Origin of the sequence: Sphingomonas hankyongi (assembly GCF_023516575.1) — a bacterium.
Taxonomy (GTDB): Bacteria; Pseudomonadota; Alphaproteobacteria; order Sphingomonadales; family Sphingomonadaceae; genus Sphingomicrobium; species Sphingomicrobium hankyongi.
On the sequence record NZ_JAMGBE010000001.1, the window covers coordinates 275,663 to 332,405 of the forward strand.

At 63.3% G+C, this 56,743-nt stretch carries 55 protein-coding genes and 2 tRNA genes (2 of these 57 cut by a window edge); 29 read left to right on the plus strand and 28 right to left on the minus strand.

Annotated elements, in window-relative coordinates:
• On the plus strand, positions 1-1,290 hold the 3' portion of the coding sequence (gene sdhA / locus LZ538_RS01475; protein WP_249830227.1) for a succinate dehydrogenase flavoprotein subunit. The gene continues 519 nt to the left of window position 1, outside the view; only the last 1,290 of its 1,809 coding nucleotides appear in the window; its start codon lies off the left edge, out of view; the stop codon is at positions 1,288-1,290.
• 7 nt (positions 1,291-1,297) lie between these two features.
• Here sdhA and LZ538_RS01480 read toward each other — a convergent pair whose 3' ends face one another.
• Positions 1,298-1,657: a hypothetical protein gene (locus LZ538_RS01480; protein WP_249830228.1), complete on the minus strand. Its 360-nt coding sequence runs from the start codon at positions 1,655-1,657 to the stop codon at positions 1,298-1,300.
• An 11-nt stretch (positions 1,658-1,668) separates the two neighbouring features.
• The gene (locus LZ538_RS01485; RefSeq protein WP_249830229.1) at positions 1,669-1,863 is read right to left on the minus strand and encodes a hypothetical protein; all 195 of its coding nucleotides are present in this window, start codon (positions 1,861-1,863) and stop codon (positions 1,669-1,671) included.
• Positions 1,864-2,093: 230 nt separating this feature from the next.
• Between LZ538_RS01485 and LZ538_RS01490 the strand changes: the two genes are divergently transcribed.
• Positions 2,094-3,053, plus strand: a complete 960-nt coding sequence (locus tag LZ538_RS01490; RefSeq protein WP_249830230.1) for an MBL fold metallo-hydrolase — start codon at positions 2,094-2,096, stop codon at positions 3,051-3,053.
• A gap of 15 nt (positions 3,054-3,068) precedes the next feature.
• Here LZ538_RS01490 and LZ538_RS01495 read toward each other — a convergent pair whose 3' ends face one another.
• The 6 genes from LZ538_RS01495 to LZ538_RS01520 form a co-directional block, all read right to left on the minus strand.
• Positions 3,069-4,454 carry a sensor histidine kinase gene (locus tag LZ538_RS01495; RefSeq protein ID WP_249830231.1) on the minus strand — a complete coding sequence of 462 codons (1,386 nt, stop codon included), beginning with the start codon at positions 4,452-4,454 and terminating at the stop codon, positions 3,069-3,071.
• A 12-nt stretch (positions 4,455-4,466) separates the two neighbouring features.
• Positions 4,467-5,147, minus strand: a complete 681-nt coding sequence (locus LZ538_RS01500) for a winged helix-turn-helix domain-containing protein (protein WP_249830232.1) — start codon at positions 5,145-5,147, stop codon at positions 4,467-4,469.
• Between the two features lie 114 nt (positions 5,148-5,261).
• Positions 5,262-5,435 (minus strand): hypothetical protein, encoded by a 174-nt coding sequence (locus LZ538_RS01505; RefSeq protein WP_249830233.1) that lies wholly within the window; start codon positions 5,433-5,435, stop codon positions 5,262-5,264.
• Positions 5,436-5,551: 116 nt separating this feature from the next.
• Positions 5,552-6,415, minus strand: coding sequence for a 3-deoxy-8-phosphooctulonate synthase (gene kdsA / locus LZ538_RS01510; protein WP_249830234.1), 864 nt, complete (start codon positions 6,413-6,415; stop codon positions 5,552-5,554).
• A gap of 41 nt (positions 6,416-6,456) precedes the next feature.
• Positions 6,457-7,257 carry a 3-deoxy-manno-octulosonate cytidylyltransferase gene (locus tag LZ538_RS01515; RefSeq protein WP_249830235.1) on the minus strand — a complete coding sequence of 267 codons (801 nt, stop codon included), beginning with the start codon at positions 7,255-7,257 and terminating at the stop codon, positions 6,457-6,459.
• Positions 7,254-8,225 carry a KpsF/GutQ family sugar-phosphate isomerase gene (locus tag LZ538_RS01520; RefSeq protein ID WP_249830236.1) on the minus strand — a complete coding sequence of 324 codons (972 nt, stop codon included), beginning with the start codon at positions 8,223-8,225 and terminating at the stop codon, positions 7,254-7,256. The genes LZ538_RS01515 and LZ538_RS01520 overlap by 4 nt, the downstream gene beginning before the upstream one ends.
• A 181-nt stretch (positions 8,226-8,406) precedes the next feature.
• Here LZ538_RS01520 and LZ538_RS01525 point away from each other — a divergent pair, with 181 nt between their 5' ends.
• Positions 8,407-9,774 carry a lipopolysaccharide biosynthesis protein gene (locus LZ538_RS01525; RefSeq protein ID WP_249830237.1) on the plus strand — a complete coding sequence of 456 codons (1,368 nt, stop codon included), beginning with the start codon at positions 8,407-8,409 and terminating at the stop codon, positions 9,772-9,774.
• Here the strand turns inward: LZ538_RS01525 and LZ538_RS01530 are convergent.
• A complete protein-coding gene (locus LZ538_RS01530) occupies positions 9,728-10,717 on the minus strand; it encodes a sulfotransferase (protein WP_249830238.1) in 990 nt (329 codons plus the stop codon). The genes LZ538_RS01525 and LZ538_RS01530 overlap by 47 nt on opposite strands.
• 256 nt (positions 10,718-10,973) lie before the next feature.
• On the opposite strand from LZ538_RS01530, the gene asnB reads away from it, so the two are divergent.
• Genes asnB through LZ538_RS01545 form a run of 3 tightly spaced genes read left to right on the plus strand, consistent with a single transcriptional unit; the run spans position 10,974 to position 15,665 of the window.
• Positions 10,974-12,899: an asparagine synthase (glutamine-hydrolyzing) gene (gene asnB / locus LZ538_RS01535; protein WP_283937531.1), complete on the plus strand. Its 1,926-nt coding sequence runs from the start codon at positions 10,974-10,976 to the stop codon at positions 12,897-12,899.
• Complete coding sequence (locus LZ538_RS01540; protein WP_249830240.1) at positions 12,892-14,907, plus strand: ELM1/GtrOC1 family putative glycosyltransferase; 2,016 nt, start codon at positions 12,892-12,894, stop codon at positions 14,905-14,907. Before asnB ends, LZ538_RS01540 begins: the two co-directional genes overlap by 8 nt.
• A complete protein-coding gene (locus tag LZ538_RS01545; protein ID WP_249830241.1) occupies positions 14,904-15,665 on the plus strand; it encodes a hypothetical protein in 762 nt (253 codons plus the stop codon). Before LZ538_RS01540 ends, LZ538_RS01545 begins: the two co-directional genes overlap by 4 nt.
• A 31-nt stretch (positions 15,666-15,696) precedes the next feature.
• Here LZ538_RS01545 and LZ538_RS01550 read toward each other — a convergent pair whose 3' ends face one another.
• The 5 genes from LZ538_RS01550 to LZ538_RS01570 all read right to left on the minus strand — a co-directional run bounded on the left by LZ538_RS01550 (position 15,697) and on the right by LZ538_RS01570 (position 19,443).
• Positions 15,697-17,262 (minus strand): M56 family metallopeptidase, encoded by a 1,566-nt coding sequence (locus tag LZ538_RS01550; RefSeq protein ID WP_249830242.1) that lies wholly within the window; start codon positions 17,260-17,262, stop codon positions 15,697-15,699.
• A complete protein-coding gene (locus LZ538_RS01555) occupies positions 17,259-17,630 on the minus strand; it encodes a BlaI/MecI/CopY family transcriptional regulator (protein ID WP_249830243.1) in 372 nt (123 codons plus the stop codon). Before LZ538_RS01555 ends, LZ538_RS01550 begins: the two co-directional genes overlap by 4 nt.
• 71 nt (positions 17,631-17,701) lie before the next feature.
• The gene (locus tag LZ538_RS01560) at positions 17,702-18,223 is read right to left on the minus strand and encodes a gamma carbonic anhydrase family protein (RefSeq protein ID WP_249830244.1); all 522 of its coding nucleotides are present in this window, start codon (positions 18,221-18,223) and stop codon (positions 17,702-17,704) included.
• Positions 18,223-18,525 (minus strand): antibiotic biosynthesis monooxygenase family protein, encoded by a 303-nt coding sequence (locus LZ538_RS01565; RefSeq protein WP_249830245.1) that lies wholly within the window; start codon positions 18,523-18,525, stop codon positions 18,223-18,225. Before LZ538_RS01565 ends, LZ538_RS01560 begins: the two co-directional genes overlap by 1 nt.
• 9 nt (positions 18,526-18,534) lie before the next feature.
• On the minus strand, positions 18,535-19,443 hold the full coding sequence (locus tag LZ538_RS01570; RefSeq protein WP_249830246.1) for a 1-phosphofructokinase family hexose kinase: 909 nt from the start codon (positions 19,441-19,443) through the stop codon (positions 18,535-18,537).
• A 304-nt stretch (positions 19,444-19,747) separates the two neighbouring features.
• Between LZ538_RS01570 and rpsA the strand changes: the two genes are divergently transcribed.
• From rpsA to LZ538_RS01595, 5 genes are all read left to right on the plus strand, one after another.
• The gene (rpsA, locus tag LZ538_RS01575; protein WP_249830247.1) at positions 19,748-21,493 is read left to right on the plus strand and encodes a 30S ribosomal protein S1; all 1,746 of its coding nucleotides are present in this window, start codon (positions 19,748-19,750) and stop codon (positions 21,491-21,493) included.
• A 138-nt stretch (positions 21,494-21,631) separates the two neighbouring features.
• The gene (locus tag LZ538_RS01580; RefSeq protein ID WP_249830248.1) at positions 21,632-21,931 is read left to right on the plus strand and encodes an integration host factor subunit beta; all 300 of its coding nucleotides are present in this window, start codon (positions 21,632-21,634) and stop codon (positions 21,929-21,931) included.
• An 18-nt stretch (positions 21,932-21,949) separates the two neighbouring features.
• Positions 21,950-22,036: transfer RNA gene (locus tag LZ538_RS01585), tRNA-Leu, on the plus strand.
• Between the two features lie 66 nt (positions 22,037-22,102).
• Positions 22,103-23,716 carry a putative bifunctional diguanylate cyclase/phosphodiesterase gene (locus LZ538_RS01590; protein WP_249830249.1) on the plus strand — a complete coding sequence of 538 codons (1,614 nt, stop codon included), beginning with the start codon at positions 22,103-22,105 and terminating at the stop codon, positions 23,714-23,716.
• Positions 23,717-23,816: 100 nt separating this feature from the next.
• Positions 23,817-23,999 carry a hypothetical protein gene (locus tag LZ538_RS01595; protein WP_249830250.1) on the plus strand — a complete coding sequence of 61 codons (183 nt, stop codon included), beginning with the start codon at positions 23,817-23,819 and terminating at the stop codon, positions 23,997-23,999.
• Positions 24,000-24,015: 16 nt separating this feature from the next.
• Here the strand turns inward: LZ538_RS01595 and LZ538_RS01600 are convergent, their stop codons facing one another.
• Positions 24,016-25,329, minus strand: coding sequence for an MFS transporter (locus LZ538_RS01600; protein ID WP_249830251.1), 1,314 nt, complete (start codon positions 25,327-25,329; stop codon positions 24,016-24,018).
• A 131-nt stretch (positions 25,330-25,460) separates the two neighbouring features.
• On the opposite strand from LZ538_RS01600, the gene pgsA reads away from it, so the two are divergent.
• Together pgsA and katG are read left to right on the plus strand one after the other, a co-directional pair.
• On the plus strand, positions 25,461-26,030 hold the full coding sequence (pgsA, locus tag LZ538_RS01605) for a CDP-diacylglycerol--glycerol-3-phosphate 3-phosphatidyltransferase (RefSeq protein ID WP_249830252.1): 570 nt from the start codon (positions 25,461-25,463) through the stop codon (positions 26,028-26,030).
• Positions 26,031-26,149: 119 nt separating this feature from the next.
• Positions 26,150-28,390: a catalase/peroxidase HPI gene (gene katG / locus LZ538_RS01610; protein WP_249830253.1), complete on the plus strand. Its 2,241-nt coding sequence runs from the start codon at positions 26,150-26,152 to the stop codon at positions 28,388-28,390.
• A gap of 73 nt (positions 28,391-28,463) precedes the next feature.
• Here katG and LZ538_RS01615 read toward each other — a convergent pair whose 3' ends face one another.
• Together LZ538_RS01615 and LZ538_RS01620 are read right to left on the minus strand one after the other, a co-directional pair.
• On the minus strand, positions 28,464-29,387 hold the full coding sequence (locus tag LZ538_RS01615; RefSeq protein ID WP_249830254.1) for a hydrogen peroxide-inducible genes activator: 924 nt from the start codon (positions 29,385-29,387) through the stop codon (positions 28,464-28,466).
• Positions 29,388-29,448: 61 nt separating this feature from the next.
• A complete protein-coding gene (locus LZ538_RS01620; RefSeq protein WP_430741946.1) occupies positions 29,449-30,213 on the minus strand; it encodes a sulfite exporter TauE/SafE family protein in 765 nt (254 codons plus the stop codon).
• Between the two features lie 147 nt (positions 30,214-30,360).
• Here LZ538_RS01620 and epsC point away from each other — a divergent pair, with 147 nt between their 5' ends.
• On the plus strand, positions 30,361-31,047 hold the full coding sequence (epsC, locus tag LZ538_RS01625) for a serine O-acetyltransferase EpsC (protein ID WP_249830256.1): 687 nt from the start codon (positions 30,361-30,363) through the stop codon (positions 31,045-31,047).
• Entirely contained in the window at positions 31,044-31,385 is a 342-nt protein-coding gene (locus LZ538_RS01630) for a DUF2794 domain-containing protein (protein ID WP_249830257.1), read from the plus strand. Before epsC ends, LZ538_RS01630 begins: the two co-directional genes overlap by 4 nt.
• Here LZ538_RS01630 and LZ538_RS01635 read toward each other — a convergent pair.
• Positions 31,366-32,475 carry a hypothetical protein gene (locus tag LZ538_RS01635; RefSeq protein ID WP_249830258.1) on the minus strand — a complete coding sequence of 370 codons (1,110 nt, stop codon included), beginning with the start codon at positions 32,473-32,475 and terminating at the stop codon, positions 31,366-31,368. The genes LZ538_RS01630 and LZ538_RS01635 overlap by 20 nt on opposite strands.
• Positions 32,476-32,691: 216 nt before the next feature.
• Between LZ538_RS01635 and LZ538_RS01640 the strand changes: the two genes are divergently transcribed.
• Positions 32,692-34,617, plus strand: coding sequence for an autotransporter domain-containing protein (locus LZ538_RS01640; protein WP_249830259.1), 1,926 nt, complete (start codon positions 32,692-32,694; stop codon positions 34,615-34,617).
• Between the two features lie 2 nt (positions 34,618-34,619).
• Here LZ538_RS01640 and uvrB read toward each other — a convergent pair whose 3' ends face one another.
• Entirely contained in the window at positions 34,620-36,821 is a 2,202-nt protein-coding gene (gene uvrB / locus LZ538_RS01645) for an excinuclease ABC subunit UvrB (protein WP_249830260.1), read from the minus strand.
• Between the two features lie 24 nt (positions 36,822-36,845).
• Between uvrB and LZ538_RS01650 the strand changes: the two genes are divergently transcribed.
• The 8 genes from LZ538_RS01650 to LZ538_RS01685 all read left to right on the plus strand — a co-directional run bounded on the left by LZ538_RS01650 (position 36,846) and on the right by LZ538_RS01685 (position 42,806).
• Positions 36,846-37,124, plus strand: coding sequence for an HNH endonuclease family protein (locus tag LZ538_RS01650; RefSeq protein ID WP_249830261.1), 279 nt, complete (start codon positions 36,846-36,848; stop codon positions 37,122-37,124).
• A gap of 53 nt (positions 37,125-37,177) precedes the next feature.
• Entirely contained in the window at positions 37,178-37,729 is a 552-nt protein-coding gene (locus LZ538_RS01655) for a DUF3617 domain-containing protein (RefSeq protein ID WP_249830262.1), read from the plus strand.
• Positions 37,726-38,643, plus strand: a complete 918-nt coding sequence (locus tag LZ538_RS01660) for a diacylglycerol/lipid kinase family protein (RefSeq protein WP_249830263.1) — start codon at positions 37,726-37,728, stop codon at positions 38,641-38,643. Before LZ538_RS01655 ends, LZ538_RS01660 begins: the two co-directional genes overlap by 4 nt.
• Positions 38,644-38,698: 55 nt before the next feature.
• Entirely contained in the window at positions 38,699-39,283 is a 585-nt protein-coding gene (locus tag LZ538_RS01665; RefSeq protein ID WP_249830264.1) for a hypothetical protein, read from the plus strand.
• Positions 39,284-39,315: 32 nt separating this feature from the next.
• Positions 39,316-39,810, plus strand: coding sequence for a DUF2721 domain-containing protein (locus tag LZ538_RS01670; RefSeq protein WP_249830265.1), 495 nt, complete (start codon positions 39,316-39,318; stop codon positions 39,808-39,810).
• Positions 39,811-39,887: 77 nt separating this feature from the next.
• The gene (gene glpX / locus LZ538_RS01675; protein ID WP_249830266.1) at positions 39,888-40,883 is read left to right on the plus strand and encodes a class II fructose-bisphosphatase; all 996 of its coding nucleotides are present in this window, start codon (positions 39,888-39,890) and stop codon (positions 40,881-40,883) included.
• 35 nt (positions 40,884-40,918) lie between these two features.
• Complete coding sequence (recJ, locus tag LZ538_RS01680) at positions 40,919-42,670, plus strand: single-stranded-DNA-specific exonuclease RecJ (protein WP_249830267.1); 1,752 nt, start codon at positions 40,919-40,921, stop codon at positions 42,668-42,670.
• Between the two features lie 60 nt (positions 42,671-42,730).
• Positions 42,731-42,806, plus strand: a tRNA-Glu gene (locus LZ538_RS01685).
• Positions 42,807-42,829: 23 nt separating this feature from the next.
• Here LZ538_RS01685 and LZ538_RS01690 read toward each other — a convergent pair.
• From LZ538_RS01690 to LZ538_RS01720, 7 genes are all read right to left on the minus strand, one after another.
• On the minus strand, positions 42,830-43,381 hold the full coding sequence (locus tag LZ538_RS01690) for a nuclear transport factor 2 family protein (RefSeq protein ID WP_249830268.1): 552 nt from the start codon (positions 43,379-43,381) through the stop codon (positions 42,830-42,832).
• A gap of 174 nt (positions 43,382-43,555) precedes the next feature.
• Positions 43,556-45,619, minus strand: a complete 2,064-nt coding sequence (locus LZ538_RS01695) for an alkaline phosphatase D family protein (protein WP_249830269.1) — start codon at positions 45,617-45,619, stop codon at positions 43,556-43,558.
• 3 nt (positions 45,620-45,622) lie between these two features.
• Entirely contained in the window at positions 45,623-46,468 is an 846-nt protein-coding gene (gene fghA, locus LZ538_RS01700) for an S-formylglutathione hydrolase (RefSeq protein WP_249830270.1), read from the minus strand.
• 2 nt (positions 46,469-46,470) lie between these two features.
• Entirely contained in the window at positions 46,471-46,857 is a 387-nt protein-coding gene (locus LZ538_RS01705) for a VOC family protein (RefSeq protein WP_249830271.1), read from the minus strand.
• A gap of 11 nt (positions 46,858-46,868) precedes the next feature.
• Complete coding sequence (locus LZ538_RS01710) at positions 46,869-47,225, minus strand: cupin domain-containing protein (protein WP_249830272.1); 357 nt, start codon at positions 47,223-47,225, stop codon at positions 46,869-46,871.
• Positions 47,225-48,337 carry an S-(hydroxymethyl)glutathione dehydrogenase/class III alcohol dehydrogenase gene (locus LZ538_RS01715; RefSeq protein WP_249830273.1) on the minus strand — a complete coding sequence of 371 codons (1,113 nt, stop codon included), beginning with the start codon at positions 48,335-48,337 and terminating at the stop codon, positions 47,225-47,227. The genes LZ538_RS01710 and LZ538_RS01715 overlap by 1 nt, the downstream gene beginning before the upstream one ends.
• Before the next feature lie 30 nt (positions 48,338-48,367).
• Positions 48,368-49,045, minus strand: coding sequence for a type 1 glutamine amidotransferase (locus LZ538_RS01720; RefSeq protein ID WP_249830274.1), 678 nt, complete (start codon positions 49,043-49,045; stop codon positions 48,368-48,370).
• A gap of 57 nt (positions 49,046-49,102) precedes the next feature.
• On the opposite strand from LZ538_RS01720, the gene LZ538_RS01725 reads away from it, so the two are divergent.
• The 5 genes from LZ538_RS01725 to LZ538_RS01745 are packed head-to-tail and all read left to right on the plus strand — an operon-like array spanning position 49,103 to position 53,805.
• On the plus strand, positions 49,103-49,867 hold the full coding sequence (locus LZ538_RS01725; protein ID WP_249830275.1) for an SDR family NAD(P)-dependent oxidoreductase: 765 nt from the start codon (positions 49,103-49,105) through the stop codon (positions 49,865-49,867).
• On the plus strand, positions 49,864-50,673 hold the full coding sequence (locus tag LZ538_RS01730; RefSeq protein WP_249830276.1) for an enoyl-CoA hydratase family protein: 810 nt from the start codon (positions 49,864-49,866) through the stop codon (positions 50,671-50,673). The genes LZ538_RS01725 and LZ538_RS01730 overlap by 4 nt, the downstream gene beginning before the upstream one ends.
• A complete protein-coding gene (locus LZ538_RS01735; RefSeq protein ID WP_249830277.1) occupies positions 50,673-51,821 on the plus strand; it encodes an acyl-CoA dehydrogenase family protein in 1,149 nt (382 codons plus the stop codon). The genes LZ538_RS01730 and LZ538_RS01735 overlap by 1 nt, the downstream gene beginning before the upstream one ends.
• Positions 51,818-52,210, plus strand: a complete 393-nt coding sequence (locus LZ538_RS01740; protein WP_249830278.1) for a RidA family protein — start codon at positions 51,818-51,820, stop codon at positions 52,208-52,210. The genes LZ538_RS01735 and LZ538_RS01740 overlap by 4 nt, the downstream gene beginning before the upstream one ends.
• The gene (locus LZ538_RS01745; RefSeq protein WP_249830279.1) at positions 52,207-53,805 is read left to right on the plus strand and encodes an AMP-binding protein; all 1,599 of its coding nucleotides are present in this window, start codon (positions 52,207-52,209) and stop codon (positions 53,803-53,805) included. Before LZ538_RS01740 ends, LZ538_RS01745 begins: the two co-directional genes overlap by 4 nt.
• On the opposite strand, the gene LZ538_RS01750 is transcribed toward LZ538_RS01745, so the two are convergent.
• Both LZ538_RS01750 and scpA read right to left on the minus strand, forming a co-directional pair.
• Positions 53,781-55,790 carry an ATP-binding protein gene (locus tag LZ538_RS01750; protein WP_249830280.1) on the minus strand — a complete coding sequence of 670 codons (2,010 nt, stop codon included), beginning with the start codon at positions 55,788-55,790 and terminating at the stop codon, positions 53,781-53,783. The two genes, LZ538_RS01745 and LZ538_RS01750, sit on opposite strands and share 25 nt — an antisense overlap.
• An 84-nt stretch (positions 55,791-55,874) precedes the next feature.
• Positions 55,875-56,743: the 3' portion of a methylmalonyl-CoA mutase gene (gene scpA / locus LZ538_RS01755; RefSeq protein ID WP_249830281.1), read on the minus strand. Its footprint extends 1,267 nt past the window's final position; 869 of the gene's 2,136 nt are visible here — the last part of the coding sequence; the start codon falls outside the window, past its right edge; the stop codon is at positions 55,875-55,877.

The window sequence follows — 56,743 nt, forward strand, 5'->3', positions numbered from 1 at the left end:
CTGATCATGCAGGACGGCGCCTGCCGGGGCGTCGTCGCCCTTTGCCTCGACGACGGGTCGATCCACCGCTTCCGCGCGCAGGCGGTGGTCCTGGCGACAGGCGGCTACGGCCGCGTCTATTTTTCGGCCACCTCGGCGCACACCTGCACTGGTGACGGGAACGCCATGGCGCTTCGCGCCGGCCTCCCGCTGCAGGACATGGAGTTCGTGCAGTTCCACCCGACCGGCATCTACGGGGCAGGCGTACTCATCACCGAAGGTGCGCGCGGCGAAGGCGGCTATCTCACCAACAGCGAGGGTGAGCGCTTCATGGAGCGCTACGCACCGTCCGCGAAGGACCTCGCCAGCCGGGACGTCGTATCGCGCTCAATGGCGATGGAAATCCGCGAAGGCCGGGGCGTCGGCGAGCATAAGGATCATATCTTCCTTCACCTCGACCATATCGACCCCAAGATCCTGGCGGAGCGCCTGCCGGGAATCACGGAGACCGCGAAGACGTTCGCCGGCGTGGACCTTACCCGCCAGCCGATCCCTGTCGTGCCGACCGTGCACTACAATATGGGCGGCATCCCGACGAACTATCATGGCGAAGTCGTGACGCTGAAGGACGGCAATCCGGATGCGGTCGTCCCTGGCCTCTTCGCGGTCGGAGAAGCGGCCTGCGTCAGCGTGCATGGCGCCAACCGCCTCGGCTCAAACAGCCTGATCGACCTCGTCGTGTTCGGCCGAGCAACGGGACTGAGGCTTGCCGAGACCGTGAAATCCGGCGCGATCCAGGAAGAGCTGCCGAAGGACGGAGGCGATCTCGCGCTGACCCGTCTCGACAAGTTCCGGCATGCTGAAGGCGCGAGCCCCACGGCCGAGATCCGGCTAGACATGCAGCGCACCATGCAGAAGGATGCCGGAGTCTTCCGCACCGAGCGTACTTTGGCCGAAGGCGTCGCCAACATCGACAAGGTCTATGGGCGGATGGCGGACGTGCGGGTCAGCGACCGCAGCCTCATCTGGAACAGCGACCTGGTTGAGACGCTGGAGCTGGACAACCTGCTCTCTCAAGCCGTCGTCACGATGCACTGCGCCGCCAACCGCAAGGAAAGCCGCGGCGCCCATATGCACGAGGATTATCCCAAGCGTGACGACAAGAACTGGATGAAGCACACCGTCGCATGGTTCGGTGGTTGGGGCGGCACGGCCCCGGCTGGTGGGGTCCGGATCGACTATCGCCCAGTGCATGAGTTCACGCTCACGAACGACATTCAGTACATCAAGCCCAAGGCTCGGGTTTACTAGTAGAGCATCAACGCTGGGCGGCCGCGGCCGCCGTGATCTGCTGCGCACAGACGCGCAGGTTCCAATTCCAGCAGCTGCCGTGAATGTCTCGCGAAGCTCCTCCAACGGCCTCGATCCGAGCCTGGTAGGAAATTCGAGTCCAATCCAGCGAGCGTTCGTAACCCACGTCGTTGGGAAGCGTGACGATCACTTCCGCCGGAGAGTTGGCTGCAACCACAACGAAGCGGCGGTCGCTTCTGAATTCCTTGATGACGCTCGAGGCGAACCTTTCGGTCGTCTTGTTCTGGCTGGCTGACCGGAGCTGGACGGCGATCGGAGTCGCGGGAGCGCTGGCCAACAATAGGCCGAAAAGGATGACGGCGGCCACCCGGCTGCCTGCTAATGCGTTGCGGCGATCACGGCCACAAGGCGATGGCGTTCCCAAATCTCGCGCATCGCAAAGAGGCGTCGGGATCGCGCTATGTCGACGGCTTCCTCGTCGTCGCAGGCTTCCACCAGCTCGACGTCCGGGACGATCGAACCTCCCTCGAAAAAGCAGAGGCTGTAAACATGGGGTATCGGGGCCGTGGCCATGCAAGCTCCGGGCTGAGTGACTCTGGCGGCCCAGCGAGAGGGGACAAACGCCGAGCCGCCAGCAGACAATTGGTACGATTTCCGGTCTTGAATCCGTATCAGTAGCTCTACCGAGTTTATGCCGCCTATTGTCTGCAGCCGTTAATCGCTGCCGTGAGGCCATTGGAAGAGTTTCGCTCCCTGAGATCGTTGCAATCGTCCTAGGTCGGCGCGTCTCGCGGGGAGGGCCTATGCGCGCCATTCTGACCTTCGCTCTTATAATGCTCGGGGCCTGCGCGGCGCGGAGCGCGGCGGAGCCCTATCACCTCATCCCCGGCCAGGTGACTCCGAACAAAGGTCCGGACGGAAATACGATTGTCCTCGACGCGCCGGACGGGCTGATCGTCGTCGACACGGGTCGGCATCCGGAGCACGTCCGAGCCATCCTCGCCTACGCTAATGAGCGGCGGAAGCCGATATCGGCGATCGTCAACACGCACTGGCACCTCGACCACACCACCGGCAATTGGGACATCCGCAAGGCCTATCCGAACGTTCGGGTCTATGCCTCGGATGCGCTTGAGGGAGCGTTGGTCGGCTTCTTCCCGACGAGCCGCAAAGGCGCCGAAGAATTCGTCAGATCGGGTAAGGCCTCACCGGCGCAGCGCGCCGAAATGGACCGCAGCTTCCACGTCATGGACCATCCTGAGCTGCTTCGCCCCACCGACGTCATCAGCAAATCGGGTCCAGTCGAGATTGCCGGGCGATCCCTCGACGTCCACCTCACGAAATTCGCCGCCACCGAAGGCGACGTCTGGCTTTATGACCCCAAGGCCAAAATCGCGATCGTCGGCGATCTGGTGGTCGACATCGTGCCGTTCATGGACACGGCTTGCGCCGATGGCTGGGCGAATGCGCTCGACGAGATCGCCGCCCTTCCCTTTCGGACTTTGATCCCCGGACACGGCCCTGTCATGGACCGCACCGACTTCCTCGCCTGGCGGACGGCATACGACAATTTCGTGAAGTGCGGGCATTCGAGCGTGGATGGGAAGGAATGCGTGGCGGGCTGGGAACGCGATGCGGCAAAGTTCATCGACGAAGGACATCGCGCCTATGTCCACGACGCCGCGGGATATTATCTGACCACCCGCCTCCGCTCTTCACCCGAAGAGCAGCAGAAATATTGCAAGCCGCTCAAAACACCATGAACCGCAGGATTTAGCTCAAAGGGCAAAACCCGGCGTCATCCTGCCTGGCTTGCCCTCACCGCGTATTGGAATCTGAAGCAGCGCAACCAGCCCTGGTCCATTGTCGAACAATGCAAGCTCACCGTGGTGCAGGTGAGCAATCGCCTGAGCGAGGGACAGCCCAAGACCCGCCCCCTCCTCGCTTCGGCTGGGATCGAGCCGTCCGAAGCGACGGCGAGCCTCATCCCGCTGCTCCACGGCAATACCGGGGCCGCGGTCCGTTACCCCGAGCTTCAACGTGGAATCTTCGTCATGGACCATGACGGCGATCTCGCCGCCCGAAGACGCATATTTGATCGCATTTTCGATGAGATTGCTCAGCGCCTGGGCGAGCAACTGACGATGAGCGAACACGGGGACGACGACCGTACCTCGGTCGAGCCGCAGGTTTGCCCCCGCCTCCTCGGCTACGGGTTCGTACATCTCGACCAGTTCGGCCGCTAGTTGCGCCGGGTCGAACCAGCTGAACTGGTTCTGGCTGGTGAACGCCTCCGATCGAGCAATCTCGAGCGCGGTGGTCAGGATCCGCATCAGCGAATCCGACTGCCGGATGATGGCCGCGAGCATCAACTCGCGCTCTTCCTCGGTGTCCGCGGCCAACGCGGCATCCGCCGCCGCTCGAAGCCTGCCTACCGGCGACCTCAGGTCATGGGCGAGGCTGTCGGTCAGCATCCTAAGCTCGCTCATCAGCGTCGATATGCGGTCGAGCATCTGATTGATGCGCAACGACAGCCGTCCGAACGAATCGTTGGCGCCCGACAACGGCACGCGACCCGACATGTCGCCACCGCCAATTCGGTCGGCGACCATCACGATATCGTGGATACGGCGGTCGACATACTGGCCCAGTATCAGGCCGCAGAGCAGGCCAAGGATCACCGAGACCGCCAATGCGGCGAGTAGGGACCGCTCCAGCGTTTCCCTCAGGCTGATCCCACCCGTCACCGTCCGGCCGGTGAGCAGCCACTGCCGTCCGGCGATGGGCCGGATGTTCACCGACGCCTCCAGCGCGGAATTATCGCCCTTCATCTTGAGGACCGCCGTCCGGGCCTTCGCGAAGGAGGTGACCGAGGGCGATATGATGGCGTCGATATTACCTTCGAGCGGCCGTCCAGCGCCATCTACTATGGCAACCGCGACCTGATCGCCGGCCTCGGTCGCCTCCGCGATTTCCTGCTTGAGCGAAGCCAGCCCTTCCCGGCGATAGACTTGATCGAGAGCCGCCGACTGCTGAGCAACCTGGTGACGGAGCTCCGTTACGATCTCGTCCCGTGTCTGGAAGTGGATGTACCCAATGATGAGCATGTTCGACGCAAAGGCGAGGAAACCTGCCAGCAACGCTATCCGCAGCTTCGTCGACATCCGATACGGTGCCTAAGCTTCCAGCACGTAACCCGCACCGCGGACCGTATGCAGCAGCGGACGCTCGAAACCCTCTTCGAGCTTCCGCCGAAGCCTGCTCACGTGAACGTCGATCACGTTGGTCGCCGGGTCGAAATGATAGTCCCACACCTGCTCCAGCAGCATGGTCCGCGTGACGACCCGGCCTTCGTTCCGGGCGAGATATTCCAGGAGGAGATATTCGCGCGGCTTCAGGTCGATCTTCTTGCCCGCCCGCTTCACCGTACGCGACATCGGGTCGATCACGAGATCGCCGACCGTCAGTTGAGGATTGGCTGCGACGCGGGCCTCGCTTCGGCGCAGCAAGGCATTGGCGCGTGCCAGCAATTCCGCGAATGAAAAGGGTTTGACGAGATAATCGTCCGATCCGCAATCGAGACCTTCGATGCGGTCTCCAACCGAAGCGAGTGCCGACAGGATCAGGACCGGAGTTTCGATCTGCGCGGCGCGGAGAGCGCGGAGAACGGAAAGGCCGTCCAGCACGGGGACCATCCGGTCGAGGATGATCAGATCGAACGTGCTGTCTGTGGCCCGGTACAGGCCGTCCTGGCCGTTGCTGACCTGCTCTACGAGATGACCTTCCTGGGTAAGGCCGCGGCCCAGATAGTCCGCGGTCTCCGCATCATCTTCAATGACAAGGATCTTCCGGCCCATTGTCTCTCCGCCATCTGCATACGACGCCGCTTACCGGCCCGGCAATGGCGGGGTCGCCGCCCGGCGGAGGGAGCTTGAGGGACGCCGGGCGGCTCGGGGAGGGCGAGTGGTTAGTTATTTGGTCTTCGGAGCCTTGGGCTGGTCCGCCTTTGCGCTGAGCTTGGGCTTGGCGTGTGCCTTGTGCGGCTTGGCCTTTTCAGTCTGGGGCTTGGTGGTCGTAGCCGCCGCAGCAGTCGAACCGGCAAGGAGGCCGATTGCCACAAACGAGGCGATGAGTTGCTTGGTCATGTCATGCGTCTCCTGTGTTGACCGGTGCTACCGGCGTTCCAGGCGGATAGGAGAGCGACCATTTCGCTACTGTGGCGGGTCGATTAAATGTTATTCATGGAAGGTGCCGGCTAGCGCTATTCAGCGACCATCAGCTCCCGCTCAGGCAGCGGAGAATTCTTCACCGTGCGGTCCAGTTCGAGGAGAGTCGCCAGTAGACTCTCCATGCGATCGAGTGGCCAGGCATTCGGTCCGTCGGACTTCGCGTTTGCGGGATCGGGATGCGTTTCCATGAACAATCCGGATATACCGGCCGCAACGGCCGCCCGCGCGAGAACTGGAACGAACTCCCGCTGGCCGCCAGAGCTCGTACCCTGACCGCCCGGAAGCTGCACCGAATGCGTCGCGTCGAACACCACCGGGCATCCTGTGTCACGCAAGATCGCCAGGCTGCGCATGTCGGAGACGAGGTTGTTGTAGCCGAAGGACGCACCCCGCTCGCAGACCATGATCGTCTCCTCGTTCACACCCGAGGCATGCGCCGCGTTACGTGCCTTCTCCACGACGTTCTTCATGTCCCCCGGAGCCATGAACTGCGCCTTCTTGATATTGACGGGTTTTCCGGCGGCGGCAACGGCGTGGATGAAGTCCGTCTGGCGAGCCAGGAAGGCAGGCGTCTGCAGGACGTCGACTGCCTGCGCCGCGGCGGCGATCTGGGGGATGTCGTGAACGTCCGTCAAAACCGGCACGCCGATTTGCTCTCGCACTTTCGAAAGTATCCGTAGCCCCTCGTCCATTCCAAGGCCCCGAAAGCTGCTATCCGAGGTCCGGTTCGCCTTGTCGTAACTGGACTTGAATATGAAGAGGATGCCGAGCTTGTCGGTAATGCTCTTCAACCGTTCAGCCACTCGGAGTTGCAGCTCCTCGCTTTCGACGACGCATGGGCCGGCAATGAGGAAGAGGGGCTGGTCCAGCCCAATCTCGCGATCAAACAGGCGCACGGCGGCTCCTTACCCGAAGGGACCTGGAAGAGCCACGATCGTCACTCGATCCCCGCGGCGGCCAACGCCTTCTCGATCGGGTCGATATCCTCTGGATTGTTGAGTTCGCGGATCGTGAATCGAGGGGGCTCCATCTCGACAATTCGGATCGGGATGCCGACGTCTAGAAAACGCAACTGCTCGAGGCCTTCCAAGACCTCGATCCTCGAAGGCGGACACTCGGCATAGCGCCGGAGCGCACCGGGCCGGTACGCATAGAGGCCGATGTGGAGCTGGACCGGCGACTCATCGCTCGTCGCCTCGAATCCCATCGGCAGGTAAGGAAGCAAGCGCTTGGAGAAATAGAGCGCATATCCCGCAGCATTGGTGACTACGCTTGTCCCGCCAACTCGGCCGGCCTCTTCTTCCTTTTGCAGCTGGTGGAGCTCGGCTGGCCGAAGTCTGATGGAGGCGGTCGCTACGGCTAGCGCCGGATCGCGTCGCATCGCCTCGACTAGATTCTCTGCGAAGTGCGGAGGCGTCAGCGGGGCGTCGCCCTGGAGGTTTACGATGACGTCGACTTCGCCGAGCTCCTGCAGCGCCTCGGCGCAGCGCTCCGTACCGTTTCGAGCATCGGATGACGTCATGATGACGTCAGCACCGAAACCCGTGGCAGCTTCGGCGATCCTCATATCGTCCGTAACGACATGCACCGAGGCCGTGCCTTGCAAGCGCTGCGCTGCCTCGAAGCTGCGCTGGATAAGCGGCTTGCTTACGCCTGATGCCCCGCGGAGTTGCGCAAGCGGTTTTCCGGGATAGCGCGACGAGCCCATCCTTGCGGGGATAAGGACCGCGACCTTCATCGCGCACCACCGCAATCGTGGATGTGCAAGACGCCGATCGGACGCATTTGTCCGGCCTCAGCCTCTTCGATGACAAACAGCGTCGTGATCTTGTGACGGTCGAACAGGAGGAGCGCGTCGTCGACCAGGGAGTCGGCACCGATCGTCTTGGGATTGGCGGTCATATAGTCTGCAGCCTTGCGATCGAGGCCGCGCTCGATGTTCCGGCGAAGATCCCCGTCGGTGATCACGCCGACGAGAACACCCTCTTCGTCGATCACCCCAACCATGCCCAGGCGTTTGGCGCTCATTTCGACGATTGCTTCATGCATCGAGGCCGCGGCATTTGTCAGTGGCATCTCGGCTCCGGAATGCATCAGTCGGCGCACAGGCTTGAGCCGCGCACCGATCGCACCACCCGGATGAAGGCGGCCGAAATCGGTCCGGGTGAACCCCTTCAGGTGCATGACGGTCATTGCAAGTGCATCGCCTAGCGCCACCGCCATCGTCGTCGATGTAGTGGGCGCAACTCCTTCGGGTCCGACTTCCTTGAGCGGCGGCAGAACCAGCGGCGCGGATGCCGCGGCAGCTAGCATCGAGCCGGCGTTTCCGGTTATCGCGATGACCGGTATTCCGACGCGCTCGAAATGCGCAATAACGGGTTCCAGCTCTGCGGTTTCACCACTTTGCGAGATGAGCAGTGCGACGTCGCCGCGCGCCGCCATGCCGAGGTCGCCGTGCACGGCTTCCGCGAGATGCAGAAAGATCGCTGTCGTTCCGGTGGATGCGAAGGTCGCTGCGATCTTCCGTGCAACGTGACCGGACTTCCCGAGTCCGCCGACGATTAGCTTGCCCGAGCAGGTGTGAATAAGATTGACGGCGATTTCGAACGTATCGCCGATGCTTCTCCCAAGCGCGTCGAGCGCGCGGGCCTCGCCCAGCAAGACCTGCCTGCCGAACTCTCGAACTTGCGTCGTTCGTAGATTCATTTGCGGGTCCCCAGGACCGAGCAGGGAATGCCGGACAGCGGGCATTGCGGCAAATACACACGCACCTCGAAGCGACTTGGACGCGAGCCGATCACGATGGCGTATCGCCCGCTTTGGGATTACCGGCACCCGCATGGTCCCTTTTTCGATCCGCCGGATCATGCGCCCCCTGTGAGCTCAAGTGAACCTCGGTAAGGGAAAGCAGCGCGGCGTCTTTGCCCGAATGGCGCGAAATGTCGGCTGGCTCGCGGGTTCGCGCGGTTTCATCGGCATTCTCAGCATTGCCTATTTGGCCATTGCTGCGCGCGCTCTCGGACCGAAGCGGTTCGGCGAATTTGCGCTTGTCCTCACCTACGGGCAACTGATCGCGAACGTGGTGCAATTTCAATCGTGGAAAGGGGTCATCCGTTTCGGCGCCGCGCACCTTGCCGCCGGCAACCGCGACGGCCTTGCGCGCTTGTTCGGATTCACTGCGACGCTGGATGCCGCGAGCACGATTGTGGGAACGGCGATTGCGGTTGGCGGTGTGGAGCTTGCAGCCCCGATCCTGCATTGGCCAGCCGAACTCCGGCTCCCCGCCGCAGTGTTTGGTTGCATCGTCCTCCTCGCGAGCGGCGGCACGCCCTCGGGAATGCTGCGACTGTTCGATCGTTTCGACCTTCAGGCTTTTACGGAAGCGATAGGGCCGATCGTACGTTTTGCCGGCTCGGCGGTGGCTTGGGCGGCCGGCTGGCCAACCGTAGGCTTCCTGGCCGTATGGGGAGCTGCCACCATCCTGCAAACGCTTGCACAGTGGATCGCAGTCGTAGCCATCCACGGCTCCAGGCTGACGTTCGGCCGCGCCGCATTCATGCAGGCGCTTCGGGAGAACCGCCGGCTGTGGAGGTTCATGATCCAAACGAACCTTTCGAACTCGCTGGGCCTCTTCTGGATGCAGCTCGGGACCTTGGCGGTGGGAGCCGTTTCCGGACCGGTGCAAGCCGGCGGCTTCAGAATCGCGAACCGTATCGCGAAGGGCCTGGTGAAGCCGGTCGAAACGATCACCCGCGCGCTGTACCCTGAGCTTGCGCGGCTCATTGCCACCAACGATCATCTGACAGCACGCAAGGTGCTGACCCGGCTGACGTGGATCGCCGCCGCTCTCGCCCTGACGGCCGTCCTCATCATCGGGCTCGCCGGGGCGACGATCTTGCGATTGATCGCCGGAGAAAGCTTCGAGTTCGCGCATGGATTCTTGTTCCTGCTCTCGATTGCTGCAGCAATCGATCTTGTGGGCTTCGCGCTCGAGCCGTTTCACAGCGCGCACGGCCGATCCGGACGTATCCTTCGTTCGCGCGCAATCGGAGCGGCCCTCTATGGGGTCTTGTTGGCTCTGCTCTTGCCGACGATCGGACCAGAGGGCGCCGCCCTGGCATCGGTGGCCGCTTCGTCCGTTATCTTTGCCCAACTGGCACTCTCGACGAGACAAATCCTGAGCCGACAGTTGGCGAACGCGGGGGCGGTTAGTCGGGAGCAGGCCCAAGCCAATGATCAAGGTTACGGCCAATGATGTCCTCCAGCCGTTTGATGTCCTCGCGGTAAAGCTGTCCGAACTCAGCGCGCAAAGCGGGCGATAAAGCCACCTGAGGGGCTTCGGTCTCGTTCCATTTCAGGAGGTTTTTGCGTGAGCGTTCGATAATCCTAATGCCGGGTGACTTTCGCTTGTCGAGCTTGCTGAGGCTATCGACCCGCCGACGATAGGCGCTGCCTGCGAGCAGCCTGCGGGTGATGACAGGCGGGCGCATCAGCAACCGCTGGAGCCATCCATATTTGAAATCGCGACGGACCCGCCGGGGTGTCGTGTCTGCAGGCTCGCAAGGCGGCAGTCCGAGGAATTCGACAACATCCCGAAAGGCACGTGCGGCATCTGACCGGATGTCGTCGTGAAGGACGAAGAAGCAGCGGTTGCGGCCAACCACTGAAATAAATCGTCCAACGTAGAATCCGAGGCGGCCGAGCTCGTCGTACCGGAGCCACCGCGGTTCGATGCAAGAACGGGGTACGCTTCGGCCCCTTCTGCGCGCATCGACCAGTCGCCACGCCCGTTCGAAGTCGCGAACGTTCTCATCGCCCAGGACCAGGAGCCGCTGGTGAAGAGAAGGTATCATCTCGACAGGGTCTCTGAGGCAAATGATGAACTTCGCCTCGGGCCATAGCCGGAGAATTGGGCGCATACGCTCGGGAGTGTAGAGGTAGGTGACCGACGCTTCCGCGAGCAGCGAACCATCCTCGCGACGGTGCGGAAAGAACCGGTCGAGATACTCGGCCGTAACAATCTGCCGGAGTTCCTCATCCGGAATCCCATTCAGATCATGCTGCGAGAAAAAATGCGGCTCTTTCAGTTTCGAAAAACAGATCGAAGGATGAGCCCGCATGAACTGCGCGAGCGACGTCGTGCCAGTGCGCGGCGCACCGACGATGCAGGCGAAACGACATGAGAGTCTCTGGTCCACCCTTGCTGCCCGACCTCCCTTTCACGAGCTAGCCTCACGAAATGGCCGGCGAATCCTGCAATTGATTCGTGCTGGGCACTTTCCGACTGCTTTGCCCGAAGTTCATGTTCGGGCCGCTTCATAGAGGGTTGAAGTGGGGCATCACGTTGCCCCCAGATTAAACTTTGTTCATGTTCCGCGTCTTACCTTTCAACGCGCATTTTCGCTCTTCATGTCTCCCGGCGTTGCGGGCCTTCCGCTCGCTTGGTGAACACTCATGTGCGGAATTGCGGGCTGGTATAGAAGGATGGGTCGCCCGGTAACGCGCGAGATCTTCAGTCGCCAATGCGACCGCTTGCTGCGTAGGGGCCCCGACGATTTCGGCTATCTGATCGACGGCGATTTCGGCTTCGGAATGCGCCGCCTCAGCATCATCGACGTAGAGCGCGGTCGACAGCCGATCAGGAGCGCCGACGGGCGCTATTCAATCGTCTGCAACGGCGAGATCGTGAACCATCTCGATTTAAGACGTGAGCTTGGGGGAAAGCCGGCATTCCGCACGCGGAGCGACATCGAGACGCTCCTGGCAGCCTATGTGAAATGGGGCCACGAAGCCTGGCTTCGGCTTGAGGGCATGTATGCCGCCGCGATCTGGGACCATCTCACCAAGACCCTGACCCTCGCGCGCGACCCATTGGGCATAAAGCCGCTCTTCTTCTCGGAGCAGCTGGGCGGATTAGCCTTCGCTTCGGAAATTTCTGCACTCCGCGTCGTTCCGGGGTTCCAGTTCGACGTCGACGAGCGCGGCATCCGTGACTTCTTCCGCTTCGGACACGTGCTCGGACCGCGGTCGATATTCCGGCAGGTCCGCGCCGTCCCGCCCGGTCACGTCGTGACGGTGGGCGCATTGGGCACGGCCACCCGCTGTTTCTGGAAACCGCAGATGCGGCCCCAGGCTGGACGGAGTGATAGAGACTGGATCGAAGAGACCCGGCACCGGGTGCGGGCGACAGTCGAAAAGCACATGTTGTCCGACGTTCCCGTAGGCGTGTTCCTTTCGAGCGGCGTCGATTCCAGCGCGATCGCCGCGAGCATGGCGACTATCTCAACGCATCCGGTCAAAGCCTTCACGGCGGGCTTTCCAGGATCGAAGATCGACGAAACAGCGGCCGCGTCTGAGATCGCTCGTCACATCGGGCTGGAGCATGTGGTGCTGCCGATCGTCCCCGAGACGGCAGCGGAGGTTTTGCCGGCAGTCCAGCGATCGTTCGACGAGCCGACCGCGGCCAATTCCGCGATCCCGCTGTGGTATCTTTCCCGATCGGCTTCACAGCATGTGAAGGTCGTCCTGTGCGGCGAAGGCGGCGACGAACTCTTCCTCGGATACAATCGCCAACGGTGGGCCCGCCGCATGGCTCGATGGTCCACACTCGTCCATGCTCTCGGCGGGCTCGAATTCGTAGGCGAAATTCCGGATCTCCCGTCGCGACAACTGAATTATCTTCGCGACCATGCCGATCGCTTTCGTCGCGGCGCGATGCTCACCAATGGATATGAGCGGTTCTTCGCTGCGGTAACGATCACTTCGGACGACGTGCGCAAGCACATCTACGATCCGGAATTCTATCATCTTTGGGATGAGCCCATGTCGGAGGCGACCTTTGCCGCCACCTATTTCACGGCGAAGCAGCAAGGGTTGTCGGAGCTCGAGCAGCTGGCCCTTGGCGATATTGCGGTCCACATGCCGGCATCGCTGCTGCAGCGACTAGACCGATCTACCATGGCTTGGTCGCTCGAAGCGCGAGTTCCATTCCTGTCCCATCAATTTGTGGACTGGGCGCTGACCATGCCGACGGACATGAAGTTGCGCGGCGGAGTTGGGAAATATGCGCTGAGGCGCGCCTTCGAGCCTCTGCTCCCCGACGGAGCGCTCCACCGGCGCAAGCTCGGCTTCCAAATGCCTCTCGCTGACTGGTTCGTCGGAAGTTTCAACGACTTTGCGCGCGATGCGTGGCAATCGTCAGGGCTCGCGAGCGAGGGCTTCCTCGACGCCCGCGGAATCGAACGAACCTTCGAAGAGCATCGCAAGGGCATCCGCAATCATGGCCGCCTTCTCTACGCAATCGCCATGCTGAGTTGCTGGTGGCGCGAGCAGCTGCCGGTGCCCGTGACCATACCGGCCCGGGAGCGGCAAATTGCCTGACGATCCTCTTTTCAGCGATCGCGCCTCCGGCAAGAAGGTTTGGATATTACTCTGCAATCGGACCGGCGACGACAATCAGGTGCGCGCGCTCGCGACGGCCGTTGGGCTTCCCTTCGAGGTCAAGGAGCTGGAATTCAACCGGCTGCGCCACGTGCGTCGACTGCGTGACGAGCGCCTCTTGTATCTGACTCAAGAGGCACGCTCGAAGCTGGTCCCGCCCTGGCCCGACCTTGTGATTGGACTGGGTTACGAAAGCATGCCGGTCGCGCGCTTCATTCGTCGCCAGTCGCGAGGTCGCACCCGTCTGGTGCAGATCGGCAATCCCCGATCGACGATCGACGACATCGACCTGCTGATTGCGACCCCGCAATATCCGATCGCGAGCGCCGCGAATGTCCTCAGGATCCCGCTCCCGATCGGGAACCCTGCCGGGTGCGTGGAGCCGACCGCCGAAGAACAGCTTTGGCTGGAATCGATGCCTCGACCGCGCCGGATGATCGCTGTTGGCGGAAACACGAGACAGTGGAAGGTCGACCCTGCGAAGCTCGAGCGTGCTGTCCGCAATCTCAAGGCAGAACGAGCGAAGCTCGGTGGAAGCGTGATTGCGGTCACCAGCCGACGCACGCCGAAGTCGGTCGCTCGCATGTTGGAGAAGCTACTGCGTGATGATGCGGAAGCTTGCGTGCACAACTTCCCGCGCTTCGCTCCGCTTCTTGCTTGCTGCGACGAGTTCCACGTGACCGCTGACAGCGTCTCGATGCTTTCGGAGGCCATCCTTACGCAAAAGCCGGTCGCAATGATTCCGATCGGCCGTTCATTTCGGGGGAAGGCTGCTCATCTGCTGCGCAGCCTGGGCGTTCGCCTCCGATCGAACACCGACCTGCCTGCTTTCTGGAATCACCTCCGCCTGAGCGGTCTCGTGGGCCGGGCTGACGACCCCAAGGCCTCTGACGCCGTCGAAACGACACAGGAAGCTGCCAAGGCGGTCCGACAGGTGCTCGAACAGCCCCGGAGCCCAAAAATCTGGGCGCTGCTCGGCGCGCACCGGGGCGATAATAACCAGGTCCTGGCACTCGCCGAGGCGCTTGGCCTTCCTTTTGAACGCAAGCAGCTGACTTACAATCGCTGGCGCCATCTCGGGCCACTATTGCTTGGAGCGACGCTGCGCAGTCTCGATCCCCGTTCTCGCGAGTTGCTCACCGGCAAAGCCCCCGATCTCACCATCTCGACAGGCCATCGCAGCGTGGCCGTCGTTCAGGCGCTACGAAAGCAATCGGGCGGCAGCACGCGATCCATCCACGTCGGCTATCCCCGCATTTCTCCGGCCAAGTTCGACCTGGTTATCGCTACGCCCGAATATCCGATCGAAGATCACGCGAACTTGCTGCGACTGCCCTTCGCGCTGACCAGGCGAAAGGCGCCGGCTGAAAACCGGGCGGATTTCTGGGACGCCCATCCAGCCCCGCGACGCCTTCTGATCCTGGGCGGCTCCACACTCTATTGGCGGCTCGACCCCGAAGAGGTCTGGAGAACAGTGGATGACCTGCTGGCTGGCCCGGCTGGAAACGGGTCGCTCGTCGTAGTCGGCAGTCCGCGGACCCCGCAACGCCTTCTCGCCGAGGTCGAGAAGCGGATAGCCAGCTCAAGCTGCCCGGCGACTCTCATTCCTTTCGGCGGAATTCCCACTTACGTCGAGCTGCTCGATCACGCCGACGAGATCCATGTAACGGCCGACAGCGTGGCGATGGTCTCCGATGCGATATCCACGCGGAAACCGGTGCAGCTCGTCCCGGTCCGGCCTAGCCTCCTGGGCAGCTGGGTCATGACAGTCATGAGCTTTGCCCGTCCCGCAAAACCCATTCCGCCGAACGATCTTCGCGCTTTCTGGCGGACGCTTCGCGAGCACGGTCTCATTTCTGACGCCGTTGGCTTGGGCCCAAGCGCAGTGCCCAACGTCAACCGCCTCGCCGCTTCGCGCTCCGCTACGATCCTCGGGGGCGGTCCATGAGGACGGTGGAACGCGACATCGAGAATTATCTCGTCGACGCCGTCGAACGAAGCGAGCTTCGACACTCCCCCTTCGATCACATCTACATGGCCAATGTGCTTCCGCGGCCGGAATATGAGACCTTGCTCTCCTCCATGCCTGATCGACGATCCTATCATGAGCTGCGGCACCGCGACGCAATGCGTGCCGACGGACACAGCACGCGGCTGCGCATGTACCTTTATCCGGAGCTCCTGCGGCAGCTGCCTTCCGAGCAACGGCGGGTATGGGCGTCGATCGGCCGCGCCTTTTGCTCGCGTGAACTCGAGCAGGCCTTCAGGAGAAAGTTCCGTTCCGTTCTCGAAGCGCGCTTCGGCAAGCCGGTCGGACGCATTGGGCTCTACCCTGTCCCAATATTGCTTCGTGACCAGCCAGGATACCGGATCGGAATCCACGCGGATGCGCCCACCAAGGCAATCACCGTCCAATTCTACCTGCCTGCGGACGAGCGCCAGCGGCATCTCGGCACGATCTTTCACGAGGGCGAGACTGGCGAGCTCGCCGAGCGACAGACAAAAATGCCCTTCCTCCCGGCAAGCGGCTACGCTTTTCCGGTTTCGCTGACGGAGAGCTGGCACAGTGCGGACCGGACTGAAGTCGCCGACGGCGAACGCGTTTCGATGATGGTCACCTACTATGTCGCCGACACCATCCTCGGCCGGATCAAGTACCGGTTACGGAGAGCCGGAATGCGGGTCGGGCTGCACCCGAGGGGGTAAAGAGCTCTCCCTTCGCCCGAGCCGTGCGACGTCAACGCCGATCGAGCCGGTCGAGCGTAGTCAACATTCGGGTCATCTGCTCTTCTGCCGTACGTAGTTCCGCCGCGATTTTGTCCGGATCGGCCGCCTCGATCGCTTCGCGGATTTCCTTGTCGACGTCGATCGATTCCGCCTCGCGAATGGCGCTAAGGATCTCCGCCTTCCTTTTTTCGGGGTCTTCGCCATGCGCGCGAAGCTCGGCGGCCACCGAATCTATTTCTGCGAGGTCACGCCGGCGGTCCTCCTGATCCTGCATGAGCTCCCGTTTCAGCTCGCCGCTCCGGGCGCGATCAGCTTCCTGGCGAAGCTCCGCCAGTTCCTTCGGCAACTCAGCCCGTTCACGAGCGAGCTCGCGTTGCGAGTCCAGAATGGCCTTGCGAATCTGGGAACGCTCGGCCGGGCTCAGCTCCTGCAGGCGCTTCACCTTGCCGTTGATGAGCACATCATCATTCGCGAAGAACGCAGTGCTCCCCTTATCCAGCTTGACCCCGCCGGCCAGAGTCACCGTTCCGTCCTGATTCTCTCGAACGGATTTGTCGTCCACAGCAGTCACTGCCGCGGCAGATGCCAACGCCCGAGGTGTATTCGGCACACGCATGCCGGTCTGAAGCACTTTCGACGCAGCTGCAGGCGGGGCGCCGGCGGGCACTTCGACATAAAGCGTGGCCCAGCTCGCCGTCAGCGGCAAAGCCGTGGCGGCGGTCAGGGCGATGAGTGTCTTGCCGGCCGCGCGGCGACGGCTGCTTGGGCTGGTGAGCATGGATCGTACCCTTTTCTGCAATGTGCTCGGGCGATCGAGCGCGGCCGCAAACAGCAGCGCGCGTCCCGACGCCGCTTTGGCGATGGCCTGCGCATAGGTCGCGCGATTAAGTCTACTGATCTTGTCGAGGACTCGCGCGTCGCAAGCCGCTTCCTGGTCGAAACGGAAGGCGGAATGGCTGAGCCACGCCAGCGGGTTGAACCACTGCAGGCAAAGCAACACGAAGGCGAGGTGATTGATGAGCACGTCGCCCGACCGGTGATGGGAAAGCTCGTGATCGAAAGCGAGGCGGCGCTCCTGCGGCTCGTACCGATCGTCGAAATCGACCGGCAGCGCGATGACCCGATCGAGAATGCCAAAGGCCATCGGTCCCCGCACCGCTGCGCTACGAACGATCCTTATATCGCCGAGGCACGCCACCTGGACGCTGTCACGAAGGACTTGGCGCCGTTGGGATCGATAGACGATCGCACCGCACACCAGCATTGCCGAAGCACCGACAAGCCAGGTCGACAACGCGAGAACGTCCCAACCACCGAGTTGGTCGACCAGGCTCGGAACGACCGGCCCTGCGATCGAAGGCGGCGCTGAATAGGTTGCGGCGGGCGCAAGCGAAGCGGAGACCGCTCGCTCGACCGTCCATGTCAGCGGCGGCATCAGAAGGCGCAGCGTGGGGACCAGCCACAAGGCGTATGCGACCGCAGGACCGAACTCCCGCCGCACCGGCTCGCGGATCAGAAGCACGAAACCCATCAATAGAGAGGTCGCAAGCAAAGTGTCGGACAGCCAGTCGATCATTTGCGCAACTCCCTGAGCATGGCCTCGATCTGTGCGATATCCTCCTCGTCGAGCGCTTCCTCTTCCGCCAGGCGAGCAAACAGTGGTGACAATTTGCCGCCGAACAGCCTCGCCACGAAGCGACGGGATTCGTCGGCCACATAGGGTTCACGCTCAATAGCGGGCAGGTAGAGAAACCGCCGTCCATCCTTCTTGGGTTCGACCGCGCGCTTCGCCAACAGCCGGGAAATCAGGCTCTTCACCGTCGCCAGCGACCAATCGCGATCGGCGGGCACGCGCTCGGCAATCTCGATGGCGGTTAGTGGCCGGGCCGCGGACCACAGCGCCTCCATCACATACCATTCCGCGTCGCTGAGCCGCTTTTCCATCACGAGTCGCCTCTCACGATTACGGATGTAATCATAGTGATTACGTTTGTAAACGAAAAAGGCGAGAGCCTTTAAACCGCGGTGAGCGTCTCCGAATAACGCGCCGCCTTTTCCGCGTAATGCGCAGCTGAAGCGCGCAGCGCGGCTTTCTCGGCGTCGGTGAGCTGCCGCACGACGCGCGCCGGGCTGCCGACGATCAGGCTGCCGCTCGAAAACCTCTTCCCTTCGGTGATCAGCGCCCCTGCCCCGACAAGGCATTCGGGCTCGAGGATCGCGCCGTTGAGCAGCTTGGCGCCCATTCCGATCAGGCAATCGTCGCCGATCGTGCATCCATGGAGGATGGCCTGGTGGCCGACGGTCACGCGCGCGCCGATGGTGAGCGGAAGACCCGGGTCGCTATGGCCGATCGCGCCGTCCTGGATGTTGCTGTCCTCCCCGACGATGATCGGCGTGTTGTCGGCGCGGATGATGGCGCCGAACCATATGCTGGCCCTCGCGCCAAGCCGGACATCGCCAATAAGGTCCGCGGAAGGCGCCACCCACGCCCCCGGTCCAAGCTGCGGCCTCGCATCGTCGATTGCATACAGCGGCATCAATCCTCCTCGAAGGTTCCGACGAACTCCTCGTCGCCAGAAAGCCCCTCCAGCTCCCTGTCCAGCTTTCGATATTCGTCGCCGAACTGCCGCTGGAAGGCGTCAAAGTCGGCCTCGGATCGCCAATGGTCCAGGGTCATCCACCAGCCGCCCTCTCCTTCGGGCCTGAGCAGCCGGGTACCGTAATATCCGTCTGCCCTGCGAAACAGCGCAGCCCAGACGCTTTCCGCGCCATAGGCCGCGGCGAACTCATCCTCCCGGCCATCGGGAGGCCGGAACTTCCACACGCGGACGTGGGTCATACCTTGCTCCTATGCCACCAGCTGCGGTTCTGGAACCTGCTCGAGCAGGCGCTCGACATCCTTCGGGTAGGCAAGATCGGTCCCTTCCGACAGCGTCGCGGCCGCGCCTGCCGCGACGGCGACCCTGAACGCCTGACTCGGATCGAGCCTCATCGCGAGTCCGGCGGTCATCCCGGCGAGGAAGCTGTCGCCGGCGCCTACAGTGCTCACCGTGTCCACTTCGAGGCTGGGAAGCAAATGCGCACCGCCGCTATCGACCAGCATTGCGCCGTCTGCGCCAAGGGTGACCGCGACAAGCTTTGCATGGCCGCTGTCGACGATGCTCCTCGCGGCAGCGGGGTCGATTTCTTCCTTGCTCGCCTTCAGCAAGTAGATGCCGCCGGCGACGATGGCCTCCTTCAGCTCACCGCCGGACGTATCGAGCACCAGCTTTGCGCCCTGACTACGGACCTGCGCGCCGACCGTGGCGTAAAAGCTGTCCGGCACGCACGGCGGAAGCGAGCCGCTCGCAACGAAATAGTCGCAGTTGCTCTCGGCGGTGGCCTCAATACAGGCGCGAAGCTCTTCCGGTGAGACGGTGGGCCCTTCGGGCACGAACCGATATTCGCGATGCGTCGAATGCTCATGGATGGTCAGGCTCGTGCGCGTGTCATCGGCGATCCAGACCGGCCGTCGCGTGAGGCCCTCGCGCTCGAGCATTGCATCAAACGCCTTGCCCGTCGCGCCGCCCGCAAGGAATACGGCCTCCACGCTGACCCCGAACCGCTGGAGCACCCGGGCGACGTTAATCCCTCCCCCGCCGGGATCGATGCGCTCCCGGCATGTGCGGACCTTCCGTTCGGGCTCGACCTTCTCGGCCTCGCTCGAGACGTCGATGGACGGGTTCAGCGTCAGAGTTCTTACTGAAAAATGGGTCATCGGAACGGCTGTAGCCCAACCTTGCCCTGTGGGGCACTCTCAGCTAAGGCGCGCGGCGTCCGGCGGGCGCTCAGCTTAGCACCCGCGGCAGCCCGTCCTTTGGCGAGCGCGTACGGTTGACCGGGATGATCCGGGGCCGGGACGCGCTTTTTTCCGTCCACGGGCATAGCCGCCGAACGCTCGACGGATGCCGTTTCTGCATGAGGCAGCGGCGGCAGTGCATTTGACCAGGTCCGCATGTGAAGGCCCGCCACGGTGGCGGCCAAGCGGCAGGCCCGAGTGAATCAGAGAGACAACAGACCTTATGGCGACCACGACCTTCCCAACCCGCGACGATTTCGCGGCCCTGCTCAACCAAAGCCTCGGCGGCGAGAACGAAACCTTCGAAGGCAAGGTGGTGAAGGGCACCGTCACCGCGATCGAGAACGACATGGCGGTGATCGACGTGGGCCTGAAGTCCGAGGGTCGCGTGCCGCTGCGCGAATTTGCCGCGCCGGGCCAGAAAGCCGAGCTTAGCGTCGGCGATGAGGTCGAGGTCTTCGTCGACCGTGTCGAGAACAGCGCCGGCGAAGCGATGCTGTCGCGCGACCGCGCTCGCCGCGAAGCCGCGTGGGACAAGCTCGAAGGCGAATTTTCCGCCGGCAACCGCGTCGAAGGCGTGATCTTCGGCCGTGTGAAGGGCGGCTTCACCGTCGATCTCGGCGGCGCCGTGGCCTTCCTTCCCGGCAGCCAGGTCGACATTCGGCCGGTCCGCGACGTTCAGCCGCTGATGGACCTCCCGCAGCCCTTCCAGATCCTGAAGATGGATCGTCGCCGCGGCAACATCGTCGTATCGCGCCGCGCCATCCTCGAGGAAACCCGCGCCGAGCAGCGCAGCGGCCTCATCCAGAGCCTCGCGGAAGGCCAGGTCATCGAGGGCGTGGTCAAGAACATCACCGACTACGGCGCCTTCGTCGACCTCGGCGGCATCGACGGCCTGCTCCACGTCACCGACATCAGCTACAAGCGCGTCAATCACCCGTCCGAGGTTCTGAACATCGGCGACACGGTGAAGGTGCAGATCATCCGCATCAACCGCGAGACCCAGCGCATCAGCCTCGGCATGAAGCAGCTCGAGAGCGATCCGTGGGAAGGCGCCGGCGCGAAATATCCGGTCGGCGGCGTGTTCCGCGGCCGCGTGACCAACATCACCGAATATGGCGCTTTCGTGGAGCTCGAGGCCGGCATCGAGGGCCTGGTCCACGTCTCCGAAATGAGCTGGACCAAGAAGAACGTGCATCCGGGCAAGATCGTCAGCACTTCGCAGGAAGTCGACGTGAAGGTGCTCGAGGTTGACGAGGAAAAGCGCCGTATCTCGCTTGGCTTGAAGCAGGCTCAGGAAAATCCGTGGGCGGGCTTTGCCGAGAAGCATCCGGTCGGTTCGACCGTCGAAGGCGAGGTCAAGAATGCCACCGAATTCGGCCTGTTCATCGGGCTCGAGGGCGACGTCGACGGCATGGTCCACATGTCGGACATCGCCTGGGGCGTCTCGGGCGAGGAAGCGCTTCAGCTTCACCGCAAGGGCGAGACCGTCAAGGCGCAGGTCCTCGACGTCGACGTCGAGAAGGAGCGCATCAGCCTTGGCATGAAGCAGCTCGAAGGCGCGGGCTCTGGCGCCAGCACCGGCGGCGCTTCGGCCGCCGGCGGCGTCAAGAAGGGCGATACGGTCACGATCACCGTCCGCGCCGTTCAGGATGCGGGTCTCGACGTTCAGGTCGGTGACGACGGAGCAACTGGCTTCGTGAAGCGCACGGACCTCGGCCGCGACCGCGACGAGCAGCGGCCGGAGCGTTTCCAGCCCGGCCAGAAGTTCGATGCCCTGGTCATCGGCTTCGACCGTTCGAAGAAGCCGAACTTCTCGGTGAAGGCGTTGCAGATCGCCGAAGAGAAGCAGGCTGTCGCCCAATATGGCTCGTCGGATTCCGGCGCTTCGCTCGGCGACATCCTGGGCCAGGCGCTCAAGGAGAAGGCAGAAGCTTCCGCCAAGGCTGAGAAGAAGTCCAAGAAGTAACGGTAAAGGCGGCGTTTCTTTGTGAGGCGCCGCCTCCACTTCCGGCTTGCAAGAATGCACGTTTCCTGACAGCAATCCGCGCAGGGCCTTGCTATGGGGGAGTCGGGCGCCGGGCATCAGTCCTTTAGCGGGGAAACCATGATCCGTTCCGAACTTGTGCAGAAGCTTTGCAGCGACTTTCCCGATCTCACTCAACGTGAGGTCGAAGGTGTCGTCAGCGCGATCTTCGATTCAATCACCGACCAGCTGGCGCAAGGCGGCCGTGTAGAGCTTCGTGGCTTCGGTGCTTTCTCTTCTCGCCAGCGCGATGCGCGCATCGGCCGCAACCCGCGCACCGGGGAAGCTGTCCCCGTGGACGCCAAGCGCGTTCCCTACTTCAAGCCCGGGAAGGAAATGCGCGAGCGGCTCAACCTGCAGGACGCGCCCGCCGAATTATAATGCTACTCCGCAGTTCGTGCGGACGTGGCGGAACCGGTAGACGCTGGAGACTTAAAATCTTCTGCCCGTAAGGGCGTGCGGGTTCGAGTCCCGCCGTCCGCACCAGATTGCGGGACAAATAAGTCCACGCTGAACAGCAATTTATTAAGCGTCCCTGCTTAGGCTTGCGATGTGCGTAGCGTCGAGACGTCCCAATTGAAGGCCGCGAGGCAGGCCCGTCTGGCCGCGGCGCATCGCGACGCGATCGTAGTGGTCGTGCTCATTACCGCCGTGATGCTCCTCATCTGGAACGGAAGCACCTTCTTCAACAGCCTCCGCATCGGCGTTCCTGTTTTCGGACCGGAGATCCGGATCGCCAGCACCGCGTTGACGCTGAACGTCGCGCTGATCCTTTTCGGATGGCGCCGATATGTCGAGCTGCAGCACGAAGCGGAAATGCGCGCGGACAGTGAGCGTCGCGCCGCCGTCCTTGCCTCGACGGACACGGCCACCGGCCTGAACAACCGCAAGGGATTCGCTGACAAGACTGAGCAAATGATGATCGCTGCCAAGGAACGCGGCGAGGAGGTCGCCGTGCTCTCAATGCAGATCCATCGCTTCAAGCTGGTCAACGACCAGCATGGTTACGATACCGGCGATCGCCTACTGAAATCACTGGCGGCGGCAATGGTCGAGACACTGGGCGCCGACGCCGTCGTGGCACGGGTCAGTGGTGACGAGTTCGCAGCGTCGCTACCGGTCAGCCCGGATGAGCTCGATGCGGTCGAGCAGCGCGCGGAGGCCGTCCTGCACGGGATCACGCGCCCTTTCATGATCGATGAGCGCATGATCCAGGTCGGCGCCTTCATCGGCATAGCGTCCGCTCCTGCCGGAGAGGTCCGCGTGCCAGACATGCTCCGCCGCGCGGATATCGCCTTGAACCATGCAAAGAACGGACGGGTGGCCCGCCCGGTCTGGTTTGATGCAGGAATGGAGCGCGCGCTCGTCGCCCAGAGCGAAATTGAACAAGGCATCCGCTATGGCCTCGAGCACGGCCAGTTCATTCCCTTCTTCGAACCGCAGATCGACCTGGGTACGGGCGAGATCGTCGGCTTCGAGGTGCTGGCGAGGTGGAATCATCCCCTCTCGGGAGTCATAGGCCCGGACGTCTTCATCCCGATCGCCGAAGAAATCGGGCTTATCGGCCGCCTTTCCGAGCAGGTGATCGGCGAAGCTCTCCGCCACGCCGCCGCGTGGGACGCCGATGTCCAGATTTCGGTCAACATCTCCCCGACACAATTCACCGACGGGTGGCTCGCCCAGCGCATCGTCCGTCTTCTCACCGAGACCGCCTTCCCGGCAAACCGCCTGGTCGTCGAGATTACGGAAAGTTCGCTCATCGCGGACCTAGACCTGGCAAGATCCATCGTCGCGAGCCTGAAGAACCAGGGCGTGCGGCTTGCGCTCGACGATTTCGGAACCGGTTTCGCCTCTCTGTCCAACCTCCGGTCGCTACCGTTCGACATGATCAAGATCGACCGGAGCTTCGTCACCAATATCCAGGGCAACAAGGAAAGCCTGGCCATCACCCGCGCGGTGACCACCCTCGCCAACGCTCTGTCAGTCCCGGTCTGTGTCGAAGGCATCGAGAGCGAGGGCGCGCTGGAAGCAGTCGTCGCGCTGGGCTGCGAAGTGGGTCAGGGCTGGTACTTTGGAAAGCCGATGCCGTCCGAGCAAGCCCGCGACCTGCTCAATCTCCGGGCCGGCAGCGCCACCGAACTGCGCCCAAACGTCGCCCACGGCTAGGGCGCGCATACACCCCTAAGTGTACCACAGCGGGACGGCCCGGAGCCGAAGCCTGCGCGCGGGGTTTTCAGCATGGTTAAAGTCGCGTTAGGAATTAGCCATGCAGTTGTTGCGAGCACCGATTGCGGCCAATCCCCTGAGCTTCGGCAAGGCGCCGAAGCCAGCGGTTCCGTCCGTGCCGCCGGCGGTCCCAGCGCAACCGAGCAGCCTTGCAAGCGACGTGAAATTGTTCGCGATGACCTTTGCCGCAGGCTTCGTCTTCGTTTCCCTCTTCATCGCCTAGGGCGCAGCCCAAGGCCTCAGTCGCAGGCGACGTGAAGCTTCCATCCTAGCCAGGCCGCAAGCATGCTGCCGACCGCCACGATCAGCAGGCTGTCAGCGACCGTGACTCCAAGCTGCACGGCGACGGTCAGGATCAACGTCGCAGCGACCATGAAGCCCGAATTGACGATGTTGTTCGCAGCAATCGTCCGCGCCGTTTCTGACTTGGGGACCGTCGTGGTCAGGAAGGCATAAAGCGGCACGACGAACATGCCGCCCGCGATCGCCACGCCGAGCAGATCGACCACCACCATCCAGCTGTTCGGGACAGTCAGGAAGGTCTGGATGTCGTGCAGACCTCCCGCGTGAGTGGGCCAGTGGCGGACGCGTCGGAAGAGATCGAGGACGAAGACACCCATGAACAAGGCAGAGAATGGCGCGTATCGTGCCGAGACCTCGCCTTTGAGGAGCCAGTTCACCAGTACGGAGCCGATCGCGACCCCGACCGAAAAGATGGCGAGGAACATCGTGGCGACCGTCTGGTCCGAACTGAGGCCGTTTTTGACGAGGGGCGGGAATTGCGCCGCGAGAACGGCGCCCATTGCCCAGAAAAAGCTGATGGCGACGATTGCGAGATAGAGCCGGCGAACATGCAGGGTCCCGCTGACCAAAGTCACGGAAGCGCGGATGATGTGCCAGTCCATGCCCCGAGTCGGAAGCCCGGGAAGCTCGGCATCGTCGGAAGGCGGCGCGGGCGGAACGAGCCCTCCCGCAAAACGTCCGAGGATCGCCACAACGAGAACCGCGACTGCCGCATATTCCGCATGGAAGGACCCGTCGGGACGCTGCAGGACCAGCAGTCCTCCGAGGATCGTGCCACCGAGGATGGCGATATATGTGCCCGCCTCCACCAGACCGGTCCCACCCAGGACCTCGTCCCGTTCGAGATGCTGCGGCAGGATCGCGTATTTGATCGGCCCGAAAAAGGTTGAGTGCACGCCCATAGCGAACAAGGCAGCCAGCAGCAGCGGGATGTTGTGGAGCAGCAGGCCTGCCGCCCCCACCAGCATGATCGCGATCTCCGCGGTCTTCACGATCCGAACGATGAAGGCCTTGTCATTGGCGTCGGCAAGCTGACCCGACAGCGCGGACAAAAGGAAGAATGGGAGGATGAACAGGCCCCCGGCGATCGCGCTGAAGGTCGCTTCCTGCTCGGCGTCGCCGTAGATGCCGTAAATCACGAGCATCACCATCGCGGTACGGAACAGATTGTCGTTAAACGCCCCGAGAAATTGCGTGACGAAGATCGGCATGAACCGCCGGGTCCGCACGAGGTGAAGCGCGTCGTGCATCAGTTTGTGGGGAGCCGCGATGGCTCCGCAAGCGAGTTCATGGGTGCGCGGTGTAACGCTTCGCGGCGAAGCGGCAAGGCAGGACGCGCCAGACTTTTGCCAAAAAGCGCCTTTCGCGTATCAGCGCGACGATGCTGACGGTACCGAACCTGCTGACGCTTTCGCGGATTCTCGCGGTGCCGATTCTCGTATTCCTGCTGTGGAAGCCGGCACCGTACGATTATGCGATCACATTCGTCCTCTACTGCATCGTGGGGATCACCGATTATTTCGATGGTTATCTCGCCCGCGCGCAGGGCCGGATATCGCGACTGGGCCAGTTCCTCGACCCCATCGCCGACAAGATCATGGTCGCGGCCGTCCTCGTCATGCTGATGGCCAGCCGCAAGGCCGACGGCGACGCTCCGATCGTCCAGGACTGGAGCGTGATCCCCGCGCTGATCATCCTACTGCGTGAGATCATGGTCTCGGGGCTTCGCGAATATCTTGCGCCTCTGAAGATCCTGGTGCCGGTCAGCGCCCTGGCGAAGTGGAAAACCACGTTCCAGCTCGTCGCCCTGGGGGCGCTCATCCTGGGCGGCGCTTTTCCGACACAGCACTGGATTCATCTCACCGGCCTGACGAGCCTCTGGGCAGCAGCGGCGCTGACCTTGACAACCGGCTGGGACTATCTCCGCGTCGGCCTGAAATACATGGACTGACATAGAGCAGCGGACTGATCGATTTTCCGCGTCTGTCTGACCAAGTTTAATCGTTTCCGTCACTGGTGGAGTGCGCCTAGGGCATCACCGAACACCCCCAGTTTTAGGAGAGGCGAGATATGGACGCGAAGACCGGTGAACCAATGGGCTGCCCGGTAGACAGGCCCTCGACAGTGCGCTCGCTTCTCGGCCGTCAGAATCGCGACTGGTGGCCCGAAGCGCTCCCGATCGACGTCCTTCACGTCGGAAATGTTTCGCCCGATCCCATGGGGGAGGATTTCAATTACGCCGATGAGTTCAGGAAGCTGGATTATCAGGCGCTAAAGCGCGACCTGACGGCGTTGATGACCGATAGCCAGCCCTGGTGGCCGGCCGATTACGGCCACTACGGCCCGTTCATGATCCGCATGGCCTGGCATGCCGCCGGCACATATCGCACGGCGGACGGGCGCGGCGGCGCCAACTCGGGCAACCAGCGCTTCGCTCCGCTCAACAGCTGGCCGGACAACGGCAACCTCGACAAGGCGCGCCGGCTGCTGTGGCCGATCAAGCAGAAATACGGGAAGCAGATCAGCTGGGCCGACCTGTTCATCCTCGCCGGGAATGTCGCCATCGAATCGATGGGCGGGCCGATCTTCGGCTTCGGCGGCGGCCGCCCCGACATCTTCGAGCCCGAGCGCGACGTCTATTGGGGCGCAGAAGAAAAGTGGGTCAGCGAAGGCGCGGAAACCCGCATACAGCCAGACCGCGAGATGGAGCTCGAGCATCCTCTAGCCGCCATTCAGATGGGCCTCATCTACGTCAATCCGGAAGGCCCCGGCGGCAATCCCGATCCGCTTCAGTCAGCGCGCGACATCAAGATTACATTCGAACGCATGGCGATGAACCACGAAGAGACCGTTGCGCTCACTGCCGGCGGCCACACGTTCGGAAAGGCTCACGGCGCCGGCGACCCCAGCCTGGTGGATGCCGCTCCTGAAGGTGCAGACATCGCACTTCAAGGCCTTGGCTGGGCCAGCTCCTTTGAAAGCGGCGCCGGCGAGCACACGATCACCAGCGGCATCGAAGGCTCTTGGGTGAACACGCCGACCCAATGGTCGGAGAATTATTTCCGGCTGCTTCTGGATTATGAATATGAGCTGGTGCGCTCCCCCGCAGGTGCGCAGCAGTGGCAGCCCATCGACCAAAAGCCGGAGGACATGGCTCCCGCGGCGCACGATCCTTCGAAGCGCGTGCCGACCATGATGACGACGGCTGACATGGCGCTGCGCGAGGATCCCGAATTCCGCAAGATTTCGGAGAAATTCCGCGACGACCACGAAGCCTTCAAGGATGCCTTCGCCCGTGCGTGGTTCAAGCTCACGCACCGCGACATGGGCCCCAAGGTTCGCTACCTCGGGCCGGAAGTGCCGCAAGAGGACCTGATCTGGCAGGATCCCGTCCCTAACGGCACGACGCCTTCTGACGCTGACATCTCTGCCTTCAAATCGAAAATTCTCGGCGCCGGCCTCACCGTCGGCCAGCTGGTGAAGACGGCGTGGGCGTCCGCGTCGACCTATCGCAAATCGGACCATCGCGGGGGCGCTAACGGCGCGCGGATCCGGCTTGCGCCACAGAAAGATTGGGCGGTCAACGAGCCCGAGGAGCTGGCGAAGATCCTCGGCAAGATCGACGAACTGCGCGGCAGCCTGTCGATGGCGGATGCAATCGTGCTCGCGGGCACTGCAGCGGTCGAGAAAGCAGCAAAGGATGCCGGGTTCAACGTCGAGGTGCCGTTCACCGGGGGTCGCGGCGATGCGACCCAGGAATGGACCGACGTCGAGAGCTTCGACGTGATGGAACCGGCGGCCGACGGATTCCGCAACTATCTCAAGACCAAGCACTCGGTGCGGACGGAAGAGCTGCTGATCGACCGTGCATCGTTGCTCGGCCTGTCGGGTCCCGAGATGACCGTACTTCTTGGCGGACTGCGCGTGCTCGGGGCCAATCACATGGACCAGCCGCACGGTGTCTTCACCGAGCGGAAGGGCCAGCTGACCAACGACTTCTTCCGCAGCCTGCTCGACAACGACACCTTCTGGACGGTGGTAGACGACAGCGGCGACGAGGAGTTCATCGGCAGGGAAATTGGCGGCGACCAGGACGTCTGGCGGGCCACTCGCACCGACCTGATCTTCGGTTCGAACAGCCAGCTTCGGGCGATCGCCGAAGTCTATGCCGAAAGGGGCAATGAGGAGAAGTTCGTTCGCGACTTCATCCAGGTTTGGACCAAGGTAATGAACGCCGACCGTTTCGACCTTGAGCAGAAATCCACGAAGTCGGAGCCCATCGGGATCGCTGAGCCCGAGCTGGCGAAATAACACCAGTACCGTCGCGGCGCTTCCCCCTCCACTCCCAGCGCCGCGGCGGGCACTCGGTAATGGAATGCGTGCGTCACGCCGCGAGGGCGGGCACGACCTCCTTCGCGATCTGGCGCAGGCTTTCTGCCAGCAGGCGGAACTCCTGCTCTCGCGGTGACGAGCGCCGCCAGATCAGCGCGACCTCGCGCGAACCATGTTCCGACTTGAGCGGGCGAGCGTCTACTCCGGTCCCTTCGAGGATACCCGCCTGAATCGCCATCTCGGGCACGAATGTCAGGCCGAGACCATTATCGACCATTTGGACCAGCGTGTGCAGCGAGGTCCCCAGGATTGCCGCTTCGGCGCGCAGCTCGGGCCGATTGCACGCGGCCAAGGCATGATCCTTGAGGCAGTGGCCGTCCTCGAGCAGCAGCAATCGATTCTCGTCGATCGCGGCAGCATCCACTCGTGTCTCAGCCGGCGCCTCTCCGCGCGGAAAGGCAACGAACAGCCGATCGTCGAACAAAGCGGCCTTGTCGACGTCGCCACAGCCGAACGGCATCGCGAGGAGCACACAATCGAGCTGGCCGCGATGCAAGGCGTCGCATGCAGCCTGGCTCGCCTCCTCCCGCAGGAACAGCTTGAGGCTGGGCCATTGCTCGCGCAGCAGTGGAAGCATGGCGGGAAGGAGGAAAGGCGCGATGGTAGGGATGACACCCATGCGCAACTCGCCATGGAGCGGTTGCCCTTGAGCGCGGGCAAGATCGGAGAGCTCCTCGGCTTCGCGCAGGACGCGCAGCGCCTTTGACGAGATCTTGTTTCCCAAGGGCGTAAAGCGCACCACGCGCCGCGTGCGCTCGACGAGCACGACGCCAAGCAGGTTCTCCAGCTCTCGCAGCCCTGCGGAGAGCGTCGATTGAGTGACGAAACAGGCTTCGGCCGCCTTGCCGAAATGGCCGTGCTGGTGAAGCGCGACCAAATACTGAAGCTGTTTGATGGTAGGCAGATGAACTGTCATCGATAGGTCCGATCAGTCCAACCGCCATAAGTGACTCCGCCGATTTACGCGAGTCACATGCTCAGGTCAGTGCGCGGTACAGGCCATATCCGCTGGTCAGCGTCACGAGAGCGCCGACGAAGGTCAACAACGTGTCGGGATTGACCTTCTTGGCGATGAAGGCGCCGAACGGTGCGGCGACCACTCCCCCGATCAGCAACCCCGAGGTCGCCACCGTGAACGCCTTCCATCCCAGCGCCGCTATGAAGGTCGCGGAGATCGTGATCGTGAGGAAAAACTCCGCTGTGTTCACCGTGCCGATGGTCTTCCGGGGATTGCTGCCTTGGACGAGCAGGTTCGAGGTCACGATCGCGCCCCAGCCCCCGCCCCCGGCAGCGTCCAGGAAGCCGCCGATCAGACCGAGAGGGCTTACGATTTTCGGCTGCCGCTCCGTGTGCTGGTGCATCACTCCGCGATAGAAAAGGTAAAGGCCGAGCGCGGTCAGGTAGGCGAGCACGAAGGGCTTAGCTGTGTCGGCCGGAAGCTGCGTCAGGACGTACGCGCCGAGGATTCCACCGATGATTCCCGGAACCGCGATGCGGAAGAAGAGCCGCCAATCGACGTTGCGATGCGCAACATGGCTTATGCCGGACACTGCCGTTGTGAAGGTCTCTGCAGTGTGCACTCCGGCTGATGCGGCGGCCGGTGGCACGCCCATGCTGATCAGCAGCGTGCTCGAAATCTGGCCGTAGGCCATCCCCAGCGCACCATCGACGAGCTGGGCAGCAAATCCGATCGCGATGAAGATGAGCAAGGTGGTCGGATCGACCAGCAAATCGGGTAAAATCAGGCCTCTCCAACCATCTTATCGCCGCGCCTTTGCCGGACCGGGCGGTCAGCGGCAAGTCCAACTCCGGGACGGAACATTCGCTCCCGCTGGCAATTCGACGGCAGCGCACTTAAATTGCATCCGCAACAACAAAGGGTGGGCCCTTTGCAGTCTGGCCTGTTGGAATATCTGGATTCGGTTAAGTCGCGGGATCCCGCGGCGCGCTCGCGGTGGGATGTCATCTTCTATCCGGGCGTCATCGCGCTCGGCCTCCATCGCGTCGCGCACTGGCTCTGGGAGGGGCATCTCTACTTCCCCGCCCGCCTGGTGAATCAGTTGGCGCGCTTCCTCACCGCGATCGACATCCATCCCGGCGCCAAGATCGGCAAGCGCTTCTTCCTCGATCACGGATTCAGCGTGATCGGCGAGAGCGCCGAGATTTGCGACGACGTCACCATCTATCAGCACGTGACCTTGGGCGGCACCAACCCGACCACAGGCGTCGGCGGCAAGCGCCACCCCACCATCCGGTCCGGCGTCGTCATCGGCTCCGGGGCGCAGGTCCTCGGGCCCATCGAAATCGGCGAAGGCGCCAAGATCGGCGCCAATTCGGTCGTCACGAAAGACGTCGCGCCGCACCAGACGGTGGTGGGCATTCCCGCAAAGCCGGTGCCGGTCGACAGCGTGCATTACAGTCCTGGCTTCGTTCCGTACGGCACGCCGTTCGGTGAGGATGTCGATCCCACCCGTGCCCGGCTCGCGGAGTTGGAACGCGAGCTGGAAGAACTGCGAAAGGAGGTCGCGGTGCTTAAAGCCGGGCGCCAGTCGCAGCCGAAGGTGAAGAGCGCTTGAGCGTCATCGCGCCGTTCCCGTCCACTTGGGACCGGCGCCCGATTGCCAGCTTCGACCGCAAGGAGCTCATGCGCATCCTGGACCTCTACGGCCGGATGGTGGCCGCAGGTCACTGGCGAGATTATGCTCTGCGGATCGACCCTGACGTCGCCATGTTCGCCGCCTACCGACGGCACTCCGAACGGCCTGAAGTGCTAATAGAAAAACGCCCCGCGCTTCGATTGAAGCAGGGGGCGTTCGCGTTGGTCGGTGAGCATGGGGCCGTTCTCAAGCGGGGCCACGAACTCGCTGGAGTCCTGGCCCCGCTCGAGCGGCGGCTCATGCGGCTTGTTGGGTGATCGCGGCCGTTCGACTGACGATCGGCAGCCGATCCCGAATTTTCTCCGGCAATGGCCGCACGATGACGCTGCGCGCTTCGTGCCAGAAAGCCGACAGCAGCAGCAGCGCCGAGCCGATGATCAGTGCGGTAAGCGCCACATTCAGCTCCACGGCCCCGAACCGTTTGAACAGGTCGGCGAGCGCCCACAGAACATAGGCGAGAGCAGACACAAGCAGCGCGCGACGGTCGATCGCGAGCGCAGTGCTTCCCAGCGCCACGTAGAGCAGCAGGACGACGAGCGCTTCGGCGACGCTCCCGCTTCCATCATTCAGTCCAAGCAAGGTGAAGACCGGATGCACGATCATCGGCGCGGCCAGGAGATGAAGCCAGAAGGCGACGTCTGAGCGGCGCGTAAGCCGGGCCCGGTCAGAGCTGTCCCACCACATGGCGAACAGGAAGACGCCGATGCCGAGGAAAAGGACAAATCCGAGGATGACCTGACGCGCGGCTTCCGCATTCTGGCCAAGTGCAGCCACGAGAAGTCCAACGGCGATACCGGCCGCTGAAGCAGCGCCGACAGCGACGGTAATCGGCACATGGAAACGCCGCCAGTGCACCCAGGTCGCCACTCCGGCGATGGCCGCCGCAATCGCTCCGATTGCTCCGCCTGCTTGCGGGTTATTGTCCACCGCGTCTGGTCCGATCGCGAAGATGATCGCGAAGGCCGCCGTCAGCAACACTCCGAACGCATAGCTCAGGAGGAGGATGATCGAGGGCAGCGCCATTCGCCGCTTGGCGGTGAAATACATTGCGAGGCCCCACGATGTCGCCGCAACGAACAGGGGCGCGAGGAAAGTTGGGCCGTCGGATTCAATCTGGAAACCGGCCGCCTGGCCAATTCGCTGCCCGATAAACCCGACCGCGAAGAGAAGGATTGCGGCTGCAACCGAGACGAAGATGTCGTTGAAGCCCGTGATGAGCCGAAACTGCTCTTCATCGGGAATGGCGGTAGCGCGCTGGCGCTCCACGTGAGCACGCAGCGCGGTCGCGGCATCGGCGCTCAATGCGCCGGCGGCGACGGCATCGTCGAGCTCTTGCTGGCTATACATGCAGGGTCCTCCGTTACGGAATGGGAACTAATAAGCTCACTGTATTAGTGAGTCAATACACTGGTGCAGCATCGCATAGATAACTGCTGTTGCGCGAATGCCGCACAGACGAGCCGTCGCGCGCCTTTGGCGGCCAACTACTTGCACGAATGTCGATAATCGCCACCATGCGCTGGGGCTCGAGCGCGACGCGCCGAGATCGAGGGGAGAGATTTCATGATCCGTCGCAGCATCATCCGTTGTCTACTGTCCGCGTCCGTAGTCGGGGTCGCGGCCGCTCCGGCTCCAGCCGCTGCTCAACAGATCGATCGTATCGTCGCTTTCGGAGACAGCTACGCCGACACCGGCATCGCCAAGGCGACGATGATCGGCGATCCACTCGCGCCGGACTCGCTCAAGGCCATTCTTAATTCGCTCTATCCAACTGGACGTTTCTCTGGCGGCACCAATTACATCGATACGCTCGCGGACATCTTGAATGTACCGGTCGAGAATTATGCGGTCGGCGGAGCGCTCGCCGGGACCTTCCCAGTGCCGTTCGGATCAGGAACAAGCAACAACACGAACTGCGGTCCCGGCGTGGTTGCCGGCTCGCCAGCAATCTGCCCGCTGGGTTTCACCTATGAGGTTGATCAATTCACCAACACGGGCACCCAGAATCCATTGTTTCCGGCAGGCAGCGGGACGCTCGATGAAGGCGACCTCGTCGTTGTTTCCATCGGCGGCAACGACGCGCGCTATTACCAGCAGAATTACTCCGCATTCCCATCCGCGCCCTTCATCGCGGGGTCTATCGCCGGCGCCAACGCGAGTCTCGACCGCCTCGTGGCGGCCGGCGCGCCGACCATCAGCTTCCTTGCGGGCGATACGGGGCGGCTTCCCGAAGTGGCCGGCGATCCCGCGGCTGCCGCGATCCGCAGCGCTTATTCGAGCACCTTCAACACTGCCATGCAATCGACGCTTGCTGGCTATGCCGCGGACGGCGTCATCGTCCACTATCTCGATCTGAATACCCTCGGAGACGAGATCATCGCCAATCCGGCAGCATATGGCCTGACGAGCGCGGGACCATGCCCGGCAGCGGAAGTCGTCCGCTGCGTGACGGATGCGAGCTTCGTCAACCAATACCTGTTCTACGTCGACGGGCTGCATCTCACCTCGGCGGGCTTTGCGATCGTGGCGCGCTATGTGGCTGCGCAGGTCGATGCTCCGCTTACGCTGCAGGCCCCCGCTGATGCTGGGCTCGATACGGCCCGGCAATTCGGTCGCACTTTGAACAGCCGTTCCGACCTTTACCGCGGCGACCAGTTTGCAGGTTTAAGACTTTATGCGATCGGCGATACCTATTCGCGCGACGTTCCCGAAAGCTCGCGGACCTTCGGCTTCGACATCGACGGCGTCGGCGGAACGATCGGCGCGGAATATGGCTTCGCTGGCGGAGCAGTCGGAGCCGCCGTCAATTACACCCGGCCGGAGGTCAATTTCCACGGCGACGCTGCGCAAGTTCGCGGCAAGACTTGGCAGCTCGGCGCCTACGGCAACTTCGCGTCGGGCGGTCTCTTCGGTCAGGGTTACCTGGGCTACGGCAAGGATAATAACGATATCGATCGCCGCGGCGTGATCGACGAGCTTGAATCCAACCCAGACGGAAGCCACGCCGTTGCCGGCGTTAAAGCCGGCTACCTAATCCCGATCGGCAACCTCTTCGGAGTCTTCCAAGGCGTCGAGGCGGGGCCGATCGTCGCGCTTGATTATGCTCGCGCCAAGGTCGACGGCTACACCGAGACCGGGGATCCCGCCCTGACGCTAAACGTCAGCAAGCAGAGCGTGAAGTCGACTGCCGGCCAAATCGGCCTGGAGGCGCGCGCAAATGTCGAAGGCGTCCGCCCCTATACGGCGGTGGTCGCGGAGCACGATTTCTCCGGCAATGGACGCGTGATCCGGTTCAGCCAAACCGTTGCTCCAACGATCGTCAATTTGTGGGACGTGGAAGGCGATGAGGAAACCTACGGTCGCATCATCAGCGGCGCGACCGCGAACCTGTGGGCGGGGGCGACCATCGACTGGTCGATGAGCAGCACTTTCGGACGCGACAATGGCCGCGAATTCGGCATGCAGCTCGGCTTGAGAGCCGCCTTCTAAGGTCAGCCGCGGCGGCCGCCGAAGCGCGTCCGCTGCTGCCTGCCGAAGCGGCCCTTCCGGGTACCCGGCTTGCCTTCGGTTGAATTGCCAAGCGGGCGCGGCGCAACGCGATCGTCATGCGGGATCCCGAGATCGTCTTCTTCGAGACGGCGGATCTCATCGCGAAGGCGCGCAGCCTCCTCGAATTCGAGGTCGGCCGCGGCCTTGCGCATCCGTTCCTCGAGATCGGCGATGTAGGCCTTGAGGTTATGCCCGACGAGATGCGGGCGCTCATCGTCGCCGGTGTCCACCACGACACCGTCACGCGTTGCTACATGCGCCAACAGGTCGTGGATATTGCGCTTGATGCTTTCGGGCGTGATGCCATGCTCTTGATTGTAGGCCAGCTGCTTCTCGCGTCGCCGGCTGGTCTCGTTGAGCGCCCGCTCCATCGAGCCAGTCACCGTGTCGGCGTAGAGGATCACGCGCCCTTCGACGTTACGCGCCGCGCGCCCGATGGTCTGGATCAGTGAGGTCTCCGAACGGAGGAACCCCTCCTTGTCGGCGTCAAGGATCGCGACCAGCCCGCACTCAGGAATGTCGAGACCTTCGCGCAGCAGGTTGATCCCGACCAACACGTCGTACACGCCCAGGCGCAGCTCCCGGATCAGCTCAATACGCTCGAGCGTCTCGACGTCGGAGTGCATGTACCGAACCTTGAGGCCAGCCTCGTGAAGATATTCGGTGAGGTCCTCGGCCATGCGCTTGGTCAGAGTCGTGACCAGCGTCCGATACCGCTTTCGCGCCGTCTCCTTCGCCTCGTGGACGAGGTCGTCGACCTGATCCTCGACCGGCTTGATCTCGACGGGGGGGTCGATGAGGCCGGTTGGACGGATGACCTGCTCGGAGAAGACTCCGCCAGTCTCGTTCATCTCCCACGGGCCGGGCGTCGCCGACACGAACGTCGTCTGGGGGCGCATCGCGTCCCATTCGTTGAAGCGCAGCGGCCGGTTGTCGATGCAGCTCGGCAGGCGAAAGCCATATTCTGCCAGCGTGATCTTCCGCCGATGGTCGCCACGCGCCATCGCGCCGATCTGCGGCACGGTCTGGTGGCTTTCATCGATGAACAGAAGGGCATTGTCCGGAAGGTATTCGAACAACGTCGGCGGCGGCTCACCGGGAAGCCGCCCCGTCAGGAAGCGCGAATAATTCTCGATACCTGCGCATGACCCGGTCGCTGCGATCATCTCCAGGTCGAAGTTTGTACGCTGCTCGAGCCGTTGCGCCTCGAGCAGTCGACCTTCCGCCTGCAACTCCTTCAGACGCTCGGAGAGCTCATGGCGGATCGCCTCCATTGCCTGCTTCAGCGTGGGCCCAGGAGTCACATAGTGCGAGTTCGCATAGACCTTGATGAAGTCGAGTGACGCAATCGTCTTGCCGGTCAGCGGGTCGAACTCGGTGATGTCCTCGATCTCGTCGCCGAAGAAGCTGATGCGCCAGGCCATGTCCTCATAGTGCGAGGGGAAAATCTCGAGGCTGTCGCCGCGAACCCGGAAATTTCCGCGGGCGAAAGCCTGGTCGTTGCGCCGATACTGGAGCGCGACGAGCTTGCGGATCACCTCGCGCTGGTCCTCCGATGCGCCCTTCTTCAAGCTGAAGGTCATCGCCGAATAGGTTTCGACCGAACCGATACCGTAGAGGCAGCTGACCGAGGCGACGATAATGACGTCGTCACGTTCCAGCAGCGACCGCGTCGCGGAGTGACGCATGCGGTCGATCGCCTCGTTCACGCTCGACTCCTTTTCGATGTAGGTGTCGGTGCGCGGGACGTAGGCTTCGGGCTGATAATAATCGTAGTAGCTGACGAAATATTCGACGGCGTTTTCGGGAAAGAAGCTCTTAAATTCCCCGTAGAGCTGTGCCGCCAGGATCTTGTTCGGAGCGATCACCAACGCCGGACGCTGCAACGTCTCGATGACCTTGGCCATGGTGAAGGTCTTGCCCGATCCGGTGACGCCCAGAAGCACTTGGCTCGCCTCACCATTCTCGCCGATGCCCTCGACGAGCTCACGAATTGCCGTCGGCTGGTCGCCTGCGGGCTCGTACTCGGAAACCAGCTTGAACAGCTTCCCGCCCTCGGCCTTGTCGGGCCGAGCGGGCTTGTGCGGAACGAACGTCTCGCCCGTTTCCGGCTCAGCGAGCGAGGTGCGGATTTGAATCGCCATCGCCAGCCCATATGGTCATGGTGAATGGATGCGGCAACGCAAGTATGCTGGCTTTGCCGGCGGCCGCTCGGGGAGCGCATCGAATATCATCATCCCGTCCCGAAGAGCCGCGGCGGCCGGGAGACCGTGCCGATCCATCCGATCTGCCACCGGACGCTTCACCGCACATTCTCGAACGCGGAGCTGGCCTTATTCGGCGCAAGCGCCGCAGCGGTACGAGCCGATCCTCGCATCGGCCGCTTTCTCGCCTGGATCGCGAAAAAGCCTCCGGATTTCCACGCACCGACGCACGGACGTCGCTAGTGCAACGGCTGTACCGGTCCTATGAGGTGTCGGGGCGTAAAATGGGAGTTTTCATGAAATATACAGTCGCACTGATCGCTTGCGCCCTTCCGCTGGCCGCCTGCGGCAAATCGCCGGCCGTTCACGAGGAGAATGCAAGCGTCGCCGAGGTGCAAAACAGCATAGCGGAGGCGGGCGGCACCGACAGCTTCGTCCGGCCGGGGCTTTGGGAATCCAAGGTCACCCTCGAGGAAATGAGCATGCCGGGGATGCCGAAGGAAGTCGCCGCCAAAATGGCGGGCGCGACCGGCAAGGCCGAGGTCAATCGCTCGTGCCTCACGCCCGACGAGGCGAAGCGGCCCAAGGAAGGTTTCTTCGCGGGGGACAACAAGAATTGCCGGTACGACCATTTCACCATGGCGGGCGGAAAGATCGATGCCGTGATGAAGTGCAGCGCGGAAGGCGCGACGCACACCATGACGCTGCAGGGTGGCTATACTCCAAATACCTATGACATGCGGATGACCATGAACGCCGAGGGCGGAGCGGGCCCCAATGCCGGAATGACCATGAAGATGCATGTCGAGGCCAGCCGCGTCGGCGAATGCACTGGTAAGGAGAGTTGAGCGGAAAGCAGCGCGTGGCCGTACCCGTATTGCTCAACCGCGGCGGCGGCGCCGTCGCCGCGGACGGCCAGATCGCCGAGAAAGTGCGGACGGCTCTCGCTGAGGCGGGCGTCGACGCCGACATCGATCTGATCGACGGCGGCGATTATGAGGTGCGGTGCCGTTCCGCAGCCGAGCGCGGCGATCCAGTCGTGGTCGTCGGAGGCGGCGACGGCACGGTGAGCGCCGCTGCCTCGGTACTTGCCGGAACCAACACCCGGCTTGGCGTCCTTCCGCTGGGCACGCTCAACCATTTCGCGCGCGACCTCGGCATCCCCACGGACATCGCGGAGGCGGCTCGGTTGATCGCCGCTGGGCAGGATCGACAGGTCGACATCGGCGACATGAATGGGCGCACCTTCATCAACAACAGCGCAATCGGCCTTTACCCGCTGATGGTCGTGGACCGCGACGTCCAGCGGAAGCGGCTCGGCAGAAGCAAGCGGCTCGCCATGCTGGTGGCGTCTGCTCGAACACTCCTCCGGTTCAATCACCAGCGCCTGACGCTACAGGCGAACGACGAGCAGGCCCGGGTGGACACACCTTTGCTTTTCGTGGGCAACAATGATTATCGGCTCGATATCGGTGGCGCGGGCCAACGGGACAGCCTGGAAGACGGTCAATTGTTCGTGCTCGTCATGCGCAAGAAGACCCGGCGTGGCCTGATCGCGGCAAGCATTCGCGCCCTGCTGAACCGAACGAGACCCGACGATATGGTGCGCATCGAAGGCGTGCAGCGACTGCGCGTCGCCAGCCGGCGATCCATGCTCCCCGTCTCCTTGGACGGTGAGGTCGTCCAAGCGAAAACCCCGCTCGAATATACCATTCGGCGGAAGGCGCTGCGCGTCATCGTGCCGGAAGCAAACAAGGGCTAATGGAACCACTTCCGCCGTTGCTTGGTTCGCGCGGTGGAGATTCGGGGCGAACGCATTGGCAACAGAGGCTCATCGCCAACTCTCGGGTCGAGTTCGCGCGCGCGGCATCCGCGCCGCGGGGCTGGCGATCATCATCCTGAGCGCAGGCGCCGCACTCCTTCCCATTGAAAAGGGTGTTTCGTCCGACGTGATGGGCGCGATGCTCGTCGCTGCCGGCCTGATTGAAATCATCGCCGCAGCGCTGCGGCGGCAGGTGCGCCAACTCGCGACTGCCGCGGGAGTAGTGACCGCGCTCGCGGGCGTGCTGTTCCTCGTCAATCCGGAGACGCGCTTCTTCCCCACCGTGCTGCCGATCGTCGGCTGGCTCGTCCTGCGTTGCCTGATCCTGGGTTACGCGAGCACATTATCGCGGGGCTCGGTGCGCCGCTGGACCGCTTTCTCCGCCGGTATGGACCTGCTGCTGGCTGCCCTGCTCATTACGGGGCTGTCGATCACGACGATCGTCGTCAGCCTGTTCGGCCCCACGCAGCCCCTGATCGCCGGCTTCTCGTGGATCCTGGCGGCGAGCTTCGTGGTCAACGGACTTATGCTCCTCGAGGTTGCCAGCTGTGAATCCGAAGGGGCATCGGACGCAGGCTAGGAAGCGCCGCGCGCCGTGACCATAAAGCCGTGATGGTCCTCGACCCAACCGACATCAGCGTTTCGACCGTAGCGCAGGTCATCCAGCTTGCGGTCGCTCCCGTGTTCCTGCTCGCAGGCATTGGGGCATTCCTGAACGTCTGCGCCGGTCGCCTGTCCCGCATCGTCGACCGGGCGCGCAATATCGAGCCGCTGCTGCTCGCGTCACGCGGCGCGGAACATGCCCGCCGCCTGCAGGAGATCCGCACGCTGGACCGGCGCATGGGAATGGTCAGCTGGGCGATCTTCTTCTCGGTGCTTGCAGCGGTAATGATCTGCATCGTCGTCATCCTGCTTTTCGCAGCGACACTGACGGGCGCGCATTCGGGAACGGCGGTAGCTCTGCTTTTCATCGGCACGATGGCTTCGATCGGTCTCGGCTTCTCTGTTTTCCTGCTCGAGACCCGCGTCGGCTCGCGCGCCGTCCGGATCCGCACGGAGATCCTCGAGCATATGGAAGAGCAACGAGACGCCGACGGCGGCGGCTGACCAATCCACCTCCTGCCTTGCCTCGACAATGCTCGCCTGCGTGCCTATCGGCTCGCGCATCAACCCCGGAGTATCAAATGAATCGCGCCGACCCTGCCGCCTCGTCCGTTCTCGACCGCGTCCTCGTCCTCGAGATGGTGCGCGTGACCGAAGCGGCCGCCATCGCGGCGTCGAAATGGATCGGCCGCGGCGACAATGACGCTGCCGACGCGGCCGCCGTCGAGGCCATGCGGATGGCGCTCAACGAGCTTCCGTTCTGCGGCACCGTCGTGATCGGCGAAGGCGAGCGGGACGAAGCGCCGATGCTCTATATCGGCGAGAAGGTGGGCTGCGCGCAGGAGAGTGGGCCGGGCATCGACATCGCGCTGGACCCGCTGGAAGGAACCACGCTGACGGCCAATGCGGGACCGAACGCGCTCGCCGTCCTGGCGATCGCCGAGGAAGGCTGCCTACTGAATGCGCCTGATACCTATATGGAGAAACTGGCGATCGGACCCGGCTATCCCGAGGGCACGATCGATCTGCGCAAGTCCCCTGCCGACAACGTCCGCGCCATCGCCGCGGCAAAGGGCGTACAGCCGGGCGAGATCATCGCCTGCGTGCTCGATCGACCCCGCCACGAGAAGATCATCGCCCAGCTTCGCGAGATCGGCTGCGGGATCAAGCTCATCCCCGATGGAGACGTCGCAGGCGTCATCGCGACTGCAGACCCCGACACGGGCATCGACGTCTACATGGGCACCGGAGGCGCTCCGGAAGGCGTGCTCGCCGCGGCCGCCCTGCGCTGCGTCGGGGGGCAGATGCATGGGCGTCTCGTCTTCCGCAATGACGACGAAGTCTCTCGCGCTCGGCGCTGGGGAATCGAGGACCTGGAGCGAATCTACCACCTCGAGGACATGGCGACGGGCGACTGCATCTTTGCGGCGACCGGAGTCACCGACGGCTCGCTTCTCGAGGGCGTGCACCGGCGCAAGGGCTGTGTCACCACCCAGAGCATCGTCATGCGCGCCAGCTCGGGCACAATCCGGCGCGTATCCACAGAATATCACGACCTGAAGCACCGCGGCCTCTAGACCCCGGAATCGGCCAGACATATTTTCGCTATCCTATGGTGGTGGCGCTCGACATCGAACGGTCCGTAACCGGCCAACCGTGGCGCTGGCGCAGGCCTGCTGAGGCAGGGCTTGGCATGGATGCGCTGGTCGATGAGCTTTTGCTCGCCCGCGGCGTAACCCGCGAGGACCTCCCTCGACACCGCGACCCGCGCATCCGCGACTTCCTGCCCGATCCATCCTGTTTCAAGGACATGGACAAAGGCGCGAAACGGCTCGCGGACGCTGTGCAGAACGGCGAGACGATCGCCATCTTCGGGGATTACGACGTCGACGGCGCGACCAGCTCCGCGCTGCTGGTGCTGCTCCTCCGACGCCTGGGCGTCGAAGCCGTCGTCTATATCCCGGACCGCCTGATGGAAGGCTACGGACCGTCCGGCAAAGCTCTCGTCGAGCTGAAGGCGCGCGGCGCAAGCGTTGCAATATGCGTGGACTGTGGCGCGCAGGCCTTCGACGCGCTCGATGAAGCACGCGCCGCCGATCTCGACGTCATCGTCGTCGACCATCATCAATGCGCGAGCCTGCTCCCGGTCGCCCACGCCCTGATCAACCCCAACCGCCTGGACGAGGGTGCTGACGGCGCCGCGCACGGTCACCTAGCCGCAGTCGGCATGGCCTTCCTGCTCTCCGTCGCGCTGATCCGCGAGTTGCGCAGCCGCGGCTTCTTCGAAGCGCTATCCGAACCCAAGATCCTTGACCTTCTCGACCTCGTGGCGCTCGGAACCGTGGCCGACGTCGCGCGCCTCAAGAGCCTCAATCGCGCCTTCGTGACGCAGGGTCTGAAAGTGATGGCCGCGCGCCAGAATCTCGGCATGTCGGCGTTGATCGAGGCATCGCGCCTGGTGAAACCGCCATCCTGCCGCGACCTCGGCTTTGCGCTCGGACCGCGGATCAATGCCGGCGGCCGCGTCGGCAAATCGGACCTCGGTGTGCGCCTCCTGACCTGCACCGACCCCGAGGAAGCGCGCACGATCGCCGCAGAGCTCGATCGACTAAACGAGGAGCGCCGCGCAATCGAGATGCTCGTATGCGAGCAGGCTGAAGCGCTGGCGAAAGAACAAGCGGACGCGCCCGTGATCACAGTCATGAGCGGAGGCTGGCATCAGGGCGTGATCGGTATCGTCGCCGGCCGGTTGAAGGAACGGTTTGGGCGTCCCGCACTGGTGATCGCCGAATGCGATGACGGAACAGGCAAGGGCTCGGGCCGATCGATCAGCGGCGTCGACCTTGGCGCAGCGGTGCTTGCGGCCAAGGACAGCGGCCTTCTGCTGGCCGGCGGAGGTCACGCGATGGCGGCCGGACTGACGCTGCCTGCCGGCGGCCTCCAGGCATTCAAGGAGTTCATCAACGAGCGGCTCGCCGCCGATGTCGAGAAAGCACGCGGCGACCGAGCGCTCCTGCTCGACGCGCTGCTCGCTCCGGGAGGTGTCGCCGCCGCGCTGTGCGACGCGCTGGACGCCGCTGGCCCCTATGGAGCGGGCTGGCCGAGCCCGCGGGTGGCGGCGGGCCCGGCAAGGCTGATCAAGACCGGCATCGTCGGCGATGGGCATGTCCGGGGCTTCGCTGCGGGCGACGACGGCAAAAGCTTCAAGTGGATCGCCTTCCGCAGTGCTGGAACCGACCTGGGCCAGGCTTTGCTGTCCTCGCCTACCGATGCGCGCTGGTGGCTCGCCGGCACGATCAAGCGCGATGAGTGGAACGGCGGAAACTACGCCGAGATGCACCTCGAAGACGCCGCGCCTGCCTGATGCTGAGCGGTCGCTTGACCGATTTCGCACCCTCGCCTAACGGGCATCGGCTCGCTGAGCGGCCCCATCGTCTAGCGGTCTAGGACGTCGCCCTTTCACGGCGAAAACACGGGTTCGAGTCCCGTTGGGGTCACCAATGCCGCTGGCGAGATGGATCTCTCATTCCATCCACTTGCCGGGGACACATCCTGCGACTGGCTGCGCATGACGCGCGGGCATCTCCGCCGAGCGGGGGTATTCGTAGGAATAAAGCACGCTGAGGATACGCCAGTTGCCGTCCACCTTCACCATCTGCCAGTTTTCGAGACCCCAATTGGTGACCTTGCAGTTCATGGTGAAATCATAGGCGAAGTTGACGCTTGCTAGCTTGCCGTCGGTGACGATCTCTGGATCGTAGAATCGCTCGGCAATCGGAATGTGCCGCATGCGTTCGTTGGCGAACAAGGTGAATGCACCGGATGGATATACCGGTGGAATAACCTTCCCCAGGTCCTTACTTTCGCCGTTGCGGACCTCGGGACGAGCGATGCTCCTCCACACAATCTCGCCATCGTGAAACAGAGCCTTCATGGTCTCGGCGTCGCGCGTGCGGATCGCCGTATCGAACCTGTCCATCACCTTCAGGATCGCTGCTTGGTCGTCATTCACCTCTGCGCTTGCGGCCATTGGAAATGCGAGGATAACTGCGGTGAAAATGAGCCTCCTATTCATTTGAGCGCACCTAACAATTAGATGACTGGCCGCGTTTCTGGAAGTTTCCGACCCGGAAGGGTCCGAACAACGCCACCCGAAAAATCGAGCGTATTAAAGGGATTGCGGGCGACAATGCTTTGTTCGACGGACGGCGCTTTCCGCCGATGAAGCGCGATCGGTCTTCAGATCCTATCAGAGCCCTAAGCCAGGATCGCCTTCCAGGACTTGCTGAACAAGCTGGGGCTGTTCGCCAGGACGCCACAGCTTTGCGGTATGGACAATGCGATACCGCAGAGGTCCGCCGTCCGGGGTCGCCGCGCGCGCGATAGGCCGCGGAATGCAGACGAACTCGGTCCGCATCTCCTGCCCGTCGACCCGCACCGTCGCATAGCCATGACCGCCGATGTCCACGAACTTCAGGTGCGGTGCCACGTCGGGATTGGACAGGGCCAGCGCCTTGGCCCGATCGAAGGATTTCCCATATTCGAAGCAGGGCCGAACGCCGTGCCTCAGCATCATGTTGTATGTTGACTCAGGTCTGGCCGCACCCGGCTTGTCGGCCAGGTATAGCGGCCGGAATTTATCATCCTTCTTGATCACATACTCGTTCGCTTCGCCTCCGCCCACGCTCGACATGGACCCGCCAGTGAAGCTCAGGCCGATGGGTTCAAACTTCCCGGGCGGCAACTGCGCGGAGGCGTAACCGGCCCAGAAGCTGTGGAGGTCGCCGGAAACGATTGCGAAACCGGTGATCTTGGCATCGCGGACCAGGTCGTAAATCTCGCCGCGCTCGACCCAAGCACTGCCGAAATCCCCGCCCTGTACGTTGGCGAACCGGCCCGCCGGCCATTTTTGCTTCGTCAGCCCGGCCGGAAAATTTTCCGGATCGGCGCGCTGCTCCAGCGTACATTGCGAGCTGCCCCAGATCTTCCAGGTCGCGCCGGAGTTACGCAGGCGATCCTTGAACCACGCTTTCTGCGTGCCTCCGAGGATCGTCTGCGGCGGCTTGTCCTTGTTGGGGTTAGGGACCTTTGTTCCGTTGAATTCCAGCTCGACCGGGGGATTGCCGCCGTTGTACGCACGTCCGCCGTCGAGCGCCTGAAGCAAGTCGTCGGGGAACATCCCGTAATCGGCCCAATCGGCAAGTTTGTCAGTTGACGACTCTTCGAACGGGTTTGGTCCGCGATAGCTGCGCTCATCGGTAAGCAAGAGATCGAGGTGGCGGCCATAGCGCAGCGCCCGGTAGATGATCAGGCTGTTGATCGCGGCGATATTGTTCGGCTCGAGGCCCAGGCCGTCGTCGGCGAACTTCTCGATTTTCACGTTTTTCACCGGAACCGAACCGAACTCTTCGAAGGATCCGCTTGGTGCCTTCACTCGCGCCGGTATGTTCTCGAACCAGGCCTGGTTGGCAGCGACCTTGATGGTCTGCGCGGGCTGCTCAATTGACGGCGCTTTCAGGATGCTCTGCCAACCCTGCCACGAGAATTCATGATTGTCCCAAGTGCACACAAACGGCCAGCGGGCGCGTGCATCCTGCAGGTCGGGATCGGCGAGAAAGCCTTTCCACACTGCGCGATATCCCTCGAGCGTCGTAGGGAGATGGTAGGTGCGGACTTTCAGCGAGTCCGGAATGCGCGCGACTTCATAGAGTTTCCGGTCGAAGCGGGGCTTCCCTTCCCCTGGATATTGCACGACCTCGTAGATGAAATCGCCAAGGTGCAGGACGAAATCGAGCTGGTCCCGGGGTTGCGCCCGCTCATCCTCGAAGATCATACGGCGGTAGCCGTTAAGCTTGCTTTCGTTGACATCCTGGCAGCTAACGAACGCGAAATTGACCGGACGGGCGTCGTTAGCGTTTGGCGCCGTTTTCGTGCGGCCGACGCGGCTGCCGTTCCCTTCGGAATCGGTGAAGCGGTACCAATAGACGTGGGCGGGCTTCAGCTTGCCGACGAGCACCCTCGTGGTCCAATCCGAAGCCGACGACACCGGCGCGGGAGCAGTCGCGACAACACGGCGGAACGCCTCGTCTTCGGCGACTTCCACGATCAGGACCTTGCGGCCTTCGCTTTGATACGGGCGCCTCGTCCACAGGATCACGCTGTTCGAGTCGGGATCGCCCGAAGCAACGCCTTCGGGATAGTATTGCCGGTTTTCACGCCAGTTCGTGCGGGAGGCATGTACCCTTCCGCTCCATGCCAGGCTGGCGCCCATCGCCGCCGCTAACTGAACGAACTCGCGGCGGTTGAGCGTCATGACCTATCCCCTTTTCAGTCTCTCCGCGTGCCAGCGCAGGTGCTCGGCCATGAAGGTCGAGATGAAATAATAGCTGTGATCGTATCCGGGCTGCCGGCGCAGCGTCAGGTCGATCCCGGCCTTCGCGCAGGATTGCTCCAGCAACTCAGGGCGCAATTCATTTTCGATGAACGTGTCGCTCGTTCCGACATCGACGAGGATTTCATCGACGCGCGCGCCATCTTCGATCAGCGCGACCGCATCATGCTTGCGCCAGGCGGCCCGATCTTCGCCGAGATAGCCGCCCAACGCCTTCTGGCCCCAGGGCACTTGCGACGGCGCTACGATCGGCGCGAACGCCGATACGCTTCGAAAACGACCGGGATGGCGCAGCGCGACGGTCAGCGCCCCATGACCGCCCATCGAATGGCCGGTGATCCCCTGTCGGGTCATGTCCGCGGCAAACTCGGAGCCGACCAGCTGCGGAAGCTCTTCGGTGACATAGGTCCACATGCGGTAATTGCGCGCATAAGGCTCTTGCGTCGCGTCGACATAGAACCCCGCTCCCAGGCCGAAGTCATACGCACCTTGGGGATCGTCGGGAACGCCGTCGCCGCGCGGACTCGTGTCGGGCGCTACGAAGATGAGACCGTGCTCGGCGCAGGCTGCACGACACTCCCCCTTTTCGGTCACGTTGGCATGGGTGCACGTGAGGCCGGAAAGGTACCAGACAACTGGGCGTTTCTCACCAGCTTCGGCTTGCGGCGGCAGGAAAATCGAGAAGGTCATGTCGGACGACGTCGCCGCCGACGCATGCTTCACGACCAGCTGACGCCCGCCATGAGCCTTGTTTTCGCTGACGATTTCCATGCTTATTGGTCGGCAGGAACCCGATAGAAACCACAAAGCTTGTTGCCGTCAGGGTCGCGCAGGTAAGCCAGGTACATCTTGCCGAACCCCGCATCGCGCAGCCCCGGCGGATCCTCGCAGGACGCGCCCCCATTCGCGACGCCGGCAGCGTGCCAGGCGTCGACCTGCTCTGGACTTTCAGCGCGAAATCCAATCGTCGAACCGTTGCCGTGGCTGCACGGCTCGCCGTTCAGCGGCTGCCCGATGCCGAGCGACCCCTCACGCGTCATCCACCAGTCGGACTTTCCGAAATCCTGTCCGGGCTTGATCCCGAGCGCCCCGAGAGTGGCGTCGTAAAACTTCTTCGACCGCTCGCGGTCGCTGCACCCAAGCATCACATGGCTGAACATCGTTCCCTCCGTCAGATTGCCACAGCGGCGCTTTGCGGCGATCCTTCGCCGACATTGTGCGTGCCGCTGGGCTCAATGTTGATCATCTTGACCTCGCCGTGGCGCGCGACCGGCCGATGCTCGACACCGCGCGGTACGACGAAGACCTCTCCCGGTCCCAAGGTCACCGTGCGGTCGCGCAATTCGATGTCCAGGAGACCATCCAGCACCAGGAAGAAATCGTCGGTGTCCTCATGGCTGTGCCAGACGAACTCGCCGTCGACTTTCACGATGCGGATATCGTTGCCGTTATACTCGGCGACGATGCGCGGCGCCCAGTGATCGGAGAAAGTGTCGAACGTTTCCGGCAGATTGACCTTGTCGCGCATCAGTAAACGACCACGCTGCGGATGCTCTCGCCCGCGTGCATCAGGTCGAAGCCCTTATTGATTTCGTCCAATGTCAGCACGTGCGTGATCATTGGGTCGATCGCGATCTTCCCATCCATGTACATATCGACGATCTTGGGCACGTCGGTCCGGCCCTTCGCTCCGCCGAATGCCGTGCCGCGCCAGTTGCGCCCGGTAACGAGCTGGAATGGACGCGTAGCGATTTCCTTGCCGGCTTCGGCAACGCCGATGATGACGCTCGTGCCCCACCCGCGATGGCAGCATTCCAAGGCTGTGCGCATGACTTCCGTATTGCCCGTGGCGTCGAAGCTGTAATCCGCCCCGCCGTCGGTCATCTCGACGATCTTGGCGACGATGTCTTCCCGGCTCATGCCCTTGGTGTTGAGGAAGTCGGTCATTCCGAACTGGCGACCCCATTCCTCCCGGTCAGGATTGATGTCGATGCCGACGATCCTGTTCGCGCCCGCAAGCCTGGCGCCCTGAATGACGTTGAGGCCTATGCCGCCGAGGCCGAACACGACGACATTGTCGCCCGGCTGCACCTTGGCGGTGTTCATCACCGCGCCGACGCCCGTGGTTACTCCGCAGCCGATGTAGCAGCTGGTCTTGAACGGGGCGTCCTCGCGGATCTTTGCGACCGCGATCTCAGGCAGCACCGTGAAGTTCGAGAAGGTCGAGCAGCCCATGTAATGGTAGATGGTCTCGCCCTTATACGAGAAGCGGCTGGTGCCGTCTGGCATCAGGCCTTTTCCCTGCGTCGCGCGGATCGCCGTGCAAAGGTTGGTCTTGCCGCTCAGGCACGACTTACACTTGCCGCATTCTGGCGTGTACAACGGAATGACGTGATCACCGGGCTTCACGCTGGTGACGCCCTGGCCGATTTCGCGAACGACCCCTGCGCCTTCATGCCCTAGGATGGAAGGGAAGATCCCTTCACTGTCGAAGCCGTCGAGGGTGTAGGCATCGGTATGGCAGATGCCCGTCGCCATGATCTCGACAAGGACTTCGCCCTGCTTCGGTCCTTCGAGGTCGACTTCGACGATCTCGAGCGGCTTCTTGGCTTCGAATGCGACGGCGGCGCGGGTCTTCATGAGTCGGGATCCCCCTGATGTTGCGGCTGCCTATGCCTCCAAGAAGCGCCGTATCCAACCGCCAACCCGCTCGCTGTCGTTTGGCGCGCCGAGCGACGCTATCGCGCCGGCCGGATCAGAAACCCGATCGTGGCGCTCGGCTATCAACGCCTTGGCGAACTCGGGCGTGAACTCCGGGTGGAACTGGAAGGAAATGGCGGGACGGTCGGTCCAGGCGAGACCGGCATAAGGCGTGAAGTCGGATGATAATGTGATCCCCGTGTTCGGCGGCTGCAGGACCACCTGATCCTGGTGCGATGCGGGTTCGGCGATTTCAGCGACACTATCCATCCAGGGTTCTACCCGATCCACCCTATATCGGTGCAGGCCCGTCCCCCAGCCCTTCTCCGATTTCTCGACATGGCCGCCGAGGGCCTGAGCCATCACCTGGTGCCCGAAGCAGATCCCGACCATCTTCGCCCGGTCGGCCGCGCGAATGAACTCCAGCAGCGGCTCGATCCAGGGGAGAGGGTCGTAGACACCCGCCGGGGAGCCAGTGAGCAGATAGGCGGCGTGCGCCTGGGGTTCCGGCACGTGGCCTGCCTGAACATCGAAGCTTTCAACTTCGAACCCCGGTCCAAGCAGCCGCCCGAACATGGCGGGATAATCGCCGAAACGGTGGACGAGATCGCCGGGCGGCCGGCCCGTCTCCAGGATCGCGAGCTTCATGCGGCGCGCCTTGCCACCTCATGGCCGTTCCGCCAATGCTGATCCGAAAGGAAAGCTATGCCGAACTGGCTCGAAGGGCGTCACGCGCTGATCACCGGTGGTGGAACGGGCATCGGGGCTTCCGCCGCGACCCATCTGCACGCAGCCGGAGCGAAGATTACGGTCACGGGCCGTCGGCCCGAGCCTCTCGAGACAATCCGCAAGATCGTGAACGGCGCTGCCGTCCAATGCGACGTCACCGATAGAGAGCAAATCGTGCGTGCGTTCGACCAAGCCCGCGCAGCGAACGGTCCGATCGAAATGCTGATCGTGAACGCGGGGATCGCGGAGAGCGCACCCTTCCACAAGATGAAGCGCGAAAGCTGGGACCGGATCATCGCCACCAATCTCACCGCGGCCTTCGATTGTGCCCAGGCGGCGTTGTCGGACCTTCTCAAGAGCGACAGTGGCCGGCTGATCTTCGTCGCTTCCGTCGCAAGTCTGCGCGGCGTGCCTTATGCCGCTCACTATGCCGCATCGAAGCATGGCCTGCTCGGACTGATGCGAAGTCTCGCGGCGGAATATGCGAAGACGAACCTCACCGTGAACGCGGTCTGCCCCGGCTATGTCGACACGCCGATGACCGACCAGTCGGTCGCTCGGGTTTCCGAGATAACGGGGCGCAGCGAAGGCGATGCGCGCTCGGCGATCACCAACATGAACGCAAGTGGTCGCCTCGTTGACCCGGACGGCATCGGAACGATGATCATGACTCTGTGCCTTCCGCAGAGCCGCGACATCAATGGGGCGGCGGTCACGATCGACGGGGGCACGAGCGCTTGACCTTCGACCCGACGACCTTCGCGCCAACGCATTTCCTTTGGGAATTCGCCGACGGCGTCGCCACGATCACGCTCAACCGTCCGGAGCGCAAGAACCCGCTCACCTTCGACAGCTACGACGAGCTTCGCGACGCCTTCCATGCGCTAGACAAATGCCGGGCCGTAAAGGCCGTCGTCGTTACCGGCGCCGGCGGCAACTTCTGCTCGGGCGGAGATGTGCACGAGATCATCGGCCCGCTCACCAAGATGAATGAGCGCGGCCTGCTCGATTTCACGCACATGACCGGCGATCTGGTTCGCGCGATGCGTTCCTGCCCTCAGCCGATCGTGGCCGCGGTTGAAGGCGTTTGCGCTGGCGCCGGAGCGATCATCGCCATGGCGTCCGACCTGCGCATTGCCGCGCCGAGCGCGAAGACCGCGTTCCTGTTCGTACGCGTGGGCCTGAGCGGCGCGGACATGGGCGCCTGTGCGATCCTTCCCCGGATCATAGGCCAGGGTCGTGCGGCAGAGCTTCTCTTCACCGGGCGCAACATGACCGCGGACGAGGGTTTCGCCTGGGGATTCTGGAACCGCCTGTCGGAGAATGTGCTTGCGGATGCGCAGTCGCTAGGCCGCGAGCTCGCAAGGGGGCCGAGCATTGCGCATGCCGTGACCAAGAAGCAGCTCGATGCCGAATGGCACGTCTCGATCGAGCAGGCGATTGAGATGGAAGCGCGCGCCCAGGCGCACTGCATGCAGACCAGGGACTTCCATCGCGCATACGAAGCCTTCGCGGCGAAGCGCATGCCAGAGTTTCAGGGCGACTGATGACCGATCGTGGATTCCTCTCTTGGCCCTTCTTCGAAGAGCGCCATCGGGAGCTCGCTTCCGCGCTCGAAGAGTGGTGCGAGAAGAACATCCACGACGCCCATGCAGCCGATGCGGACGAAGCATGCCGAAGCCTTGTCACCGAACTTGGGCGCGCCGGCTTCCTGAAGCTCACCGTCGGCGACGCCGACCGCAGGCCGGACGTTCGAAGCCTCGCATTGTCTCGCGAAACACTGGCCAGGCATCATGGCCTCGCCGATTTCGCCTTTGCGATGCAAGGCTTGGGCTCAGGTGCGATCTCGCTGTTCGGCACGATCGAGCAGAAGCGCGAATGGCTGCCGCGCGTCGCAAGCGGCGAAGCAATCGCGGCCTTTGCGATGACCGAGCCCGAATGCGGGTCGGATGCCGCGAACATGGCCACCTCGGCCATGCGCGACGGCAACGAATGGGTGATCGTCGGCGAGAAGACACTCATTTCCAATGGCGGCATTGCAGACTTCTACGTGACCTTTGCGCGCACCGGAGAAGGCGAAGGCGCGCGCGGGCTGTCGGCGTTCATCGTTCCCGCGGAGGCGGTCAGCGTCGAGGAGCGTATAGAGACGATCGCGCCCCATCCGCTCGCGCGGCTCAAGTATGACAATGTGCGGATCCCTGCGAACGCCATCATCGGCGAGCCCGGCGAAGGCTTCCGCATCGGCATGGAGACGCTCAACCTCTTCCGCGTGACGGTCGGTGCCGCCGCGCTGGGCTTCGCTCGCAGGGCGCTCGACGAGGCGCTCGTCTTTGCCCGCGACCGCCGCCTCGGCAGCGCTACCCTGGCCGACAATGCGGTGACGCAGGCGAAGCTCGCCGACATGGCGCTCGCAGTCGATGCATCCGCACTGCTGATCTACCGCGCTGCATGGCAGCAGGACGTCGGCGGCGCCGACCATCGCCGCGCCGCGGCCATGGCCAAGCTTCATGCTACCGAAGCCGCGCAGAAAGTGATCGACGACGCGGTGCAGATGCATGGTGGAGCCGGGGTCACGAGGGGCGTGAAGGTCGAAGAGCTCTATCGCGAAATACGCGCGCTGCGCATCTACGAAGGCGCAAGCGAAGTGCAGCGTCAGATCATCGCGAAGGACTTGCTGAAGGAGGCTCGCCAATGAAGATCCTGCAGCCGCCGGGCTGGCCCCGGCCCAAGGGCTATTCGAACGGCATTTCGGCCAAGGGGCGGATGGTCTTCACGGCCGGCATCGTAGGCTGGGACGAGCATGAGGCCTTTCCGGAATATACGCTGCATGGGCAGTTCACGCGCGCGCTCCGGAACACGCTCGCGATCCTCGCCGAGGACGGCGCGGGCCCGGAGCATATCGTGCGCATGACCTGCTACGTCACCGACCGGCACGAATATGTCGTCTCGCGCGATGAGATCGGCGCCGCGTGGCGCGAGCTGATGGGCAAGAATTTTCCGACGATGGCGCTGATCGAGGTGAAGAGCCTTCTGGAAAGCGCGGCAAAGGTCGAGATCGAAACGACGGCGGTGGTGCCTGAGTGAGAGACACGTTCGTCGAAGATCGATTGCCGCCTGCGGAGCTTCTTCCGGAATTCCGTTTCGCCCTGCCCGAGCTGCAATATCCAGAGCGATTGAACGCTGCTGCGGAGCTGCTGAAGGGCGGCGCGCCGGATGCGCTTGCGGTCATCAACGACCATGGCCGCTGGACCTACGCGGAGCTCGACGCTTTCAGCGGGCGCATCGCTCGCCTGCTGGTCGACGAGCACGGGCTCATTCCCGGCAATCGCGTCCTGTTGCGCGGCCCCAATTGCGCGACGATGTTCGCCGCGTGGCTCGGCGTGCTGAAGGCCGGCGGCGTGGTGGTCGCGACAATGCCTTTGCTTCGCCCGGGCGAGATCGCGACGGTGATCGAGCGCGCCGCGATCAGCCACGCGATCGTCGACAGCCGGTTCATCGGCGACTTCCGCGAGGGGGTCGAGCAGACCCACTTCGTCAAGCACATCGTCAAATATGACGGCGATTACGGGAAGGGCGAGCTGGAAACCCGCGCCGCTCCGCTGAAACCGCTTCCTGCGGTAGACACAGGCCGCGACGACCCATGCATCATCGCCTTCACCAGCGGCACCACCGGCGTGCCCAAGGGCTGCGTTCAGTTCCACCGCGATGTGCTTGGCCCCTGCGACAGCTTCGCGAAGCATCTGGTCGGTCCGAAGCCCGGTGACGTCTTCCTCACCAGCGCGCCGATGGCCTTCACCTTCGGGCTCGGCATCACGCCGATGTTCCCGCTGCGCTTCGGCGCGGCATGCGCGACGATCGAGCAGGGCGGGCCGGATAAATTGCTCGACGCGATTTCCAAGTTCGGGGTCACCCACCTCGGCACAGCGCCTACCGCCTACAAGGCGATGCTGTCGCAGCCGAAGCTCGACGATGCGCTGAAGACCCTTCGCTATTGCATCTCCGCCGGCGAACACCTTCCCGAAGCAACCTGGCGCGCGTGGAAGGATCGGACGGGCGTCGCGATCACCGACGGCATCGGTTCGACCGAGATGATGCATATCTTCGTATCCGCCGCGGGCGACGACATCCGCCCCGGCTCAACCGGCAAGGCGGTGCCGGGATACGAAGCGACCGTGTTGGATGCGGACGGCAAGCCGATGGACGAGGGCGTCGGCCGCCTGGCGATCAAGGGCCCCACCGGCTGCCGTTACCTCGATGACCCGCGTCAGCGCGACTACGTCGTCAACGGCTGGAACGTCACCGGCGACACCTACCGCAAGGACGCCGACGGCTACTTCTGGTACCTCGCGCGCAGCGACGACATGATCGTCAGCTCGGGCTACAATATCGGCGCTCCCGAGGTTGAGAATGCGCTCCTGTCGCACCCCGCCGTCGCCGAATGCGCGGTGATCGGCGTGCCCTGCCCGGAGCGCGGGCAGAAGGTAAAGGCGTTCGTAGTGCTTGCAGCGGATGCGACCCCGTCGGAGGAACTCGTCGCGGAGCTGCAGGGGCACGCCAAGGCGCAGATCGTCCCCTACAAATATCCGCGCGAAATCGAGTTCGTGACTGCGCTCCCGAAGACCGCGACGGGCAAGCTCAGGCGAAGCGAACTTCGCTACTCAAATTCGACGATGACCTGATCGACCGCGAGGCTGTCGCCTGCCTTCGCGGGCGTCGCCTTGACCGTCGCCGCCTTGGGCGCGCGGAGAATATTCTCCATCTTCATCGCTTCCATCACCGCGATCGGCTGGCCTGGCTCGACCTTGTCGCCGACCGCAACGTCCAGCTTGGTCAGAAGCCCCGGCATCGGCGCGATCAGCAGCCGCGACAGATCCGGCGGCGCCTTCTCGATCATATGCTTCGCAAGCTCGGCAACGTGCGGAGGAACGACCACGACGCGATGGCTCGCGCCTCGCGTCTGTAGCTCCCACGCGCGGCCGGAGCGGCGCACCTGCACGGTGCGAAGCCGGCCGTCGACGGTGACGGTCAAAAGCCGCTGCCCGGGCGTCCAGCGGCCGACGATGTCGACCAGGTCGCCGTCATCCGTAACCGCGAGCGTCCCGCCCTTGTACGGCTTTATCCGCACCTTGTGATCCGCGCCGGCGATGCGGACGATCCGCTCGCACGGGAAATCGGGGCGCTCACCGAGCTGGTCGCTGATCTCCGCCGCGCGCTCGTCAGTGATGACCGAGACCATGCCCGCGATCGCGGTCAGGTCCGCGATCAGTTGCTCGTCCGCCGGAGCGCCCTCGAACCCTTCGGGATATTCCTCGGCGATGAAATTGGTCGTGATGTTGCCGTCGCGGAAGCGCGGGTGCTGCATCAGCGCCGAGAGGAAGTCGACGTTGTCGCTGATGCCGTCGATCACGAACTGGTCGAGCGCTGCGACCTGCGCGTCGATGGCTTCGATCCGCGTCGGCGCGTGCGTGATCAGCTTGGCGATCATCGGATCGTAGAACATGCTGACTTCGCCGCCGTCCTGGACGCCGTCGTCGACGCGGACGACGAGATCGTCCTCGCGGACCTGCTTCGAAGGCCAGTAGCGGATCAGCCGCCCCGTGCTCGGCAGGAAGTGGCGGTATGGATCTTCGGCATAAACGCGCGTCTCGACTGCCCAGCCGCCGAGCTTCACATCGTCCTGTCCGAACTTGAGCTTCTCGCCCGCCGCGACACGAATCATCTGTTCGACAAGGTCGAGGCCTGTCACTTCCTCGGTCACCGGATGCTCCACCTGCAGCCGGGTGTTCATCTCGAGAAAGTAGAAGCTCTTGCCGGTCGTATCGGCGCCGGAGACGATCAGTTCGACCGTACCGGCGGAATAATATCCGACCGCCCGCGCCAACGCGACCGCCTGCTCGCCCATCGCCTTCCGCATTTCGGGCGTGACGAACGGCGATGGCGCTTCCTCGACCACCTTCTGGTGGCGGCGCTGGATCGAGCATTCGCGCTCGCCCAAATAGAGGATGTTGCCGTGCTGGTCGCCAAGCAGCCGAATCTCGATGTGGCGCGGCTGCTCGATGAACTTCTCGATGAAGACACGGTCGTCGCCGAAGCTGTTGAGGCCCTCGCGCTTTACACTGTCGAAGCCCTCGCGAACGTCCTTCTCGTTCCAGGCGAGGCGCATGCCTTTGCCGCCGCCGCCGGCCGAGGCCTTCATCATCACCGGGAAGCCGATGTCCTTGGCAATCTTCAGCGCCTCGCCGGTCGTCGCGATATCGCCGAGATAGCCCGGGACGATGTTCACGCCCGCTTTCTGCGCGAGCTTCTTGGACTCGATCTTGTCGCCCATTGCGGCGATCGCCTTGGGCGGCGGGCCGATAAAGGCGATGCCGGCTTTCTCCAGCGCCTTGGCGAAGGTCGTTCGCTCGGACAGGAAGCCATAGCCCGGGTGCACCGCCTCAGCGCCGGTCGCCTTGCAAGCGTCGATGATCAGCTCGGCCTTGAGGTAGGATTCGGACGCCGGTGGCGGGCCGAGGCGGACGGCTTCGTCCGCCATCTTCACATGCGGCGCGCGAGCGTCTGCGTCGGAATAGACCGCGACGGTCTTGACGCCCATCCGCCGCGCGGTGCGGATCACCCGGCACGCAATCTCCCCGCGATTGGCGATCAGGATCTTCTTAAACACGGGCGCCTTGTACCCCGGCGAAGGCCGGGGTCCAGTCCAACGAGCAAAGTCTGGATTCCGGCCTCCGCCGGAATACGGGCCAACTCACTCCGCCGCCTCGTCGAGCGGCGGACGATTGTGACCGAGCAGGCGCAGCACCTCGTCGGCAGCGTCGGCGAGGTTGGTGCCGGGACCGAAGATCGCCTGCACGCCCGCAGCGCGGAGCATTGCATAATCCTGCGGCGGGATGACGCCGCCCGCGACCACCTTGATGTCGGCGCGACCCATGTCCTTCAGCGCCTCGATCATCTCCGGGATCAATGTCCGGTGCCCGGCGGCGAGCGAGCTTGCGCCGACGACGTCGACGTCATTCTCGATGGCCATCTGCGCGGTTTCGCGCGGGGTCTGGAACAACGGCCCGGGGATCACCTCGAAGCCGAGGTCGGTAAACGCCGACGACACGAGGTTCGCACCGCGGTCGTGGCCGTCCTGGCCCATCTTGGCGACCATGATGCGGGGCTTGCGGCCCAGGCGCCCGGCAACAGCCTCAGTCGCTTCGACCGCTGCCATCCAGCCACCGTCCTTCCGCGCAGCGCCGTAGATTCCGCTCACCGGCTGCGGCTTGGTCCCGTAGCGGCCGAAAGCCCGCTCAAGCGCATCGGAGATCTCGCCGAGCGTGCAGCGCACGCGGGCCGCGTCGACGCTCAAGGCAAGCAGGTTGCCCTCGCCCCGCGCGCCAGATTCGAGCGCATCCAGCGCGGCCCGGACTTTCTCCTCGTTGCGGCTGGCCCGAACCTTTTCGATCTTGGCGATCTGGGATGCGCGCACCTTCGCATTGTCGACCTCAAGGATGTCTACCGCGGGCTCGTCCTTCAGCCGGTAGCGGTTGACGCCGACGATCACCGTCTCGCCCGTGTCGACCTTCGCCGCGCGCGCCGCCGCGGCTTCCTCGATCCGGTGCTTGGGCAGCCCTT

Bases quoted from the DNA above. Each gene is read 5' to 3' on its own strand.
- LZ538_RS01485 (WP_249830229.1), bottom strand. From the start codon at position 1,863: ATGGCCACGGCCCCGATACCCCATGTTTACAGCCTCTGCTTTTTCGAG.
- LZ538_RS01490 (WP_249830230.1), top strand. From the start codon at position 2,094: ATGCGCGCCATTCTGACCTTCGCTCTTATAATGCTCGGGGCCTGCGCG.
- LZ538_RS01495 (WP_249830231.1), bottom strand. From the start codon at position 4,454: ATGTCGACGAAGCTGCGGATAGCGTTGCTGGCAGGTTTCCTCGCCTTT.
- LZ538_RS01500 (WP_249830232.1), bottom strand. From the start codon at position 5,147: ATGGGCCGGAAGATCCTTGTCATTGAAGATGATGCGGAGACCGCGGAC.
- LZ538_RS01505 (WP_249830233.1), bottom strand. From the start codon at position 5,435: ATGACCAAGCAACTCATCGCCTCGTTTGTGGCAATCGGCCTCCTTGCC.
- LZ538_RS01515 (WP_249830235.1), bottom strand. From the start codon at position 7,257: ATGAAGGTCGCGGTCCTTATCCCCGCAAGGATGGGCTCGTCGCGCTAT.
- LZ538_RS01520 (WP_249830236.1), bottom strand. From the start codon at position 8,225: ATGAATCTACGAACGACGCAAGTTCGAGAGTTCGGCAGGCAGGTCTTG.
- asnB (WP_283937531.1), top strand. From the start codon at position 10,974: ATGTGCGGAATTGCGGGCTGGTATAGAAGGATGGGTCGCCCGGTAACG.
- LZ538_RS01545 (WP_249830241.1), top strand. From the start codon at position 14,904: ATGAGGACGGTGGAACGCGACATCGAGAATTATCTCGTCGACGCCGTC.
- LZ538_RS01550 (WP_249830242.1), bottom strand. From the start codon at position 17,262: ATGATCGACTGGCTGTCCGACACTTTGCTTGCGACCTCTCTATTGATG.
- LZ538_RS01555 (WP_249830243.1), bottom strand. From the start codon at position 17,630: ATGGAAAAGCGGCTCAGCGACGCGGAATGGTATGTGATGGAGGCGCTG.
- LZ538_RS01560 (WP_249830244.1), bottom strand. From the start codon at position 18,223: ATGCCGCTGTATGCAATCGACGATGCGAGGCCGCAGCTTGGACCGGGG.
- LZ538_RS01565 (WP_249830245.1), bottom strand. From the start codon at position 18,525: ATGACCCACGTCCGCGTGTGGAAGTTCCGGCCTCCCGATGGCCGGGAG.
- LZ538_RS01570 (WP_249830246.1), bottom strand. From the start codon at position 19,443: ATGACCCATTTTTCAGTAAGAACTCTGACGCTGAACCCGTCCATCGAC.
- rpsA (WP_249830247.1), top strand. From the start codon at position 19,748: ATGGCGACCACGACCTTCCCAACCCGCGACGATTTCGCGGCCCTGCTC.
- LZ538_RS01580 (WP_249830248.1), top strand. From the start codon at position 21,632: ATGATCCGTTCCGAACTTGTGCAGAAGCTTTGCAGCGACTTTCCCGAT.
- LZ538_RS01595 (WP_249830250.1), top strand. From the start codon at position 23,817: ATGCAGTTGTTGCGAGCACCGATTGCGGCCAATCCCCTGAGCTTCGGC.
- LZ538_RS01600 (WP_249830251.1), bottom strand. From the start codon at position 25,329: ATGCACGACGCGCTTCACCTCGTGCGGACCCGGCGGTTCATGCCGATC.
- pgsA (WP_249830252.1), top strand. From the start codon at position 25,461: ATGCTGACGGTACCGAACCTGCTGACGCTTTCGCGGATTCTCGCGGTG.
- katG (WP_249830253.1), top strand. From the start codon at position 26,150: ATGGACGCGAAGACCGGTGAACCAATGGGCTGCCCGGTAGACAGGCCC.
- LZ538_RS01615 (WP_249830254.1), bottom strand. From the start codon at position 29,387: ATGACAGTTCATCTGCCTACCATCAAACAGCTTCAGTATTTGGTCGCG.
- LZ538_RS01635 (WP_249830258.1), bottom strand. From the start codon at position 32,475: ATGTATAGCCAGCAAGAGCTCGACGATGCCGTCGCCGCCGGCGCATTG.
- LZ538_RS01640 (WP_249830259.1), top strand. From the start codon at position 32,692: ATGATCCGTCGCAGCATCATCCGTTGTCTACTGTCCGCGTCCGTAGTC.
- uvrB (WP_249830260.1), bottom strand. From the start codon at position 36,821: ATGGCGATTCAAATCCGCACCTCGCTCGCTGAGCCGGAAACGGGCGAG.
- LZ538_RS01650 (WP_249830261.1), top strand. From the start codon at position 36,846: ATGGATGCGGCAACGCAAGTATGCTGGCTTTGCCGGCGGCCGCTCGGG.
- LZ538_RS01655 (WP_249830262.1), top strand. From the start codon at position 37,178: ATGAAATATACAGTCGCACTGATCGCTTGCGCCCTTCCGCTGGCCGCC.
- LZ538_RS01670 (WP_249830265.1), top strand. From the start codon at position 39,316: ATGGTCCTCGACCCAACCGACATCAGCGTTTCGACCGTAGCGCAGGTC.
- glpX (WP_249830266.1), top strand. From the start codon at position 39,888: ATGAATCGCGCCGACCCTGCCGCCTCGTCCGTTCTCGACCGCGTCCTC.
- recJ (WP_249830267.1), top strand. From the start codon at position 40,919: ATGGTGGTGGCGCTCGACATCGAACGGTCCGTAACCGGCCAACCGTGG.
- LZ538_RS01690 (WP_249830268.1), bottom strand. From the start codon at position 43,381: ATGAATAGGAGGCTCATTTTCACCGCAGTTATCCTCGCATTTCCAATG.
- LZ538_RS01695 (WP_249830269.1), bottom strand. From the start codon at position 45,619: ATGACGCTCAACCGCCGCGAGTTCGTTCAGTTAGCGGCGGCGATGGGC.
- fghA (WP_249830270.1), bottom strand. From the start codon at position 46,468: ATGGAAATCGTCAGCGAAAACAAGGCTCATGGCGGGCGTCAGCTGGTC.
- LZ538_RS01705 (WP_249830271.1), bottom strand. From the start codon at position 46,857: ATGTTCAGCCATGTGATGCTTGGGTGCAGCGACCGCGAGCGGTCGAAG.
- LZ538_RS01710 (WP_249830272.1), bottom strand. From the start codon at position 47,225: ATGCGCGACAAGGTCAATCTGCCGGAAACGTTCGACACTTTCTCCGAT.
- LZ538_RS01715 (WP_249830273.1), bottom strand. From the start codon at position 48,337: ATGAAGACCCGCGCCGCCGTCGCATTCGAAGCCAAGAAGCCGCTCGAG.
- LZ538_RS01720 (WP_249830274.1), bottom strand. From the start codon at position 49,045: ATGAAGCTCGCGATCCTGGAGACGGGCCGGCCGCCCGGCGATCTCGTC.
- LZ538_RS01725 (WP_249830275.1), top strand. From the start codon at position 49,103: ATGCCGAACTGGCTCGAAGGGCGTCACGCGCTGATCACCGGTGGTGGA.
- LZ538_RS01735 (WP_249830277.1), top strand. From the start codon at position 50,673: ATGACCGATCGTGGATTCCTCTCTTGGCCCTTCTTCGAAGAGCGCCAT.
- LZ538_RS01740 (WP_249830278.1), top strand. From the start codon at position 51,818: ATGAAGATCCTGCAGCCGCCGGGCTGGCCCCGGCCCAAGGGCTATTCG.